Annotated in this window: 56 protein-coding genes and 4 tRNA genes (1 of these 60 running past the window's edge); 17 read left to right on the top strand and 43 right to left on the bottom strand. The window is 54.5% G+C overall.

What is annotated here, in order from left to right; genetic code table 11:
• Nucleotides 1-47: 47 nt before the first annotated feature.
• On the top strand, nt 48-524 hold the full coding sequence (locus tag BT114_RS11690; protein ID WP_072326672.1) for a peroxiredoxin: 477 nt from the start codon (nt 48-50) through the stop codon (nt 522-524).
• An 85-nt stretch (nt 525-609) separates the two neighbouring features.
• Here BT114_RS11690 and BT114_RS11685 read toward each other — a convergent pair whose 3' ends face one another.
• The 7 genes from BT114_RS11685 to BT114_RS11655 form a co-directional block, all read right to left on the bottom strand.
• Nucleotides 610-2,034, bottom strand: a complete 1,425-nt coding sequence (locus tag BT114_RS11685; protein WP_084662206.1) for a DNA recombination protein RmuC — start codon at nt 2,032-2,034, stop codon at nt 610-612.
• A 68-nt stretch (nt 2,035-2,102) separates the two neighbouring features.
• Nucleotides 2,103-2,495, bottom strand: a complete 393-nt coding sequence (locus BT114_RS11680; RefSeq protein ID WP_072326671.1) for a fluoride efflux transporter FluC — start codon at nt 2,493-2,495, stop codon at nt 2,103-2,105.
• A complete protein-coding gene (locus tag BT114_RS11675) occupies nt 2,492-2,890 on the bottom strand; it encodes a fluoride efflux transporter FluC (protein ID WP_281249036.1) in 399 nt (132 codons plus the stop codon). Before BT114_RS11675 ends, BT114_RS11680 begins: the two co-directional genes overlap by 4 nt.
• A gap of 145 nt (nt 2,891-3,035) precedes the next feature.
• Nucleotides 3,036-3,110: transfer RNA gene (locus BT114_RS11670), tRNA-Gly, on the bottom strand.
• 2 nt (nt 3,111-3,112) lie between these two features.
• Nucleotides 3,113-3,188, bottom strand: a tRNA-Glu gene (locus BT114_RS11665).
• 49 nt (nt 3,189-3,237) lie between these two features.
• A tRNA-Gly gene (locus BT114_RS11660) sits at nt 3,238-3,312 on the bottom strand.
• A 2-nt stretch (nt 3,313-3,314) separates the two neighbouring features.
• Nucleotides 3,315-3,390: transfer RNA gene (locus tag BT114_RS11655), tRNA-Glu, on the bottom strand.
• A 236-nt stretch (nt 3,391-3,626) separates the two neighbouring features.
• On the opposite strand from BT114_RS11655, the gene BT114_RS11650 reads away from it, so the two are divergent.
• The 6 genes from BT114_RS11650 to BT114_RS11625 all read left to right on the top strand — a co-directional run bounded on the left by BT114_RS11650 (nt 3,627) and on the right by BT114_RS11625 (nt 10,648).
• Nucleotides 3,627-4,391 (top strand): hypothetical protein, encoded by a 765-nt coding sequence (locus BT114_RS11650; RefSeq protein WP_072326670.1) that lies wholly within the window; start codon nt 3,627-3,629, stop codon nt 4,389-4,391.
• A gap of 20 nt (nt 4,392-4,411) precedes the next feature.
• Nucleotides 4,412-5,299, top strand: coding sequence for a ribosome biogenesis GTPase YlqF (ylqF, locus tag BT114_RS11645; RefSeq protein WP_072326669.1), 888 nt, complete (start codon nt 4,412-4,414; stop codon nt 5,297-5,299).
• 68 nt (nt 5,300-5,367) lie between these two features.
• Nucleotides 5,368-6,546: a GGDEF domain-containing protein gene (locus tag BT114_RS11640; RefSeq protein ID WP_084662204.1), complete on the top strand. Its 1,179-nt coding sequence runs from the start codon at nt 5,368-5,370 to the stop codon at nt 6,544-6,546.
• A gap of 108 nt (nt 6,547-6,654) precedes the next feature.
• Complete coding sequence (locus BT114_RS11635) at nt 6,655-7,869, top strand: pyridoxal phosphate-dependent aminotransferase (protein ID WP_072326668.1); 1,215 nt, start codon at nt 6,655-6,657, stop codon at nt 7,867-7,869.
• Nucleotides 7,870-7,941: 72 nt separating this feature from the next.
• Nucleotides 7,942-8,835, top strand: a complete 894-nt coding sequence (gene htpX / locus BT114_RS11630) for a protease HtpX (protein ID WP_072326667.1) — start codon at nt 7,942-7,944, stop codon at nt 8,833-8,835.
• A 109-nt stretch (nt 8,836-8,944) separates the two neighbouring features.
• On the top strand, nt 8,945-10,648 hold the full coding sequence (locus BT114_RS11625) for a methyl-accepting chemotaxis protein (protein ID WP_072326666.1): 1,704 nt from the start codon (nt 8,945-8,947) through the stop codon (nt 10,646-10,648).
• Between the two features lie 38 nt (nt 10,649-10,686).
• On the opposite strand, the gene BT114_RS11620 is transcribed toward BT114_RS11625, so the two are convergent.
• Nucleotides 10,687-11,835: a 4-phosphoerythronate dehydrogenase gene (locus BT114_RS11620; protein ID WP_072326665.1), complete on the bottom strand. Its 1,149-nt coding sequence runs from the start codon at nt 11,833-11,835 to the stop codon at nt 10,687-10,689.
• Nucleotides 11,836-11,905: 70 nt separating this feature from the next.
• Here BT114_RS11620 and BT114_RS11615 point away from each other — a divergent pair, with 70 nt between their 5' ends.
• The gene (locus BT114_RS11615) at nt 11,906-12,199 is read left to right on the top strand and encodes a hypothetical protein (protein ID WP_245770440.1); all 294 of its coding nucleotides are present in this window, start codon (nt 11,906-11,908) and stop codon (nt 12,197-12,199) included.
• A 24-nt stretch (nt 12,200-12,223) separates the two neighbouring features.
• Here BT114_RS11615 and BT114_RS11610 read toward each other — a convergent pair whose 3' ends face one another.
• From BT114_RS11610 to gyrA, 5 genes are all read right to left on the bottom strand, one after another.
• Nucleotides 12,224-12,478 carry a glutaredoxin family protein gene (locus tag BT114_RS11610; RefSeq protein ID WP_245770439.1) on the bottom strand — a complete coding sequence of 85 codons (255 nt, stop codon included), beginning with the start codon at nt 12,476-12,478 and terminating at the stop codon, nt 12,224-12,226.
• A 45-nt stretch (nt 12,479-12,523) separates the two neighbouring features.
• A complete protein-coding gene (locus tag BT114_RS11605; RefSeq protein ID WP_072326663.1) occupies nt 12,524-13,303 on the bottom strand; it encodes a MetQ/NlpA family ABC transporter substrate-binding protein in 780 nt (259 codons plus the stop codon).
• Nucleotides 13,304-13,371: 68 nt separating this feature from the next.
• Nucleotides 13,372-14,037: a methionine ABC transporter permease gene (locus BT114_RS11600; RefSeq protein ID WP_072326662.1), complete on the bottom strand. Its 666-nt coding sequence runs from the start codon at nt 14,035-14,037 to the stop codon at nt 13,372-13,374.
• On the bottom strand, nt 14,037-15,044 hold the full coding sequence (locus tag BT114_RS11595; protein WP_072326661.1) for a methionine ABC transporter ATP-binding protein: 1,008 nt from the start codon (nt 15,042-15,044) through the stop codon (nt 14,037-14,039). Before BT114_RS11595 ends, BT114_RS11600 begins: the two co-directional genes overlap by 1 nt.
• Before the next feature lie 83 nt (nt 15,045-15,127).
• A complete protein-coding gene (gene gyrA, locus BT114_RS11590; RefSeq protein ID WP_072326659.1) occupies nt 15,128-17,857 on the bottom strand; it encodes a DNA gyrase subunit A in 2,730 nt (909 codons plus the stop codon).
• A gap of 157 nt (nt 17,858-18,014) precedes the next feature.
• On the opposite strand from gyrA, the gene BT114_RS11585 reads away from it, so the two are divergent.
• Nucleotides 18,015-19,211 (top strand): MFS transporter, encoded by a 1,197-nt coding sequence (locus tag BT114_RS11585; RefSeq protein WP_072326658.1) that lies wholly within the window; start codon nt 18,015-18,017, stop codon nt 19,209-19,211.
• Here the strand turns inward: BT114_RS11585 and BT114_RS11580 are convergent.
• The 4 genes from BT114_RS11580 to BT114_RS11565 all read right to left on the bottom strand — a co-directional run bounded on the left by BT114_RS11580 (nt 19,169) and on the right by BT114_RS11565 (nt 23,400).
• Complete coding sequence (locus BT114_RS11580) at nt 19,169-20,383, bottom strand: hypothetical protein (RefSeq protein WP_072326657.1); 1,215 nt, start codon at nt 20,381-20,383, stop codon at nt 19,169-19,171. The two genes, BT114_RS11585 and BT114_RS11580, sit on opposite strands and share 43 nt — an antisense overlap.
• Entirely contained in the window at nt 20,364-21,158 is a 795-nt protein-coding gene (locus tag BT114_RS11575; protein WP_072326656.1) for a hypothetical protein, read from the bottom strand. Before BT114_RS11575 ends, BT114_RS11580 begins: the two co-directional genes overlap by 20 nt.
• Before the next feature lie 13 nt (nt 21,159-21,171).
• Entirely contained in the window at nt 21,172-21,972 is an 801-nt protein-coding gene (gene queF / locus BT114_RS11570) for an NADPH-dependent 7-cyano-7-deazaguanine reductase QueF (protein WP_072326655.1), read from the bottom strand.
• 135 nt (nt 21,973-22,107) lie between these two features.
• Nucleotides 22,108-23,400: an NCS2 family permease gene (locus tag BT114_RS11565; protein WP_072326654.1), complete on the bottom strand. Its 1,293-nt coding sequence runs from the start codon at nt 23,398-23,400 to the stop codon at nt 22,108-22,110.
• Nucleotides 23,401-23,621: 221 nt separating this feature from the next.
• Here BT114_RS11565 and leuS point away from each other — a divergent pair, with 221 nt between their 5' ends.
• From leuS to holA, 3 genes are read left to right on the top strand one after another with little or no spacing between them, the layout of a single operon-like run.
• Entirely contained in the window at nt 23,622-26,219 is a 2,598-nt protein-coding gene (leuS, locus tag BT114_RS11560) for a leucine--tRNA ligase (RefSeq protein WP_072326653.1), read from the top strand.
• Nucleotides 26,220-26,221: 2 nt separating this feature from the next.
• Nucleotides 26,222-26,779 carry an LPS-assembly lipoprotein LptE gene (locus tag BT114_RS11555; protein WP_072326652.1) on the top strand — a complete coding sequence of 186 codons (558 nt, stop codon included), beginning with the start codon at nt 26,222-26,224 and terminating at the stop codon, nt 26,777-26,779.
• Entirely contained in the window at nt 26,754-27,758 is a 1,005-nt protein-coding gene (gene holA / locus BT114_RS11550) for a DNA polymerase III subunit delta (protein WP_072326651.1), read from the top strand. The genes BT114_RS11555 and holA overlap by 26 nt, the downstream gene beginning before the upstream one ends.
• 23 nt (nt 27,759-27,781) lie before the next feature.
• Here holA and BT114_RS11545 read toward each other — a convergent pair whose 3' ends face one another.
• Nucleotides 27,782-28,072: a helix-turn-helix domain-containing protein gene (locus BT114_RS11545; protein ID WP_072326650.1), complete on the bottom strand. Its 291-nt coding sequence runs from the start codon at nt 28,070-28,072 to the stop codon at nt 27,782-27,784.
• Between the two features lie 183 nt (nt 28,073-28,255).
• On the opposite strand from BT114_RS11545, the gene BT114_RS11540 reads away from it, so the two are divergent.
• Nucleotides 28,256-29,563 (top strand): putative bifunctional diguanylate cyclase/phosphodiesterase, encoded by a 1,308-nt coding sequence (locus BT114_RS11540; protein ID WP_072326649.1) that lies wholly within the window; start codon nt 28,256-28,258, stop codon nt 29,561-29,563.
• Nucleotides 29,564-29,566: 3 nt separating this feature from the next.
• On the opposite strand, the gene lipA is transcribed toward BT114_RS11540, so the two are convergent.
• The 12 genes from lipA to BT114_RS11480 form a co-directional block, all read right to left on the bottom strand.
• Nucleotides 29,567-30,532, bottom strand: coding sequence for a lipoyl synthase (gene lipA / locus BT114_RS11535; protein WP_072326648.1), 966 nt, complete (start codon nt 30,530-30,532; stop codon nt 29,567-29,569).
• Nucleotides 30,529-31,218 (bottom strand): lipoyl(octanoyl) transferase LipB, encoded by a 690-nt coding sequence (gene lipB, locus BT114_RS11530; RefSeq protein ID WP_072326647.1) that lies wholly within the window; start codon nt 31,216-31,218, stop codon nt 30,529-30,531. Before lipB ends, lipA begins: the two co-directional genes overlap by 4 nt.
• Complete coding sequence (locus tag BT114_RS15185; RefSeq protein ID WP_245770438.1) at nt 31,218-31,553, bottom strand: HP0495 family protein; 336 nt, start codon at nt 31,551-31,553, stop codon at nt 31,218-31,220. The genes lipB and BT114_RS15185 overlap by 1 nt, the downstream gene beginning before the upstream one ends.
• Before the next feature lie 55 nt (nt 31,554-31,608).
• Nucleotides 31,609-32,745, bottom strand: a complete 1,137-nt coding sequence (locus BT114_RS11520; protein WP_245770441.1) for a D-alanyl-D-alanine carboxypeptidase family protein — start codon at nt 32,743-32,745, stop codon at nt 31,609-31,611.
• Between the two features lie 100 nt (nt 32,746-32,845).
• Nucleotides 32,846-33,763, bottom strand: coding sequence for a septal ring lytic transglycosylase RlpA family protein (locus tag BT114_RS11515; protein ID WP_084662194.1), 918 nt, complete (start codon nt 33,761-33,763; stop codon nt 32,846-32,848).
• Nucleotides 33,764-33,765: 2 nt separating this feature from the next.
• Nucleotides 33,766-34,740: a lytic murein transglycosylase B gene (gene mltB, locus BT114_RS11510; RefSeq protein WP_072326645.1), complete on the bottom strand. Its 975-nt coding sequence runs from the start codon at nt 34,738-34,740 to the stop codon at nt 33,766-33,768.
• A gap of 23 nt (nt 34,741-34,763) precedes the next feature.
• On the bottom strand, nt 34,764-35,903 hold the full coding sequence (rodA, locus tag BT114_RS11505; RefSeq protein ID WP_084662192.1) for a rod shape-determining protein RodA: 1,140 nt from the start codon (nt 35,901-35,903) through the stop codon (nt 34,764-34,766).
• The gene (mrdA, locus tag BT114_RS11500) at nt 35,893-37,767 is read right to left on the bottom strand and encodes a penicillin-binding protein 2 (protein ID WP_072326644.1); all 1,875 of its coding nucleotides are present in this window, start codon (nt 37,765-37,767) and stop codon (nt 35,893-35,895) included. The genes rodA and mrdA overlap by 11 nt, the downstream gene beginning before the upstream one ends.
• Nucleotides 37,768-37,773: 6 nt before the next feature.
• On the bottom strand, nt 37,774-38,241 hold the full coding sequence (rlmH, locus tag BT114_RS11495; protein ID WP_072326642.1) for a 23S rRNA (pseudouridine(1915)-N(3))-methyltransferase RlmH: 468 nt from the start codon (nt 38,239-38,241) through the stop codon (nt 37,774-37,776).
• Between the two features lie 3 nt (nt 38,242-38,244).
• On the bottom strand, nt 38,245-38,592 hold the full coding sequence (gene rsfS, locus BT114_RS11490; RefSeq protein WP_072326641.1) for a ribosome silencing factor: 348 nt from the start codon (nt 38,590-38,592) through the stop codon (nt 38,245-38,247).
• 33 nt (nt 38,593-38,625) lie between these two features.
• A complete protein-coding gene (nadD, locus tag BT114_RS11485) occupies nt 38,626-39,291 on the bottom strand; it encodes a nicotinate-nucleotide adenylyltransferase (RefSeq protein WP_245770437.1) in 666 nt (221 codons plus the stop codon).
• Nucleotides 39,284-40,540 carry a glutamate-5-semialdehyde dehydrogenase gene (locus BT114_RS11480; protein ID WP_072326637.1) on the bottom strand — a complete coding sequence of 419 codons (1,257 nt, stop codon included), beginning with the start codon at nt 40,538-40,540 and terminating at the stop codon, nt 39,284-39,286. The genes nadD and BT114_RS11480 overlap by 8 nt, the downstream gene beginning before the upstream one ends.
• Before the next feature lie 294 nt (nt 40,541-40,834).
• Here BT114_RS11480 and BT114_RS11475 point away from each other — a divergent pair, with 294 nt between their 5' ends.
• Together BT114_RS11475 and BT114_RS11470 are read left to right on the top strand one after the other, a co-directional pair.
• Nucleotides 40,835-41,719, top strand: coding sequence for a nucleotidyl cyclase domain-containing protein (locus BT114_RS11475; protein WP_072326635.1), 885 nt, complete (start codon nt 40,835-40,837; stop codon nt 41,717-41,719).
• Nucleotides 41,716-42,714 (top strand): GGDEF domain-containing protein, encoded by a 999-nt coding sequence (locus BT114_RS11470; protein WP_072326634.1) that lies wholly within the window; start codon nt 41,716-41,718, stop codon nt 42,712-42,714. The genes BT114_RS11475 and BT114_RS11470 overlap by 4 nt, the downstream gene beginning before the upstream one ends.
• A gap of 41 nt (nt 42,715-42,755) precedes the next feature.
• Here BT114_RS11470 and BT114_RS11465 read toward each other — a convergent pair whose 3' ends face one another.
• Both BT114_RS11465 and mpl read right to left on the bottom strand, forming a co-directional pair.
• Nucleotides 42,756-43,379, bottom strand: coding sequence for a flavin prenyltransferase UbiX (locus BT114_RS11465; RefSeq protein WP_072326632.1), 624 nt, complete (start codon nt 43,377-43,379; stop codon nt 42,756-42,758).
• Nucleotides 43,376-44,788, bottom strand: coding sequence for a UDP-N-acetylmuramate:L-alanyl-gamma-D-glutamyl-meso-diaminopimelate ligase (gene mpl / locus BT114_RS11460; protein WP_072326630.1), 1,413 nt, complete (start codon nt 44,786-44,788; stop codon nt 43,376-43,378). Before mpl ends, BT114_RS11465 begins: the two co-directional genes overlap by 4 nt.
• Before the next feature lie 184 nt (nt 44,789-44,972).
• On the opposite strand from mpl, the gene BT114_RS11455 reads away from it, so the two are divergent.
• A complete protein-coding gene (locus tag BT114_RS11455; protein ID WP_072326629.1) occupies nt 44,973-46,232 on the top strand; it encodes a 6-phosphofructokinase in 1,260 nt (419 codons plus the stop codon).
• 83 nt (nt 46,233-46,315) lie between these two features.
• Here the strand turns inward: BT114_RS11455 and acpS are convergent, their stop codons facing one another.
• Together acpS and BT114_RS11445 are read right to left on the bottom strand one after the other, a co-directional pair.
• Nucleotides 46,316-46,693, bottom strand: coding sequence for a holo-ACP synthase (gene acpS / locus BT114_RS11450; protein ID WP_218163505.1), 378 nt, complete (start codon nt 46,691-46,693; stop codon nt 46,316-46,318).
• A complete protein-coding gene (locus BT114_RS11445; RefSeq protein WP_072326627.1) occupies nt 46,693-47,178 on the bottom strand; it encodes a YajQ family cyclic di-GMP-binding protein in 486 nt (161 codons plus the stop codon). The genes acpS and BT114_RS11445 overlap by 1 nt, the downstream gene beginning before the upstream one ends.
• Nucleotides 47,179-47,300: 122 nt before the next feature.
• On the opposite strand from BT114_RS11445, the gene rfaH reads away from it, so the two are divergent.
• A complete protein-coding gene (gene rfaH, locus BT114_RS11440) occupies nt 47,301-47,789 on the top strand; it encodes a transcription/translation regulatory transformer protein RfaH (RefSeq protein ID WP_072326626.1) in 489 nt (162 codons plus the stop codon).
• On the opposite strand, the gene BT114_RS11435 is transcribed toward rfaH, so the two are convergent.
• The 9 genes in view from BT114_RS11435 to lepA are tightly spaced (at most 34 nt apart) and all read right to left on the bottom strand, a layout consistent with a single transcriptional unit that may run on beyond the window.
• Nucleotides 47,767-48,684: a ketopantoate reductase family protein gene (locus tag BT114_RS11435; protein WP_072326625.1), complete on the bottom strand. Its 918-nt coding sequence runs from the start codon at nt 48,682-48,684 to the stop codon at nt 47,767-47,769. The two genes, rfaH and BT114_RS11435, sit on opposite strands and share 23 nt — an antisense overlap.
• 1 nt (nt 48,685) lies before the next feature.
• Nucleotides 48,686-50,593, bottom strand: coding sequence for a coiled-coil domain-containing protein (locus tag BT114_RS11430; protein ID WP_072326624.1), 1,908 nt, complete (start codon nt 50,591-50,593; stop codon nt 48,686-48,688).
• Nucleotides 50,590-52,011: an AmpG family muropeptide MFS transporter gene (locus BT114_RS11425; protein ID WP_245770436.1), complete on the bottom strand. Its 1,422-nt coding sequence runs from the start codon at nt 52,009-52,011 to the stop codon at nt 50,590-50,592. Before BT114_RS11425 ends, BT114_RS11430 begins: the two co-directional genes overlap by 4 nt.
• A gap of 13 nt (nt 52,012-52,024) precedes the next feature.
• Complete coding sequence (gene pdxJ / locus BT114_RS11420; protein ID WP_072326623.1) at nt 52,025-52,768, bottom strand: pyridoxine 5'-phosphate synthase; 744 nt, start codon at nt 52,766-52,768, stop codon at nt 52,025-52,027.
• Nucleotides 52,769-52,802: 34 nt separating this feature from the next.
• Nucleotides 52,803-53,525: a DNA repair protein RecO gene (gene recO, locus BT114_RS11415; RefSeq protein WP_072326621.1), complete on the bottom strand. Its 723-nt coding sequence runs from the start codon at nt 53,523-53,525 to the stop codon at nt 52,803-52,805.
• A 5-nt stretch (nt 53,526-53,530) separates the two neighbouring features.
• Nucleotides 53,531-54,427 carry a GTPase Era gene (gene era / locus BT114_RS11410; RefSeq protein ID WP_072326619.1) on the bottom strand — a complete coding sequence of 299 codons (897 nt, stop codon included), beginning with the start codon at nt 54,425-54,427 and terminating at the stop codon, nt 53,531-53,533.
• Nucleotides 54,424-55,101 (bottom strand): ribonuclease III, encoded by a 678-nt coding sequence (rnc, locus tag BT114_RS11405; protein WP_072326617.1) that lies wholly within the window; start codon nt 55,099-55,101, stop codon nt 54,424-54,426. The genes era and rnc overlap by 4 nt, the downstream gene beginning before the upstream one ends.
• Before the next feature lie 4 nt (nt 55,102-55,105).
• A complete protein-coding gene (gene lepB / locus BT114_RS11400) occupies nt 55,106-55,945 on the bottom strand; it encodes a signal peptidase I (RefSeq protein ID WP_072326695.1) in 840 nt (279 codons plus the stop codon).
• A gap of 21 nt (nt 55,946-55,966) precedes the next feature.
• A protein-coding gene (gene lepA, locus BT114_RS11395; RefSeq protein ID WP_218163504.1) for a translation elongation factor 4 crosses the window boundary here: on the bottom strand, nt 55,967-57,671 show its 3' portion. The gene runs 107 nt beyond the window's last position; the window shows 1,705 of its 1,812 coding nt (coding positions 108-1,812); its start codon lies off the right edge, out of view — the gene reads right to left on this strand; it ends in the stop codon at nt 55,967-55,969.

The following is a 57,671-nucleotide window of genomic DNA, read 5'->3' as shown; positions in this document are numbered from 1 at the left end:
ATACTCGGACTAACAGGGTCAAACCCACACTACCAGGAGATCAAACAATGACCATTCAAGTCGGTGACCAGCTGCCCAACGTTGAACTGCGCATCATGGGCGAAAAAGGCCCGGAGCCCGTGCAGACCGGCGATCTGTTCAAGGGTAAGAAGGTGGTGCTTTTTGCCCTGCCCGGCGCCTTCACACCTGGCTGCACCATGACTCACCTGCCCGGTTATGTGGTGAATGCCGACAAGATCAAAGCTAAAGGCGTGGACAGCATCATCTGCCTGTCCGTCAACGATGCCTTTGTCATGGATGCCTGGGGCAAGTCCCAGAATGCCGAAGCAATCATCATGCTGGCTGACGGAATCGGTGCATTCACCAGTGCCGTTGGCCTGGAGCTGGATCTGACCGACATCCAGTTCGGTAAACGCAGCAAGCGTTACGCCATGATCATCAATGATGGCAAGCTGGAACTGCTGAACATTGATGAGAAAGGTGTCGACCTGAGCAGCGCTGAAACCCTGCTGGCTGCGCTCTGATCCCATCAGCATCAGGTTTTAAAAAAAGCCCCTGCAGTGCCGAAACCCGGCCCTGCAGGGGCTTTTACTTTTAACCGGCAAGCATTTATTCGGAAGGGGTTGGCTGGTCCGGTTTTTCTTCGATGGCTTCCACAATCAATGACAGGCGTTCGGTTTCAAAATCCATCTGAGTCGGCTCCAGGGGTGGCAGGGTTTTGCTGACCTTGACCGACAACTGGTTAAAACGCTCCACCTTGCCATACAACCCCTGTTTACCCACCAGCGCAGTGACCGTGCTGTTGTAGTGATTACTGGCCGTGTTCAGGGTGCCGCCCAGTTTTGCCAAGCGTTCCGCCACGGCACTGACCTGATTGTAGATTTCACCGGCACGCTCGGAGATTTCCCTGGCTTCACTGTTGCTGCGCTCCATCATCCAGAGGTTGGAGACAGTGCGCAGGATCGGGATCAGGGTGGTGTGAGAAACCAGCACCACCCCTTTTTTATAACCGTATTCAAACAGGTCCCGGTTCTGCTTAAGGGCCTCAATGTAAGCCGGTTCCACCGGCATGAACATCAGCACAAAACCGGGACTGCGCATACCAATCAGGTTGGTGTAATCCTTGGAGGCCAGCTCATCAATGTGCCGACGCACTGCCTTGATGTGTTCACTCATGGCCAGATCATAGGCCTCTGGCGTTTCTGCCGACACTGCCCGATCATAAGCATTCAGCGCAACCTTGCTGTCGATGATCAGGTGTTTGCCATCCGGCAGCTTGATCAGGTAGTCGGTCTGCTTCTGGCGGCCTTCCGCATCCTTGAAGGCAGACTGGACTTCATAGTGGGCATCTTCAATCAGGCCGCTCATTTCCAGCGTCCGGCGCAACTGGGCTTCACCCCAGGCACCACGCTGCTGGGAATCACCCTTCAGGGCAGAAGTGAGGTTATTGGCTTCTTTGCTCATTTGCAGACCGATCTCCAGCACCTTGCGAATCTCGGCATTCAGGCTGGTGTTGCCCTGCAAGGAGGCATCATGGACTTCATTGATGCGCTTCTGAAAGCCTTCAATCTGTTCCCGAAAGGGTTTTAACAGCTGGTCCATGCTGGCCTGACTGGTATGGGTGAAGGTTTTGCCCTTTTCTTCAAAAATCCGGTTGGCCAGGTTTTCAAACTCACGGGTCAGGGACTGGCGGGTTTCTGCCAGCTGCTGCATCTGCTCACGAAAATGTTCTTCACGTTTTTCCAGCGTGGTTTTCAGCTCGGCGGCTTCCTGCAAGGCCTGCTGATGTTGCTGTTGCAAGCGCTCATGAACCTGTTGCTGCTGCTCAGACTGGCGACGTTGCTCATCCTGACGTTCCAGCGCAGCATCCAGCCGGGCACGGTTTTCACCCAGTTGCACCGCCAGATCCTGACGCGCTGCTTCCAGCGTCTTCATCTGAGCTGTTGCCCGCTGCTGCGCCACAAAATAACCCACTGCACCCGTGGCAGCCGCCAGCACCAGTCCCAGCAACACCAATCCTGCTTCAAGCCCCATTACCCACCTCACAACAACTGTGTTTTTTTACAGCATACAGGAATTTCATGGTTGGCGTACAACCACCTTCAGGACAAAACCTTCCCGGCCGTTTTATGCCCATGCCAGGCAGCCAGCAACCACAAGGGCAGACTGATCAGCACATAGGCCAGAGCCCACCCGGGACGACCCAGTGAAATCAGATGAAAAGTTTCCAGACTGAACAGTGAAAAGGTGGTGAAACCGCCACAGAAACCAGCCACCAGAAAGGGTTGCCAGCGTGCCACTCGACCATGGGCATAACGCTGGCCAAGTACTGCCAGCCAGGCAATCAACCAGGAACCCAGCACATTGACAAACAACGTGCCCCAAGGAAAAAACGGACCCAATGCCGTTAACGAAGTCACAGACACCAGATAACGCAACAGGCTGCCCAGCGCACTGCCAAGTCCCACCGCGGCATAAGGATACCAGCGCATCATGCACCACCTCCGGCCAGCCACCAGCCCAGCACCACCAGCAGAAAACCGATCAGACAAGTGGCGAGGGTATAAGCTGCCGCGCGGAAACGCTGGCCACTTTGCCAGAGGGTAAGGGTTTGCAGGCTGAAAGAAGAAACCGTGGTGTAACCTCCCAGCAGTCCAACAACCAGCGCCAGCCAGGCAGAAGAAAGATCAAGACTTGAGGGTATTCCCAGGCGAGCTGCCAGCCAGCCAGCCAACAAGGCACCACTGAGATTCACCATCAGTGTGCCCCAGGGAAAACGCGAACCTAACCAGTGACTGCATAAATCAGTGACCGCCAGGCGAGCCATGCCTCCCAGCGCACCACCGGCGGCAACCAGCAGCAGGTTAAACAGCTTCAGGCTTTCCAGCACCGTCACTCCCGGTCTATCTGAGTTCTCAGGATCCCGTCACCGCTACCCCAGCGGCAAACCGATCACTGATGATACACAGATTGACCAGTGCACGCATGGCATGGCAAAACGAAAAAAGCCAGCCCGAAGGCTGGCTTTCTGAATCTGGAGCGGGAAACGAGGCTCGAACTCGCGACCCCAACCTTGGCAAGGTTGTGCTCTACCACTGAGCTATTCCCGCTTTGGCGTCCCATAGGGGGTTCGAACCCCTGTTACCGCCGTGAAAGGGCGGTGTCCTGGACCACTAGACGAATGGGACACATATCACTGAACTCAAGCTGATCAAACAGCAAAATAACTGCTTGAAATGGAGCGGGAAACGAGGCTCGAACTCGCGACCCCAACCTTGGCAAGGTTGTGCTCTACCACTGAGCTATTCCCGCTTTGGCGTCCCATAGGGGGTTCGAACCCCTGTTACCGCCGTGAAAGGGCGGTGTCCTGGACCACTAGACGAATGGGACGTATCAGCTGCTCCGTTCAGGATGGCGCGTATCTTAATGAGCCATTGTTTAGCTGTCAACACCCTTTTTTCAATCACTTAGAAGTGCCCTGATAATAGACTGACCTTGCGGTCAATCACTGATACACATTAGAGGTTAACAGCCACAAAGATTGTCAGTGACACCAGCTTTGGGAGATACTAGCTGCTTAAAGGCTTTTTCTGAATTGGTGCAGGGAATCCCGACGGGAGCAAAAGATGCTGATCGTGTTGATACTGGGTGGCGTTTTTTTCATCGCTTTACTGCTGGTGATAGTGGTATTCAGCCGCCAGCAGAATGAAAAGAAAAAAATCGAACAACAGCGTCGTATTCGACTGCTGGCTGATCGGGGTCGCCAAATGCAGCTGCTGCTGGAAGAAATTCCGCCGCACTATATCTCCCAGGATTTCCGGGTGTTTATTGCCAGCCAATGGCTGGACCTGTTACAAGAACAAGAGCAACTCGGCTGTCGTGATGCCCGCCTTAAATCAGAAACTGAAGCAGCCCAAGGTAAACTTAATAATATTCGCAGCAGTAATCAGCCACGACCAGAACCCATTTCTGATTTACAAACGGCTAATGGCATCCGCCGCAATCTGAAACATCTGAACAAGGTGATTGTCAGTCTGTATCAGGAACGCAAGATTCCGCATCGAGTAGCCCAGTCCTACCTGAATGAAATCAAGCTGGGCTTTACTCAGACTCTGGTGGAAGTGTTTAAAGCCTCAGCCCGTAAAGCGGAGATGGAAAACAATCACCGCATTGCCGTGGTGCATTACAAGCGCATCATGAGTGAGCTGAACCGCAACAACCCCAACGGCATCCACAACCAGACACTGCTGGAATGCCGCCAGACCATTCAGGATCTGGAAGAAAAAATTGCCGTCGAATCCGAATTCCACAACAACGAGTTGGCGGAAGGTTTCTCGGAGATGATGGAAAACGAAGAGAGCTGGAAAAAGAAACAGCTTTATGATGACTGATGCATTAATTGAGTCCTTTCATGACAATTAACTGGTACCCCGGCCACATGCACAAGGCTCGCCGGGAAATCAAAAAAGCCCTTCCTGAAATTGATGTTGTTATTGAAATCCTGGATGCCCGACTCCCCTTCTCCAGTGCCAACCCGGTACTGGGGCAGTTGGCACGCCATAAACCGACACTGAAGCTGCTGTCAAAAAGTGACCTGGCGGATCCAGAGCTGACAGCACGCTGGATCGAATTTCTGGAGCAGCAAGCCAACACCCGTGCACTGCCAATCATCACCACAGACAGCAAAACCCTGCAGCCGATTGCTCGCACCTGCCAACAGCTGGCCAGTCAGGTGCGTGAAAGCCGCTCGGTACGTGCCATGGTGATGGGCATCCCCAATGTCGGCAAATCCACCCTGATCAATTCACTGGCTGGCAAAAAAATCGCCAAAACCGGTAATGAACCTGCGGTCACTCGTGTGCAGCAGAAAATCCAGGTGGGTGACCGCCTGCAGATCATTGATACACCCGGCGTACTCTGGCCCCGCATTGAACATGCAGACAGCGCCTATCGCCTGGCAGCCTCCGGTGCCATCCGCGATACGGCAATGGACTATGAAGAAGTAGGATTCTGGGCCGCAGGCAGCCTGCTGCAGCGCTACCCGGAAGCCTTGATCAGTCGCTACAAGTTAAAAAGCCTGCCGGAAGATGCAGGCAGCCTGCTGAAAGAAATTGCCAGTCGCCGTGGTGGTTTAAAAGCCGGAGGCGTGATTGATTACCACCGGGCCAGTGAAGTGCTACTGCATGACCTGCGCGGCGGCCATCTGGGACGCATCACCCTGGAAACCCCGGAGGATATCCCTGCACCAGGCGAGTTACAGGATGACACAGAAGCTACAGAAAACCCTGGCTTTGAATAAAAAATGCAGCAAAAATAACCCATTCAATTTATGCTTGTATAAAACCAAGTCAGCATGGAGCAAGCAAAGTGCAGAACTCTGAGCGCCGCCGTTTCAATCTCGGCATCAAGTGGGAAAATCCCTGGCACCCTAGCTGGTTACCAGCTTCCCTCAGGGATACGCTCAGTAATCGCTATCACTCACGGGACTTCAATTTTGCCCGCAGTGAATACCTCCGTACCCGCGTCCTGTTTGTAGGCATGGCCTTCACACTGCTGGCTCCCTTATGGATTCTGGTGGATTACCTGCTATTACCTCTTGAGCTGGTAGCTGAAGTGGCGCTGGGACGTTTTGCCCTGATGCTGGTATTGTTTGGCGTGCTTTATTCCGCCTGGAAAAATGAAAACCACCTGAATCGGATGCGCAATACCCTGGCTGCACTGCTTCTGGCACCGGCAGTGTTTTACGCTGCCCTGGTGCTCACCCACGGCGGCCAGATGAGCTCACTGGTGGGATACAGCTTTATTCCGCTGTTGGTTGTTGCCTTCCTGAGTGTTTTCCCGCTGACCATTATTGAAAGCCTGGGCATTGGCCTGTTGGTACTCCTGGTGCAGTTATTGGCCCTCTCTATCACTGGTCAGATGAAAACAGCCTACGGCTGGCAGGACCTTTGGTTATTAGTGACGATACTCGGTATTTCTCTCTGGGCCAATCACTCTCAGGTCAGCACCCTGATGCGCCTTTACCGTCAGGCCAGCATGGATAGCCTGACCGGGCTGTTAAACCGCGGCATCCTGCTGCAGCAACTCAATGAGCTCTGCCGCCAGCGCGATGCACAAATCGAAGAAGGTGAAGAGCCCTCTCCCATCTGCCTGCTGATGTTTGATCTGGATCGCTTTAAAAAAATCAACGACACCTACGGCCACTCGGTTGGCGACCAGGTGTTGCAGGTGTTTGCCCAGATCCTGCGCAGTGAGCTGCGCAAAAATGACCTGATCGCCCGTTATGGTGGTGAAGAATTCATGGCTGCCTTGCCCGGTACCGGCAAGGCTGATGCCCGTAACATCGCTGAACGCATTCGCTTGCAGTGTGAAAAATCAACTGTTATTGCCCATGATGGCGAGCAGGTCACCTTCACCACCAGTATCGGCATTACTCAGGTAAGAGATAACGAATCCCTGGATGCTGCATTATTACGCGTCGACAACCGGCTTTATGCGGCCAAAAATCAAGGCCGCAACCGCTACATCGATGCGGACCTGTCTTAAGCAACGGGAAAACATCAGCACAAATTCTTTCGCTAAAGACAAAATCAGCGCCAGTTGGTAGGCTATGCCATCGCCGACTGGCGCTTTTTCTGTTTCAGGATCCCAGGTATGCAAACCATTCGTAAATCCAACAAGTTACATCACGTCTGTTATGACATTCGCGGGCCGGTGCTGCAGGAAGCCAAGCGAATGGAAGAAGAAGGTCATCGAGTGCTTAAGCTGAACATCGGCAACCCTGCACCCTTTGGCTTTGAAGCCCCGGATGAAATTCTGCAAGACGTGATGCGCAACCTGCATCAGGCCCAGGGTTACAGTGATTCCAAAGGCCTTTATTCCGCTCGCAAGGCAGTGATGCAGGAATGCCAGCGAAAAAAAATTGCCCATGTGGGCATTGAAGACATCTACCTGGGTAATGGTGTCAGTGAACTCATTGTTATGGCCATGCAAGGCCTGCTGAACGATAACGATGAGGTGCTGATTCCAGCACCGGATTACCCGTTATGGACTGCTGCTGCACGCCTGGCTGGTGGCAAAGCTGTGCACTACATCTGTGACGAACAGAGTGACTGGTTCCCTGATATTGATGATATCAAACGCAAAATCACCGACCGCACCCGCGCCCTTGTTGTTATCAACCCCAACAACCCTACTGGTGCTGTGTACTCCGAAGCACTGCTGATGCAGATCATTGAGGTGGCTCGCGAACACCAACTGGTGATTTTTGCCGACGAGATCTACGACAAGATTCTTTATGACGAAGCCCAGCACACGTCCATTGCCAGCCTGGCCGATGACCTGCTGTTCTGTACCTTTAATGGCCTTTCAAAAAGCTACCGTGTGGCCGGTTTCCGCTCTGGCTGGCTGATCCTGTCCGGTGCCAAACACCTGGCGCAGGACTTTAATGAAGGCCTCAACATGCTGGCCTCCATGCGCCTGTGTGCCAACGTACCGGCCCAGTACGCAATTCAGACTGCACTGGGCGGTTATCAGAGCATCAACGACTACATCCTGCCGGGTGGACGTCTGCTGGCTCAGCGTGACAAGGCTTACGAGCTGATTACCCAGATTCCTGGTGTCACCTGCACCAAGCCAAAAGGGGCACTTTATATGTTCCCGCGCCTGGACCCGAAGGTATTTAACATCCAGGATGACGAAAAGTTTGCGCTGGACCTGCTGCAGCAGGAAAAACTGCTGCTGGTACAAGGTACTGCCTTCAACTGGGTACAGCCAGACCACTTCCGCCTGGTCACCTTGCCACGGGTTGACGAACTGGAAGACGCCATCGGCCGCATCGAGCGTTTCCTGTCACGTTATCGCCAGTAAGTGACTTGAAACCTTTGCCCTCAAGACCCATCTAACAACCGGATTTTCAAACTTCCGAGGAGAACTTCGCACATGATGCGTATCGGCTTGTTTCTGCTGACCAACCTGGCCGTGATTCTAGTGGCCAGTATTACTCTTAACCTGTTGGGCGTTGGCCGTTATCTGGATGCCAGCGGCGGTCTGAACCTGACCAACCTGCTGATCTTCTGCTTTGTATTCGGCATGGTCGGTTCGGGTGTATCCCTGCTGATGTCCAAGTGGCTGGCGAAAAAAGGCACACGCACCCAGGTGATCACCCAGCCTCGCAACCAGCAGGAACAGTGGCTGATGCAAACGGTGGCTGAGTTGTCCCAGAAAGCTGGCATCAAAATGCCGGAAGTGGGCATCTTCCCTTCCAACCAGTCCAACGCTTTTGCCACCGGCTGGAATCGCAACGATGCACTGGTTGCAGTATCCACCGGCCTGCTGCAGCGCATGCGTCCGGAAGAAGTGCGCGCAGTACTGGCCCACGAAATCGGTCACGTGGCCAATGGTGATATGATCACTCTGGCGCTGGTGCAGGGTGTGGTGAACACCTTTGTGATGTTCTTCGCGCGCATCATCGGTCACACCGTTGATCGCCTGGTATTCAAGAATGAAAATGGTCATGGCATTGCTTTTTATGTCACCACCATTTTTGCCGAAATTGTGCTGGGCATCCTGGCCTCCGGTATCGTGATGTGGTTCAGCCGCTACCGTGAATACCGTGCTGATGAAGCCGGCGCACGCCTGGCCGGTGCCGGCGCCATGATCAATGCACTGGAGCGTCTGAAGGCCGAACAGAACCTGCCCAATGAAATGCCGGACACCCTGACAGCCTTTGGTATCAACAAGGGCCAGACCCAGGACATGATCCAGAAATTCTTCTCCAGCCACCCGCCGCTGGATGCCCGAATTGCAGCTCTACGCAATAAGGCTTATTCCTGATCATTAAATGATCATGTAGTATTCCTCTAAAGAAACATAAGGAGCCGGTTCACCGGCTCTTTTTTCAATCAAGATGTGACCACTCAGTCACACAGAGGAAATACGCTGCATGATCAAACTGAACACCATCGGCGGTCGTTTATTGACCTTGCCTGCTGCCGCACTGCTTGGCTTCATCTTGCTGGCAGCGGTAGCACTCAATGCGCTCAACACCACTCTGGTGGCAGAAAAGGAAAATCGTGTTGTTGCGGTTATTGATCTCGCCAGCGGCATAGTCAAGCATTATCAGAATCTGGAAAAATCGGGTGCCTTAACCCGTGCCGAAGCTCAGGAACAGGCTAAAAATGCCTTGCGTGGTCTGCGTTATGACACGGTTGAATACGTCTGGGTCAATGACCTGACCAGCCCGATTCCCCGCATGATCATGCACCCCACCGTTCCGGCACTGGACGGACAGATTCTTGATCGCCCGAATTTTCATTACGCCACCCTGTCACGCAACCGTGATGGCAGCCAGGTACAGCGACTGGACAATCAAAACCTGTTTGTTGCCTTTGCTGATACCGTTAAGCGTCATGGCTCAGGTTTTGTTGAATACCAATGGCCAAAACCCCTGGCCGGTGGCGGTGTCACTGAAGAACGCTTCACCAAACTGTCTTACATCACCCGTGATGCTGAGTGGAACTGGGTGCTCGGTTCCGGTATTTATGTGGATGATGTCAGCGCTCAATTCTGGTCACTGGCTCGCCAGATCGGCCTGGTGGTCGGCGTGATGATGCTGGCCACACTGCTGCTGTCCATTTTCATCCGCCGCTGGGTACTGGCCCAGTTGGGTGGTGAAGTGGCAGATACACGTCGTGTGGTACAAAAACTGGCTGAAGGTGATTTCACTGCTGTTGCTCAGGGCCGTAAAGCTGATCCTGACAGTGTGATGGGTGCGGTAAACCGCATGGCAGATCAACTGGGTGAAATGATTCGCTCCGTCAGCCAGATTTCCCAGAGCCTGTCATCGGCATCAACCCAACTGGCCAGTGTAGCAGAAGAAAGTTACAGCACTCAGGACCGTCAGACGCAGGAAACCGATCAGGTCGCCACCGCCATCAATGAAATGAGCCAAACCATTCTGGAAGTGGCCAACAATGCCAATACCGCTTCAACTGCAGCCAATGAAACCGATGATGCGGTGACAACCGGCCGTGAAGCGGTACGCCAAGCCAGCCAGGCCATTGCCCATCTGGCGGAGCAGGTGGCCGAGTCCACTCAGGTCATTCACAAACTGAGTGAAGACTCCACCAACATTGGTGGTGTACTCAAAGTCATTCAGGATGTTGCGGAACAAACCAACCTGTTGGCCTTGAACGCCGCCATTGAAGCCGCACGTGCCGGTGATGCCGGTCGTGGTTTTGCTGTAGTGGCTGATGAGGTGCGCGCCCTCGCCAGTCGTACCCAGCAGAGCACCGAAGAAATCCATCGCATGATCAGCCTGCTGCAAACCGGTGCCGAGCAAGCCGTGAAGGTGATGGATGAAAGTATTCGTGAAACCGAATCGACTGTGGCTGCTGCTGACCAGGCAGAAAAGGCCCTGGATTCGATTGCCACTGCGGCAGAACACATACGCGACATGAACCACCAGATTGCATCCGCCGCTGAACAACAGTCCAGTGTGGCTGCCGAAATCAACGCCAACGTGGTGAATCTGGTGGAACTCTGTGAAAGCAGCTCCGGCTCCACTCAACAAACCCGCGAGGCCAGTAAAGAACTGGCACGACTGGCACGCGAGCTGGACCAGCGTATCCGCCGCTTCCGGGTCTGATCAGCGGTTCTACCCGATGAAATTTCTGGATTAACTCATCACCATTCATTCGTCACAGCAAACCCCAGTGCCCGCAGGGCACTGGCTTGCTGCTCGCTGGCTGCCTTCACCGGCAGTGAAGCAAATTCCCGACGCACTGGATAATCTTTTCTCAGTTGCTGGTAAACAGCAGCACTGTCCTTTGAGTGTTTTAATGCCTGCCTTAAACGCCAGCCATCCATCAGTGGCTGATAACACAGGTGTGCCACACGACGGCAGGCTTCTTCCGGCGAGCAGGCAACATCCAGATGCAACTGGTCAATCGCCACTGCCGGCAACAACTGCGGCAAGGACTGGCAGACCGTCTGCCCGGTGAAAGCACACCAGGCCTGGTACAACATCTCGGTGCCCCGACTTTTGCCTTCCAGGCTGTATCCTGCAATATGGGGGGTTGCCAGCAGGCACTGATCTATCAGTGATGCATCCAGCAGCGGCTCACCTTCAAACACATCCAGCAGCAAGGCTGGTGCCTGCCCCTGCTGCAACAAGCGCAACAATGCCTGTTGATCCACCACGGCACCGCGACCGGCATTCAGCAGAACCTTGCCTGCCAGCCGGGACAACACACCCTCATCAAACAGATGAAAGGTTGGCTGGGATGACTCACCAGCTCGGGTTAAAGGTGTGTGCAGACAAATGATATCAGCGGCTTCCAGCAAGGCATCCAGATCAACCAGCCCTGTATCACCGGCAACGGCTCTGGGTGGGTCATTCAACAGCAACTGACAACCATAAGCCTGCAAGCGCCTGGCCAGGCGACCCCCCACCTGTCCCACACCCACAATACCGATGCATTGGTCCCGCAGCTGCAACCCTTGCTCAGCAACCAGCCACAACAGGCTGCTGATCACATAATCAACCACCGAATCAGCATTACAGCCGGGTGCACTGGCAAAGTGGATGCCCCGTTCTGCCAGGCAGCTTTGATCCACATGGTCGGTGCCAATGGTGGCTGTACCCACAAAACGCAGCGAAGTATTGTTTTGCAATAAAGCGGCATCCACACGGGTGACTGAGCGCACCAGCAAGCCATCAGCACCTTCCAGATCACGGGCCGTGATGGCAGTACCCGGCATTAATTGCAACTCGGCATGTCTGCCAAAAAACTCGCGCACGTAAGGCAGGTTTTCATCAACCACAAGACGCATGGGATTTTTTCTCTTCAGGGTTTACAATCAACCACTTCCAAACCACGCTGTAGGCATGCAGGGGCTGGCATTGATCATTCGCTGGGAAAAAGATCAGGACTATTATCTGGTATACGTACACCAGGACATGTTTGGTGACTGGCTGGTGACCCGCGCCTGGGGCCTGACCGGAACCCAGTATGGCGGTCTAAAGCATACACTGGTCGGCTCACCGGAAGAAGCTGCCGTACTGGTGGATGATGTCCGCCATATTCAGGAAAGCCGAGGGTTTCGTAAAGTGCTGGAAGCTCGCCAGGCCAATGAAATACCCACTGACCTGCGCGATACCATGCAGGGCGAAATTCCTTTTCAACCCAAAAGCTGAGCAAACCCGAATCAATAACCCGGCTTAAACCGGCAAGGATTTCAGCCAATCCTGTAATTCAGCAGCAGTGAACGGCCAGCCAAGTTCCTGCCCTTCCGGTGCCGCCAGCACCGGAATCCGCACACCATAACGAGCCATCAGCAGCTCATCCTCAGCAATATCCACCAGCGCCAGACTCACACCCTGCTGCAACCAGGGATTCAACAAGGCCAGAGCCTTGTCACACAAATGGCAACCGGCGGTGGTGTAAAGCGTTAAATGCAAGGATGAAGTGTTCAAGGATTACTCCTGCCGACAGCCAATAAAACCTGAATTATAGGGGGATCAGAAAGCCGGAACCACTGCACCCTGGTAGCGTTCAGCAATGAATTGGCGCACCGCTTCTGTCTTGAGAGCAACAACCAGCTTCTGAATGCCTTCATCCTGCTCTTTGCCTTCACGTACCACCAGGATGTTCACATAGGGTGATTCAGCCCCTTCAATGACCAGCGCATCAGCAGACGGATTCAATCCTGCTTCCAGGGCATAGTTGGTATTGATCAGTGCCAGATCCACCTGGTTGAGGATACGCGGCAGGGTGGCTGCTTCCAGCTCACGGAAACGCAGGCGTTTGGGATTATCCTGAATATCCCGCACGGTGGCGGTGATGCCTGCTTCAGGCTTCAGGGTGATCACACCGGCCTGTTGCAGCAGCAACAACGCACGCCCACCATTGGTGGCATCATTGGGAATGGCAATCTGTGCACGTTGTGGCAGCGCATCCAGACGGGTGTGTTTACTGGAATAGGCACCAAAAGGCTCCACATGCACCCCGGCAACACTGACCAGCTGCGTGCCACGACTGGCATTGAAGTTGGTCAGATAAGGCTGGTGCTGAAAAAAGTTGGCATCCAGGCGCCCTTCATTCACCTGCACGTTTGGCTGCACATAGTCAGTGAATACCCGCACCTGCAGATTGACACCCTGCTCAGCCAGCGCCGGTTTCAGAAACTCCAGAATTTCGGCATGGGGTACAGCCGTGGCAGCCACCTGCAGGGTTTGCTGGGCCTGAACCTGAAAGGAAACAGCGACCAGCAACAGCAGACCAGTGAGGATTTTTTTCATGCAAGATCTCCTTGTGAGAGCAAGGCAGCAGGCCGGGTGGGTCAGGGCTGCCTGTGTGTTGTTAAAATCTATTTGCGGGAATAATGTACCACCAGCCGATCACCCACCGACTGCAGCAACTGCACCAACACCAGCAACAGCACCACGGTCACCACCATCACATCGGTCTGGAAGCGCTGATAACCATAACGTATGGCCAGATCACCCAGACCACCGGCACCCACCACACCTGCCATGGCGGTATAAGACACCAGCGTGATGGCCGTGACCGTAACGGCAGCAAGAATACCCGGTCGAGCTTCGGGCAACAAAGCATTAAAAATTATTTGCTTAGTTGTTGCGCCCATGGCCTGGGTCGCTTCGATGATGCCTCGATCCACTTCCCTCAGGGCGGTTTCCACCAACCGGGCAAAGAAGGGTGTGGCACCCACCACCAGGGGTGGAATGGCACCGGCCACACCCAGTGAAGTTCCGGTGATCATCACCGTGACCGGGATCATCACGATCAGCAGGATGATGAAGGGCAAGGAACGCAGCACGTTGGTGACCAGTGACAGCACGGCATAAAAACCCTTCTGGGCAAACAATTGACGCGGCCCGGTCAGAAACAGCAACACTCCCAGCGGCAGCCCCAGCAACACCGTGAAAATCAGTGAACCACCCAGCATCAGCAGGGTTTCCAGACTGGCAACAGCAATGTCATACCAATCCACATTGCTCAGTAGTGTATCCATCAGCGCAGCACCTCCACATGCACATCTGCTGCTTGCAGTCGCTGCAAGGCCAGATCCAGTTCCGCACCATCAAAAGCCACGGTCAGCTGGCCATAGGGCAGATCACGAATGCGGTCGATACGACCCGCCAACAGGGTGAAATCAACACCGGTTTCACGCACCACCCGCCCCAGCAGTGGCTGATAGGTGGTTTCGCCCTGAAAAGTGAGACGAAGGATTCGCCCCTGCACCTGAGCAAAATCCTGATGCAGCTGGTTTTCATCCAACTGCTCGGCTTCCTGCACAAAACGCCTTGTGGTGGCATGCTGGGGATGCAGAAACACCTGCGGCACTGGCCCCTGTTCAACAATCACACCGGCATCCATCACTGCCACCTGATCACAGATGCGACGGATCACATCCATTTCGTGAGTGATCAGCACCAGCGTCAGACCCAGCTCACGATTGATTTCTGACAACAGCTGCAACACCTGCCCGGTGGTTTGCGGGTCCAGTGCACTGGTGGCTTCATCACACAAAAGGATTCTGGGATCCGTGGAGAGTGCACGAGCAATGCCCACCCGCTGCTTCTGACCGCCCGATAACTGTGCCGGGTATTTATCGGCATGGTCCTGCAGACCAACACGCAACAGCAGTTGTTGCACCTTGTCCTTGATCGCTGCTCGTGACAATTCACCGGCCAGTTGCAGTGGCATGGCCACATTCTGTGCCACCGTGCGTGAAGACAGCAGATTAAAATGCTGGAAAATCATGCCTACCTGACGCCGGAAGGCGCGTAATCCAGCCGCATCCAGTGCGGTGATATCCTGCCCGGCCACTTCAATGCGGCCGCTGCTGGGCTCTTCCAGTCGATTAATCAAGCGCAACAGGGTCGACTTGCCTGCGCCGGAATGGCCAATCAGACCAAAGATCTGACCTGATGGAATCTGCAGATTACACGGCTGCAGTGCCGTGATTTGTTCAGTGCCGACCGGATAGGCCTTGTGCACTTCAAAAAATTCAATCACCGGTTGTCACCTTTTGGGTTCACCAGAAAAAAAGAATCCCGGTCAATGCCGGGATTCCTGTCTGCCACACTGTTTCAGAATAATCAGTCGTTGGCAGACTCGTCGTCTTGCTGCATCACATCGGTGCTCTTGTCTTCAGACCCGATCACATCCTGGTCTTCAACTTCAGCATCCGGGTCTTCACCCACATCCTGCACACGCACAGTGCCGCAGAGTTTTTCCTCTTCAGACAGACTGATGAGTTTAACCCCCTGGGTGTTCCGTGAAGTGGTCGAAACCTCATCAACGCGAGTGCGCACCAGTGTGCCCCGGTCAGTGATCAGCATCATTTCTTCACCGTCTTCCACCTGGATGGCAGATACCAGCCCACCGTTACGGGCACTGCACTGCATCGCAATCACACCCTGACCACCACGACCCCGCAGCGGGAAAGCTTCCAGACGAGTGCGTTTGCCGTAACCGTTTTCAGAAGCAGTCAGAATGTAAATCGGGCGATCAGACTCCACCGCCGGTGCGCTGACACCCGCACTGGATACCGCTTCCTCGGCATCATCCACACCATCTTCCGGATCATTTTCAGCATCAATCACAGTGGAGCGTGGAATGATCAGACTGATCACCTCAGCACCTTCCGGCAGACGCACACCGCGTACACCACGGGCAGTACGGCCCATGCCCCGCACCTGATCCTCTTCAAAACGGATCGCCTTGCCGGCACTGGTGAATAGCATCACATGGTCAGTGCCATGGGTGATGGCAGCGCCCACCAGACGGTCGCCTTCATCCAGATCCAATGCAATCAGACCATTGCTGCGGATGTTGGAGAACTTGTCCAGACTGGTTTTCTTGACGGTGCCCTGAGCCGTGGCCATGAAAATGTAGTGGTCTTCACGGTACTCATCCACCGGCAGGATGGTGGTGATGCTTTCGCCTTCTTCCAGCGGCAGCAGGTTGACCAGCGGACGACCCCGCGAACCGCGACTGCCGGTTGGAATGTCATACACCTTGAGCCAGTAAACCTTGCCACGCGTGGAGAACAGCATGATGGTGGCATGAGTGGACGCCACCAGCAGGTGTTCAATCACATCTTCATCTTTCATTGCCGTGGCGGACTTGCCACGACCACCCCGACGCTGGGCACGGTAGTCACTCAGCGGCTGGGATTTGGCATAACCGGTACGGGAAATGGTGACCACCATGTCCTCTTCGGCAATCAGGTCTTCCATCGAGAAGTCCTGACGGCTGGCAATGATTTCGCTGCGACGGGCATCGGCATATTCAGCGCGAATGGCCGTCAGTTCTTCACGAATCACCTGCATCAGCAAGGCCGGATCAGCCAGAATGGCCAGATACTCGGCAATTTTCACCAGCAGTTCACGGTATTCACTCAGCAGCTTTTCATGCTCCATACCGGTCAAGCGGTGCAGGCGCAGCTCCAGAATGGCCTGAGCCTGGGCCGGTGAAAGGCGATAGATATCCTGTTTGTCCGACAGGCCGAAATGCTCATCCAGATCATCCGGTTTACAGGCAGTTGCACCGGCACGCTCCAACATCTCCACCACATTGCCCGGCGCCCAGTCACGTGCCAGCAGCGCTTCTTTGGCTTCTGCCGCAGAAGGTGATGCCTTGATCAGCTCAATCACCGGGTCAATGTTGGCCAGGGCAATTGCCAGACCTTCCAGGATATGGCCCCGCTCACGTGCCTTGCGCAGTTCATAAACCGTGCGGCGAGTGACCACTTCCTGACGGTGACGGATGAAGGCTTCCAGGATCTGCTTGAGGTTCAGCAGCATCGGCTGGCCATCTTTCAAGGCCACCATGTTGATGCCGAATACATTCTGCAGCGAGGTCTGGGTGAACAGGTTGTTCACCAGCACTTCCGGCGACTCACCCTTCTTCACTTCGATCACAATGCGCATGCCGTCCTTGTCGGACTCATCACGCAATTCGGCAATGCCTTCGATCTTTTTCTCTTTCACCAGCTCGGCAATCTTCTCGATCTGGCGAGCCTTGTTGAGCTGGTAGGGAATCTCGGTGAAAACAATGGCTTCACGACTGCCAATGGTTTCAAAATGGTGTTTGGCGCGCATGTAAATGCGGCCTCGACCGGTACGGTAGGCTTCGACAATACCGGCCTTGCCGTTGATGATGGCACCGGTTGGGAAATCCGGACCGGGGATGTATTCCATCAGCTCATCAATGGTGAGCTCCGGATTGTCGATCAGCGCCAGACAACCATCCACCACCTCACCCAGGTTATGCGGTGGAATGTTGGTGGCCATGCCCACCGCAATACCGGCGGAACCGTTGACCAGCAGATTGGGCACCCGGGTTGGCAGCACCGCAGGAATCTGCTCCGTGCCATCGTAGTTGTCGACGTAATCAACGGTATCCTTGTCCAGATCCGCCAACAGCGAGTGGCTCATCTTGGTCATGCGGATTTCGGTGTAACGCATGGCAGCTGCTGAGTCACCATCCACCGAACCGAAGTTACCCTGACCATCCACCAGCATGTAACGCAGTGAGAAGGGCTGTGCCATACGCACGATGGTGTCATACACCGCCGAGTCACCGTGTGGGTGGTATTTACCGATCACGTCACCGACCACACGGGCCGACTTCTTATAGGGTTTGTTCCAGTCGTTGCTCAGTTCATGCATGGCAAAGAGCACGCGCCGGTGCACCGGCTTCAGACCGTCACGAACATCAGGCAGGGCGCGTCCGATAATGACGCTCATCGCGTAGTCAAGGTAGGACTGCTTCAGCTCGTCCTCAATATTGACCGGATGAATCTCTTTGGCGATTTCAGCCATGCATCTACGTCCTTCTGCGATTGGTGTTATCCGGACGATTATACCCTTTTTACAGGCATCAAGTCACAGCAAGATGCATTCATTTAACAGCCGGAAAACAACTGCAGCACCTGACTCATGATAAAGTCACAACTTTCCGTAGAATCAGGATTTTTTCATGCTTCCGCTCACTGTATGGGGTCTGGCTCTGGGTCAGGCACTGTTGATCACCGGCAACATTCTGCTGGTTTCCGTCACGGCCCTGATCGGCCAGCAGATTGCTCCATCACCGGCGCTGGTGACACTGCCGGTGGCGCTGCAATTTCTGGGTCTGATGGGGGTCACTTTGCCGGCAGCACTGTTGATGCGCTGGCTGGGCCGAAAAACCGGGTTTTTTCTTGGTAATCTGATTGGTGTCGGTGGCGCACTGCTGGCATTCACCGCCCTGTCGGCCGGAAACTTTGCCCTGTTCTGCCTCAGCACCCTGTTGCTGGGCATGGCCATCGGGGTGGGACAGCAATACCGTTTTGCCGCAGTGGAAGCCTGCAAACCCGAGCAGAATGCTCGTGCCATTGGTCTGGTGATGGGCGGCGGGGTGCTGGCAGCCATTCTAGGTCCGAATCTGGCGGTCTGGTCACAGGGTTTTTTCCCGCATCATCCTTTTCTTGGTGCCTTTCTGGTACTGCTGGGGCTGTATGCATTCACCCTGTTGCTGATCCTCAGTCTGCCACTGCCCAAACCCACTCAGGCTGAACAGCAGCACGGCGGGCGAGGTTATCTGGCACTCTTGCGCCAGCCACTACTGATTGCAGCCATCACTTCCGGCAGCATCGGTTATGGTGTGATGGTGTTGGTCATGACCGCCACACCCCTAGCCATGCACAGTCATCATTATGATTTCAGCAGCACTGCCAGCATCATTCAGTGGCACGTGCTGGGCATGTTTCTGCCATCTTTTTTCACCGGCCGGCTGATCACCCGTTTTGGTGTCACCCCCATCATTCAACTGGGCTGTGTGCTGTTGCTGTTTTGTGTGGCAGTCACTCAACTGGGCCAGGGCTACTGGCATTTCTGGGTGGCACTGGTGGCACTGGGTGTGGGCTGGAACTTCACCTTCATCGGTGCAACCTCACTGCTGACCCGCACCTACCAGCCCAATGAAAAAGCCAGGGTGCAGGGCATGAATGATTTTCTGGTGTTTGGTTTTTCCGCACTGGGCAGCCTGCTGGCCGGGCACCTGCAGTTATGGCTGGGCTGGGAGTTACTGAATCTGTTGATGCTGCCACCGATTGCTCTGGCCATGACGCTGGTCTGGCTCAGCAACCGCAGTCATCAGCGGGGTTCAGCGACGGCTTCTTCAAGCCCATCCGCCTGAACAGGTTCATTCCACTCAGGAAACAGGTAAAAACGCCGCTCCACACCGGCCTCTTGATAGGGCCGGTTTAACCTGCTTTTCAGAAAGTCCTGGCGGGCAGCAAACAACGGAGCAGCGGCCTGATTCAGTTCCTCGGCCAGGGTTTCACGCCAGAGCGCCAGACCGGCATGAAGCTCGGCAGCCTTATCAGGACGGTAAATAGCTTCTTCGGCTTTCAACAACGCCCAATCCGATACCACAAACAAGGTCAGGGTTGTGGCACCCGCCACCAGTGCTCCCGGCCCGCTGGGAGCAGCGGCTGCGGTGGCCGCACCACTGGCGGTCATGGCGGCGGCCACACGCGGTGTCAGACGCGCCAGATAACGCAGGGTGACATTCACGGCACTGCGCACACCCGTGCGCTGCATCAGGCGGCCTGCCATGACGCGGGCAGCAGGCAGTGCCAGCACGGAAGCACCGGCAGCCACTGACAAGCTGCCACTTTGTTGCCAGCGCCGGAAGTCTGCTTCCGTGGCAGCCAGATCCAGTTGCAATGCCTGGTCCAGATGAATGGTGAAAGCTGGTTCCAGTGCGCTTGCTGTTGTGTTTTCTGCTGAACCCCCGGTCACCTGTCTGGCAGCATACTGCTGATGCAGTTGTTGCTGCCAACTGGCCAGTTGCTGTTGCTGCAGGATCAGCAGTTGCTGCTGAAAAGCCTCGGTATAAGCCACAGACAGTTGATCCAGTGCCTCAACAAAACCTGACTGCTCAAAAGCCCGCTGCTGCAACTGATTTTCCAGTTGTTCCGACAAGTCACCCTTCATGGCATGGTAAAGACGCAGGTAAGAACCCGGCATCGAGTAATACCAGTCCAGGTAAGCGTCCACACCGGCATGTGACAAGGCAAACAACTGATCCAGTTGCTGCTCACTCCAGCTATCCATCCAAGTAGCCAACTGCTGTTGCTCCTGCTGGGAAAAACGCCGCAGATCACGATTTAATGCATCCAGAACTGAGGCATCCAGCAACAGCGCTTCACCCTTGATGATCAGCGCAAAAACACCGTCATCATCCGTTGTTTCGGCCAGATGGCGCAGTGCCTGACCCAGCACAGCAAACACCACTGCCGCCAGCAGGAAAGCCAGCAACAGCGAAGTCACACCCGTTTTGTGTTCAGTTGTCCTGCTGCGCATGATCAAGACTCCGTCCGATTTTTTTTGGCGTGGCCATCAGGAGCTGTAAGCCCGTCAATAATTGCACCCAGGCCAGGCATAATGCAGCCTGAAGACCAAACAGCGTACTCCAGGCCAGGACTGCCAGCCAGCCGGAATCAGCTCGACTGCCCAGCGCATTCTGCAGCAACCATTGCCAGGTGATATCCAGTGACTGGCTCAGCCGGATCAGCAGTGCCAGCACACCCGGCTCGCCCTGCATCCGCAGTTGCAACAGCAAGGCTTCACGCCATGACAGATCAATCAGCCAGGGCTGAGCCATCTGCAGGCGCACCAGTAACATCACCAGCATCAGCAACCCGGCAACCAGCCAGCCACTGCAGCGCCTTGTCAGCACCGGCAGGTATTCCCTTCTGACCTGACCGGCAAGCAACCTTGTAATCAGCGGCTCAACCCACACCAGCAGAAGCAGGCTCAGGACCAGCAACCACCAGAACCAGCCATCACTGACCAGCAGTTGCACAATGAACAACAGCCCCAGCAACAGTGCCAGCAAAAGCTGACCCAGTGCGGCAATCCAGCCAGTCTGCAGTCGTTGCTGCAGCAGCGAGCCTGGCGCCAGATACTGGTTCAGCCACACACAACGCCGAGTCCGCACCACCTCCAGACGAGTGATGAAAATCAGCCAGCTCACCAGCACCCAGACCGGCAATACCAGCCAGCCCTGCACGGTTACAGGCAGCAGCACCCAAGCCAGCAGCAAGGCAAATATTGCCAGCCTGATCAGCAGCAACAAGCCGATCACTCCATCACTGGCGCAGCAACCGGCAGTTATTCACCTCAACCGGCTCACTGCAACGAAAGGGGTTGATGTCCAGCCCGCCACGACGCACATAACGGGCATAAACACTCAGGTAATCCGGGTGACACCTTTGCATCAGATCTCGGTGGATCTGCTCAACACAGGCCTCATGAAAATCACCCTTTTCCCGGTAAGACACCAGATAGGCCAGCAGCCCTGCACGATCCATCTGCGGACCACGGTAACTGATCTGAATACTGGCCCAGTCCGGCTGACCGGTGACCGGGCAGTTGGATTTCAGCAGATGGCTGACCAAGGTCTCTGATACCAGCTGCTTTGGATCAGCACTCAGCAAAGCCGGTTCCGGCAGGTAGTGCTGGATATCAATATCCAGCTCATCCAGACACTCACCGTTTAACGGCTGTGGCTGTAGTCCGACATCCACTGCATGAAGTTTCACGGCCACCGAAGCACCAGCGGCCGCTGAAAGATCCTGCTCCAGTTGCTGAACCACTGTTTGTTGGTCATCAAAGCGGGTGAGGTTAAAAGAGTTGAGATACAGCTTGAAGGATTTGGATTCAATGATATTGGCCGAATCAGCCGGTACACGAAACTCAGCCAGGCGCACCTGAGGTTTGCCACGGGCATTCAGCCAGGACACCTCATAGGCATTCCAGATATCCACACCATAAAAATCCTGCCGCGAACCACTGCGCGGGATCGGATACAACAGCCCCGGATCATAACGGTTGGTATAAGGAGTGGATTGCCCCAACGGGGAATTTTCAACAGCAGCAGAAACAGACATACAAAAAAACCGGCAACTGAACAGGAAGGTTCAGTATAACAGCAGCCGGGGCAGAGGGGGCCGGTGAGCGATGAGCCTGAGGAGAGAGCAGCCTGGACACAGAGAGGCCGGGGAGAGAATCCCCGGCCAGGCGCATCAGGAGAAGAACACAAACTTGATGATAAACAGCGCCGCCAGCACATATACACTGATGCTGACCTGTTTACCCTGACCGGAAAAGAGCTTAATGGCCGCATAACTGACAAAGGCCAGCGCAATACCGTGAGCAATCGAGAAGGTCAGCGGCATGGTTAATGCTGCAATCATTACCGGCGCAGCCTCGGTCACATCATCCCAGTTCACACGGGACAAACTACCGGTCATCAACACCGCCACATATAGCAGTGCGCCTGCTGTAGCAAAGGCTGGAATGGAACCCGCCAGCGGTGCAAAAAACAGACTGATCAGGAACAGGCCAGCCACCACCACCGCGGTCAGACCGGTACGACCACCAGCCGCTACACCGGAAGCACTTTCGATGTAACTGGTGGTGGAGGAAGTACCCAGCGCCGCACCCACCACAGTGGCAGAAGAATCCGCCAGCAGGGCTTTTTCAATGCGCGGCAGCTTGCCATCCTTGTCCAGCATCTTGCCGCGCTCAGCAACACCAATCAGGGTGCCGGAGGTATCAAACAGATCCACAAACAGGAAAGCAAAAATCACGCTGATCATTGCCACCTCAAAAGCACCGGCAATGTCCATCGCCATGAAGGTTGGTGCAATCGAAGGCGGCATCGACACCAGACCACCAAATTCATTGTGACCCAGCAGCATCGCCAGCACCGTCACACCCAGAATGCCCAGCATCACGGCACCGGTGACTTTCAGGTAAGCCAGCGCAGCAATCACAAAAAAGCCCAGAAAACCGTAAATCGCTGCCGGATTGGAAAGGTCACCCAGGGTTACCAGCGTGGCCGGATGCTCCACCACAATACCGGCATTTTTCAGGGCAATGATTGCCAGAAACAGGCCGATACCCGCCGCAATACCCAGTTTCAGGGAAGAAGGAATGGAGTTGATCACCCACTCACGGATCTTGAAGATACTGATCAGGATAAACAGGATACCGGACAGGAAAATGGCACCCAACGCCACCTCCCAGGAGTAGCCCATGCCCAGCACCACGCCGTAGGTGAAAAAGGCATTCAGGCCCATTCCTGGTGCAAGGGCAATCGGATAATTGGCCCACAGCCCCATAATCAGGCAACCGATTGCCGCTGCCAGACAAGTTGCCACAAATACAGCACCCTGATCCATGCCGGCCTGTGCCAGCATCGCAGGGTTCACAAAAATGATATACGCCATGGTCAGGAAGGTGGTGACCCCGGCAATCACCTCGGTTTTTACCGAAGAGTTCTGTGCCTTAATCTGAAAAAGACGCTCCAGCATATTCAATACCTTTAGTGGTTTCAGCCGGGCATTCTAACCCCGGACGCATCAATTCAGCAAAGCCCATGCCAAGACTGCCCAAACGATCAAAACAAACAGTTGTATCACTCAAAATACCATGAAGTGATCCTGACCGATCTCCGGCCTACATCTTGTGCCCCAGCTGATGTATCATTAGCGGCTGTTTTTTCCACTGATTCACCTTGACCCGCAGAGACAAAATGGACGCTCAGATCCCCGACTACCAGCCCAGCGTGCTGGAGCAACAGGCCCAGGACTTCTGGGACAAAAACCAGTGCTTCAAAGCGGTGGAAGATGCCACCCGTGAAAAATTCTACTGCCTGTCCATGTTCCCCTACCCCAGCGGCAAGCTGCACATGGGGCATGTGCGCAACTACACCATTGGTGATGTGATCAGCCGTCACCAGCGCCTGCTGGGCAAGAACGTGATGCAACCCATGGGTTGGGATGCCTTTGGCCTGCCGGCAGAAAATGCCGCCATCAAAAACAAGGTGGCCCCGGGCAAGTGGACCAAGGAAAACATCGCTTACATGCGCGGCCAGTTAAAAGCCCTGGGGTTTGCCTATGATTGGAGCCGCGAACTGGCCACCTGTGATGCCTCCTACTACAAGTGGGAACAATGGTTTTTTGGCAAGCTGGTCGAGAAAGGCCTGGTTTACAAAAAAAATGCCATGGTCAACTGGGACCCGGTGGACCAGACCGTGCTGGCCAACGAACAGGTCATTGATGGACGTGGCTGGCGTTCCGGCGCACTGGTTGAGCGCAAGGAAATTCCCCAGTGGTTCCTGAAAATCACCGATTACGCTGAAGAACTCTTGTCTGATCTGGATCACGTGGAGTGGCCGGAGCAGGTCAAGACCATGCAGCGCAACTGGATTGGCAAATCCCGCGGCGTGGAAATGACCTTTGGTCTCAGAGGTCAGGCGGCTGAGTTACTGCCGGAAGGTCTGGAAATCTACACCACCCGCCCGGACACCCTGTTTGGTGTCACCTATGTGGCGGTGGCTGCCGGCCATCCGCTGGCCAGGGCTGCTGCAGAAAACAACCCGGCACTGGCCGAGTTTCTGGTGGAATGCAGCAAAGGCGGCACCTCCGAAGCGGAACTGGCCGTGATGGAAAAGAAAGGCATGGCCACCGGCTTCAAGGCAGTGCACCCCTTGTCTGGCCGTGAAGTGCCCATCTGGGTGGCCAACTTTGTGCTGATGGAATATGGCACCGGTGCCGTGATGGCAGTTCCCGGACATGACCAGCGCGACTGGGAATTTGCCGGCAAATACGGCATTGCCATTGAACAGGTCATTGAGCCAGTCAACGGTGAAAACTGTGACCTCAGCCAGGCCGCTTTTGTGGACAAGGGCCGCCTGATCAACTCTGCGCAATACGATGGACTGGAGTTTGAAGCAGCATTCAACGCCATTGCCGGTGAGCTGGAAAAACAAGGCAAGGGCCGAGTGAAGATCAACTTCCGCCTGCGTGACTGGGGTGTATCCCGTCAGCGTTACTGGGGTGCTCCGATTCCGGTGGAAAATGGTCCCAACGGTGAAACCCGTCCGGTGCGCGACGAAGACCTGCCGGTAGCACTGCCTCTGGATGTTGAGTTTGATGCCACCGGTGGTTCCCCAATCAAAAAAATGCCGGCATTTTATGAGCTGGAAAATGGCTGGCAGCGGGAAACCGACACCTTTGACACCTTCATGGAATCCAGCTGGTACTACGCTCGCTTCTGTTGTGCCGACAACAACGAAGCCATGCTGGACGAGCGAGCCAACTACTGGCTGCCGGTGGACTATTACATCGGTGGCATAGAACACGCCATCCTGCACCTGCTGTACGCCCGCTTCTTCCACAAGCTGATGCGGGACTTTGGCCTGGTACAGACGGATGAACCTTTCAAGCGCCTGCTGACGCAGGGCATGGTGGTGGCTGAAACCTTCTACCGTGACACCCCCAACGGCGGCAAGGACTGGTTCAACCCGGCGGATGTTGAAGTCGAAAAAGACAGCAAGGGACGCCCGGTCAGCGCCCGCCTGATCAGTGATGGTCAGCCGGTGCAGATCGGTGGCATGGAAAAAATGGCCAAGTCCAAGAACAACGGTGTGGATCCCCAGTCGATGATCGACCTCTACGGAGCCGACACCGTGCGCCTGTTCATGATGTTTGCTTCCCCACCGGATCAGTCACTGGAGTGGTCCGACTCAGGTGTGGAAGGTGCCAACCGCTACCTCAAACGCCTATGGCGCCTGGTGCATCAGCATCTGGCTGCCGGACAACCCGGCCAGCTGGATCGCAGTGCACTGAATGACGAACAGAAAGAACTGCGCCGCAAAACCCATGAAACCATCAGCAAGGTGGGTGATGATCTCAGCCGTCGCCTGACCTTTAACACCGCCATTGCGGCCATGATGGAACTGACCAACCAGCTGTCACGCTTTGATGCCACCGACCCGCTGAGCCTGGCCGTGGCCCGCGAAGCCTATCAGGCACTGGTGGTGATGCTGTCCCCCATCACGCCGCACATCAGCCACCAGCTGTGGCAGGATCTGGGCCATGCCGGTGCCGTCATTGATGCCAGCTGGCCCGTCGTGGATGACAGCGCGTTGACCCGAGACACCATCGAAATGGGTGTTTCCATCAACGGCAAGCCCCGTGCTCAGCTGCAATTGCCGGCAGATGCAGATCAGGCCAGTATTGAAAAACTGGCGCTGGCAGACGAAAAGGTACAAAAACACCTGGAAGGCAAAACCCTGCGCAAGGTGATCATTGTGCCCGGCAAGCTCATCAACCTGGTGGTTGGCTAAGCATGTCAGGCTGGCAGTATCGCAACAACACAGCAGAGCGCAGCTCAGGCTATTCGCTGCGCTTTGGCCTGACCCTGGCGCTACTGCTGGCCAGTCTGTTGTTGAGTGCCTGTGGTTTTCGACTCAGAGGCTACATCGAACTGCCAGCCGACCTTCAGCCCCTGTATATCAGCAGTGAATCAGGGGCCAACTCACTGAGTCGTACCCTGAGTCGCCAGTTGCAACAATCCGGCGTAGAGGTAGCAGAACAACGCAGTGATGCCAGGCTCTACCTCCACCTCAGCAACTTTGGTTCCTCTGAACGCCAGGTGGTCTTTGGTGCAGTGGAAGAGCACGAAATCACCCTCAAGGTGAATGCCCGTGCCGAAACGGCCACCGGTGAAACCCTGTTCAGCAATGACACGTTTGAAACCCGACGCCAATACACCAGGGATAACAACCTGCTGGCCCGTGACAACCTGCGTCGCGACCTGCTCAATAGTATGGAAAGTGATCTGATTCGCCAGCTGACGCTGCGGATACAGGCAGTCGCCAATGAAAATCCAGCCATCACGCCTTGAAGAAAGCCTCAAAAAACCTCACCCACGGCTGATCTGGCTGAGTGGTGATGAACCCCTGCAACTGCAGGAAGCAGCCGATCTGGTTCGTCGCCATGCCCGACAACAGGGTATCGAAGAAAGAGAAGTGCACGATGTCAGCGCACAGTTCCAGTGGAAAAAGCTACTGGAATCCACCGCCAGCCTGTCGCTTTTTGGTGGCAACAAGCTGCTGGAAATACGACTGGGCAGCAGCAAGCCCGGCAAGGAAGGGGGTGAAGTCATCCAGCAGCTGTGCCGCCAGTCTGCACAATCCGGTGATCTGCTGCTCTTTACCAGCGACAAACTGGATGCCAGCCAAAGCCGCAGCGCCTGGTATAAAACTGTGGAAGACCAGGGAATGGTGGTGCAGATCTGGCCAGTGGAAACCTCTCGACTGCCTGGCTGGATCACCGAACGCAGCCGCGCCATGGGACTGACGCTGGACCCCGAAGCCACCAGCCTGCTGGCTGAAAAGGTTGAAGGCAACCTACTGGCTGCATCCCAGGAAATCGAAAAGCTGAAACTCTTTGTGCAACCGGGTGAAGTACTGGATGCCCAGCGTCTGTTGAGCCTGATCGAAGATGCCAGCCGCTTCAGCCTGTTTGACCTGGCCGATGCCTGCCTTGCCGGACAGGCCGACCGCGCCCTGCGCATTCTTCGTGGCTTGCAGGCTGAAGGCACTGAAGCACCGCTGCTGTTATGGGCTGTTACCCGGGAAATTCGCCAGACCGCCACCCTACTGCATCGGCTTAATGAAGGCCTGCCCTTCGACAGCCTGTGCCAGCAGCTGCGCATCTGGGACAAACGCCGCCCCCTCTACCGCCAGGCCAGCCAGCGCATCAGCCTGCAACAGGTGCATCAACTGCTGCAACTGGCCCAACGCTGTGATCAGGCCATCAAAGGTTCAGGTGAACCAGCTGCGGAACTGCTGCTGGATCTGGTTTACCGTTTCTCCACCTGAACAGCCTTGAACACTGCAACCCTCTAGCCGTCACTACCCAGCAAGTCAGCCAGCTCAGCAAGACTCAGCTCAAACAATGAACGGGCTGAATCCCGCTGCTCCAACTCCACGTAAGCCAGCAAAATCAATGTCAGCGGATGAACATTCATGTGCTGCCCCAGTTCATCAATTTTTTTCAATGTGGGTGATTTCAAACCTCTTTCCAGGCTGCTGATGTAGGTTCGACTACTGACCTCACTGAAATCCTCCTGGGTCAACAAGCGAGCCTCCCTTACCCGGCGAATGGCCTTACCCATTGCTTTATTCAGTTCCATATCGAGCCTCCTTGGAAGTAAGACTCGATCTAGCCAGCTTGAACATTATAGAGCTACAGCCTATAGTGTTCATTGCTATTGATGCGATTCATTTACATTTAAACAATTTATTCTTGCTCCACATAACAAGCAGGAAACATTAATACACACAACCATCCATTAAACCAGTATAAAGAATCTATCATGATGATCAGCAAACGGACGCTACATCAGTTACTGCAGGATCAGTCTGCAGGTTGCCAACTGCAAACCCGCATAGATCAGTTACTTAAACAGACACAAGCATCCCTTACGCCTTTTGCGCTGGTGTTCATTGATCTGGGATACTTCGGTGACATCAATGGCAGCCTCGGACCAGATGCCGGCGACTGGCTGCTGGTGCAGGTTGCAAAACGCCTGAAAGATTTGCTTAAACAGCCGGCCACCCTCTGCCACTACAGCGGCGATCGCTTTATGCTGCTGGTCAATGGCAAAAACCGGCAGCAACTCGAAGCCTTCTCCCAGCAACTGATTCAATCGCTGACCCACCCCTATCGTGTTGCAACCTCGGAAGTGGTGATCACTGCCAATATTGGCATCACGTTTAGCAACAACATCAATACGGCACCGCAAGATCTGATTCACCAGGCGGAAATTGCCCTTCAGGGCTCACGCCGCATCGGCCGGAACACTTGCCATTTCTACAGCACAGACCTGCAGGCCTTGCTGCTTGAACGCCACCACCTGCGTAACCAGTTGCATCAGGCCATGGATCGCCGGGAATTCTGGCTGGCCTATCAACCAATCATTCAACTGAATAGTCTGCAAGCCGCAGGGATGGAATGCCTGCTTCGGTGGCGAAAACCACAGCTTGGTAATCCGGGACCGGATCAGTTCATTCCGCTGGCGGAGGAATCCGGTCTCATTCATCCGCTGGGTAACTGGGTGCTGCAGCAAGCCATGGATGAAATGCATGAACTACTGCAACAACAAACCGGTTTGCGGCTGGCGATCAACCTGTCCCCCAGGCAGTTCTGGGATCAACAACTGGGAAACAGACTCCTTCAACAACTCGAGACACTGCAGTTACTTCCCACACAATTGGAACTGGAAATCACTGAAGGAACTGCACTGCAAGACCCCGATACAGCCATCAGATTGCTGAATGAACTGAAACGGGCTGGCATCAGTCTGGCCATGGATGATTTTGGTACCGGTTATTCTTCACTGGCTTATCTACAGGATCTGCCCGTCAACCGCGTGAAACTGGATCGTCACTTTGTACAGGGTATCGGACAGGATCAGCGTCAGGAACTGATCATCACCAGCCTGGTCAGGCTGGCGAAGGATCTGGGTAAGGAAGTGGTTGCCGAGGGCGTTGAAACCGACGAACAACTGGCATTTCTGCAGGCAATCGGCTGCCCGTTGGCTCAGGGATATTTCTTTGCACGCCCCATGCCGGGAACAGCCTTGCAAGAGTGGTATCAGGACAAAAACAAACGCAGGGACTGAGGTTTAACCCACCTGCTCACCATGCGCCTGGCGGTCTGCATGATAGGAAGAGCGCACCAGCGGGCCGGATGCCACATGTTTGAAACCCATCTTGTAACCTTCATCAGCCAGCCAGGCAAAATCTTCCGGGGTCACCCAACGATCGATGGCCAGGTGGTTTTTTGAAGGCTGCATGTACTGGCCCAGAGTCAGCATGTCAACATCGTGAGCGCGCAGATCACGCATCACTTCCAGCACCTGCTCGTTGGTTTCGCCCACGCCCAGCATCAGGCCGGACTTGGTTTTAACCTCGGGACAGAGCGCCTTGTAACGCTTCAGCAACTCCAGCGACCACTGATAATCCGCTCCAGGACGCACCTTTTTGTACAGGCTGGGTACGGTTTCCAGGTTGTGGTTAAAGACATCCGGTGGTGTTTGTTGCAACAGTTCCAGAGCAATCTCCATGCGGCCCCGGAAGTCCGGCACCAGCACTTCAATTTCCAGCTTTGGCATGCGCTGACGCAATTCACTGATGCACTGGGCAAAGTGGCCAGCACCGCCGTCACGCAGATCATCACGATCCACTGAGGTGATCACCACATATTTCAGTCGCATTTCAGCGATGGCTTCAGCCATTTCACGAGGCTCATCAGGATTGAGCGGATTGGGACGACCATGCGCCACATCACAGAAGGGGCAACGACGGGTACAGATGTCACCCATGATCATGAAAGTAGCAGTACCGCCATGAAAACACTCACCCAGGTTGGGGCAAGAGGCTTCTTCACAGACAGTGTGGAGTTTGTGGCGGCGCAGGGTTTCCTTGATCCGGTTCACCTCCGGTGAAATCGGCATGCGCACACGCAACCAGTCAGGCTTTTTGGGCAGGGTTTCAGTGGGGATGATTTTGACAGGAATACGTGCGGTTTTATCAGCACCGCGCAGTTTTTCACCCTGCACCACTTTTTTTACCTGTGTATCAGCACTCATGCCTTCTCCTGCCCAGCGGGCAACGCTATGACCTGCGGATGACCCAGACGGCGGATCAGTATCCGCAGCAGGTCATCACGGGTTGATTCAAATTTGATGTCCGGTACCAGATCGAGCAGTCTTGCCACGGCCATACCGGCATAACCACAAGGATTGATGCGCTGAAAAGCTTCCAGGCTGCAATTCACATTAAAACTGAGGCCATGAAAACTGCAGCCCTTGCGAATGCGCAAACCCAAAGCGGCAATTTTGGCACCAGCCTGTGGGCCTTCTTGCAGATACACACCCGGCGCATCAGGTCGGGCACAAGCGGCAATGCCCAGGCCAGCAAGATACTCAACCAGGCTTTGCTCAATCAGGTTAACCAGATCACGCACACCATAACTGAGTCGCTTGACGTCCAGCAGCAGGTAAACCACCAGCTGCCCCGGACCATGCCAGGTAACCTGCCCCCCGCGATCCACCTTGATCACGGGAATATCACCGGGGTTCAGCAGATGCTCAGCCTTGCCCGCCTGCCCTTGAGTAAACACTGAATCATGCTCAACAACCCAGAGTTCATCCGGTGTATCAGCAGTGCGTTGCTCGGTAAAAGCCCGCATTTGCTGCCAAACCGGCTCATAGGCCTGGCGACCCAGTTGCCGGATAACCAGGGCAGATGGGGAGGCAGATCGCTCAGGGGGCATCAAAGCACCATCTGCACGCGACCCGTGGCACGCAAGGCCTCATGCAGTTGACTGAGATGATCAGCACTTTGGGCCTGGATGGTGATTCTTACTGACTGAAAACGGCCATTTTTACTGTCGACCACCGTCACGGTTTCGTGCAGGTATTCCGTTTCGGCCTGTACCAGCACATCCAGAATGCAGGCTTTAAAATCAGGCGCTGCTGCACCCATCACCTTGATCGGGTATTCACAAGGAAACTCAATCCGTGGCGGGTTTTCAGCAGCACAGCTTGTTGCTGTTGCTGCACTCTGATTTTGTTGATCAGCCTGTTTGTTTGCTTCTGGCTTTTGCACGCATCACTCCAAAAATCAAACCAATAACCAAGTAATTATGTCAATTATATCCGATTCAGCGGAACAGACCAGTCACAAACAACATCAAACCATGCCAGAGGCGCTTGAAAAAGCCCGCCTCAGCCAGGTTTTCCAAAGCTACCAACGGCTGACTGGCTACCGTCTCATCACCCAGGCGGATTTTAAGCTCACCCAGTTGTTCACCTGCACGCAGTGGCGCCTTGATGACCGGATTCAACTGGATTTCAGCACGCAGGTTCTGCTGCTGGCCACGCGGAATGGTGGCATACAGATCTTCGGTGAGACCCACCTGCACAGTATCGCGCACCCCCTTCCATACCCGTGGCGTATTCAGCACCTGGAACTGCTCGTACAGACGAGGTGTTTCAAAATAACGGAAACCATAGGTCAAAAGCTTCTGGCTTTCCTGTGCCCGACCTTCTTCACTGCGGGCTCCCATCACCACGGAAATCAGGCGCATGTCGTTGCGTACTGCTGATGCTGCCAGGCAGTAGCCTGCCTCAGTGGTGTGACCGGTTTTTAAACCATCCACTGAAGAGTCACGCCACAACAGGCGGTTGCGGTTGGATTGGGTAATGTTGTTAAAGGTGAATTCACGCTGTGAATAAAGGGCGTAGTGTTCTGGATAATCCATGATCTTTACCCGTGACAGAATGGCCATGTCACGCGCAGAAGTGTAATGACCATCATCCGGCAAGCCAGTGGAGTTGCGGAACTGGGTATTACGCAACCCCATGGCCCTTGCATGCTGATTCATCAGATCAGCAAAAGCAGCTTCACTGCCTGCAAGGTGTTCTGCTACTGCTACCGATGCATCATTGCCCGACTGAATCACGACACCCTTGAGCAGATCTTCAATGGAAACAAAGGTACCTTCCTGGATAAACATGCGTGAGCCCGGCATACGCCAGGCCCTTTCACTGACCCGGACCATGTCATCCAGTTGCACATTGCCACGCTTGATTTCATATTCCAGCAGATAACTGGTCATCATTTTGGTCAGGCTGGCCGGTGGCAAGCGCTGATCGGCATTGTGTTCAACAATCACCTTGCCGCTATGCGCATCAATCAGAATCCAGGCAGTGGCGGCTAATTGTGGTGGTGCCGGGATCATGACCTGGGCTTGCAATGGCATGAGCGGTAGCAGCACCAACAACAGCAAGGAAAACATCCTGCAACCGAAACGTGGAGTAACAACAGAGAAAAACATCAGTGGGTTAAACCTCTTATCCTTGGACACTGCTTTTAAAACCATGGAGAAAGCAAAAAGTTCACTGGCGCACCAACATTGGACGCCCCAGTTCACTGGCTTCGAGTTGCTGGATAGCGGTCTGTACCGATGCACCTTCCAGCGGGCCTACCTGAACCCGGTAAAGCGTTCTGACGCCATGTTCAGGCAATACCCTAACCGGTGCCTGAGTCAGATCACGTACCCTTTGCTGCAAACGCTGGGCTGCTTGGGCATCTCCCAGTGCTGCCACCTGCAAAAAGACTGGCTGGTTGCCATTGTTGTTGGCAACGGGTGCTGCGGAGACCGGTGTACTATTGTTACCGCCATGACGCGCTTGCCACTGCACCGGATCAATGGCTTCAATTCTGACCCGGGCGGTACCTGTTTGCAGCATGTCCAGCCGGTATGCAGCAGCGTAGGACAGATCAATGATGCGGTTGCCAACAAATGGACCACGATCATTAACCCGCACAATCACCTGACGATTATTCTCCAGATTGGTGACTCGCACATAAGTCGGCAAAGGCAGACTGGTATGAGCGGCCGTCATGGCGTACATGTCGTAGATTTCACCATTGGAGGTTTCATGGCCATGAAACTTGCTGCCATACCAGGAGGCAACACCTGTCTGAGTGAACCCGCGACTGGATTCCATGACTCGGTAGGTTTGACCAAAAACCACATAACTGGAAGCATTTCCCCGTCGACTACGGGGCTCGGGAATAGGTACAGCGTCAGGCACCCTTGAGACATCCGGTGGATTCACTGGCTTGCTATCAATGCGCTGGCTGTAACGCCCACCACCGGAACTGGTGATCTTGTCCTGCAGGGTATAACCACCACCGCCACCGGGACCATGGGCACCAAACACACCACCGCCACCGCCAACGGAGCAACCCGTCAGCAGCGGCAGTAGCAACAACAAACCAACAGGCCATAAAGAGCGCAAGACGTTCATGTTCAATTTCGCAAGGCTTCCGCCAGTTCGGTCACAGCCAGGGCATACATGCGGCTGTGATTGTAACGGGTAATCACATAAAAGTTCTGCAGACCCAGCAGGTGCAGCTCACCCTCCTGCAAGGCAAACGCCATCGGCAAGGCGCGAACATCATCTGCCAGAGGACGGTTGGGCTGGACTCCAGCCTTGCGCAATTCAGCCATCGGCTGCAGATTGAATCGGTTTATTCGCAACTCAGGCAGCTCAGCATTGGCAGCCAGCCGGAAAGGCATCACCACTGGTTCACCTGCTCGCCAGCCATGTGCTTTGAAATAACTGCCCACTGAACCTATGGCATCCACCGGGTTGGTCCAGATATCAGCAAAACCATCACCATCAAAGTCGACCGCAAAATCCCGGTAACTGGTCGGGATGAACTGGGGGTAACCCATGGCTCCCGCATAAGACCCCATGGGTAAACGCGGGTTCAGCTCATGGCGCTGTGTCAGGTGTAAAAACTCAACCAACTGCCCACGAAAAAAAGGTGCCCGAGGTGGATAATCAAAGGTCAGGGTTGCCAAAGCATCAATTACCCGATGACGCCCTTTATTACGACCATAAAAGGTTTCAACACCGATGATTGACGTAATGATTTCCGGCGGCACACCATATTCCCGCTCTGCTCGTTGCAGAGCTTCAGCGTACTGCTCCATAAAGCGGCGACCGGCTTCAATGCGTTGGCGAGTGACAAAAATTTCACGGTACTCATGCCACTGCAATACCCGCTCAGCCGGGCGTGCTATCAGATCAAGGATATCCTGTCGCTTGCGAGCTTCACTGAACAAGGATTCCAGGTGCTGACGATCCATCCCCTGATCACGCACCATTTCATTGATAAATTCGGCCACGTCTTTACGCTGGGCTGGATCATAAACACTGGCATGAACACCAAAAGCCAGCAACAGCAGAAGCAGAAGCGAAAAACGCAGCACCAACATGATTCCGTAACTCCTCAAGCCAACTATTTGTTCAGCAGGCTCTTGTGTGTATGAATGGACATAAGGATACCAAAACCGGCCATCAACGTCAGACTGGATGTACCACCGAAGCTCACCAGGGGCAAAGGAACACCAACCACAGGCAATAAACCACTGACCATGCCTATGTTAACAAAAACATACACAAAAAATGTAAGAATTATCGAAGAAGCCAGCAAACGACTGAATGTACCCTCCACCGACGTAGCAATTAACATGCCCCGCCAAATGATGAACAGGTACAGGGCAAGCAACAGCGAAACACCGATCAAACCCGTTTCTTCTGCCAGCACTGCAATAATGAAGTCGGTGTGACGCTCAGGCAGGAACTCCAGCCTTGATTGAGTACCCTGCAACCAGCCCTTTCCCTCCAGGCCGCCAGAGCCGATGGCGGTCTTGGATTGAATGATGTTCCAGCCTGTACCCAGAGGGTCGCGCTCAGGGTTTAAAAAAGTGAGCACCCGATTTTTCTGATAATCGTGTAGCAGCATCCAGAGTGCCGGTAACGCTGCCATGCCCAGTCCAATAAAGAAAAAAATCAGTTTCCAGCTAAGGCCAGCCAGAAACAGGACCACCAGTCCGGAAGCAGCCACCAGGACTGAAGTGCCAAGATCGGGTTGTCGCGCAATCAGTAATACCGGCACCACCAGAATCACCGTTGCAATGAACAGATGTTTCCAGCCTGGTGGCAAGTGGCGTTGAGACAGGTAAGAAGCCAGCATCAAAGGCAACGCCAGCTTCATCAGCTCCGAAGGCTGGAAGCGTACCGGGCCCAATACCAGCCAGCGCTGCGCCCCTTTGGCGTCCGTTCCCATGAACAACACTGCCACCAGCATCAGTAGCGCAATGGCAAAAACTGCCGGGGCCCACCGTTTCATATAACGGGGCGGCACCTGTGCCACCACCAGCATCACCACCAGGGCCAGCGCAAAGCGATAACCCTGTGCCAAGGTGGCGTTCAGGTTGCCACCGGTTGCACTGTAAAGCACCAGCAACCCCACACCCATCAACAACAGCAGCGCCAGCAATAACCAGCCGTCCAGATGGATGCGTGTGAACAGATTTTCCTTGCGCTTCAGGTGGTGGTGCGCACCGGGAAGATTCCACTGAAAGTCACGGGGCACGGGCAGTCTCCTTGCTGACCAGACGTTCCGGCGTCAGGTAGATGTCAAAAATTTTACGTGCCAGTGGTGCGGCAACCTGACTACCACCACCGGCATTTTCCACCACCACTGCCAAAGCGATCCTTGGGTTATTGGCTGGTGCAAATCCCATATACACCGCATGATCACGCAGATGTTCAGGAAGTTCATCAGCAGTGGCATCTTCTTCCTGACTTAGACTGAAGACCTGTGCCGTGCCGGTTTTACCCGCCATCCGATAACCAGCCCCCTGGCCTGCTGCACGGGCCGTACCTTCACGCCCATGCATCACATCTTCCATACTGCGGAAAATGTAGCTCCAGTTTTCTGCATCCTTCAACTCCACCGGGTCACGCTGAACGTCTTGCAGCACATGCCCCTCTGGAGGATCTGCATGGAGAAACAGACGTGGTGCTACCCATTCACCACGGTTGGCCAGTACCGCGGTGGCCGTTGCCAGCTGCAGTGGTGTTACCAGCCAATAACCCTGACCGATACCGGTGCTGAGGGTTTCCCCGGGAAACCAGGGCTGACGCTGGGTAGCACGCTTCCATTCACGGCTGGGCATTAAACCACTACGCGCACCATGTACGTCGAGCGCGGTGCTTTCTCCAAAACCAAAACGGCGCATGTAAGCAGAAATTTCATCGATACCCAGATTAAAAGCCAGACTGTAGAAAAAGGTGTTATTGGAAACCGCAATCGAACGGCGCAGATCAACTACACCATGTCCTTGACGGCGCCAGTTACGATACAGCCGCTCATCATTGGGCAATTGAAAGAAACCTGGGTCAAACATTTCGGTTTCACGGGTGATGCTGCCGTGTTCCAGTGCGGCCAACCCAAGGAAAGGTTTAACCGTGGAGCCTGGCGCATACTGACCTCGACTGGCACGATCAAACAATGGCTGGCGAGGATCGCGGCGCAAACTTTCAAAAGCACTGGCTTCCAGCATGCCAACAAATACATTCGGGTCATAACCTGGCGAGCTGACCAGCGCCAGAATACCGCCAGTTGATGGTTCTATTGCCACCACGGCAGCTCGCCGCCCATCCAGCAGCTTGTAAACCTGCTGCTGCAAATAAGCATCCAGATGCAACGTCAGATCAACCCCGGGTACCGGTGGCTGAGACTCAATCACACGTATGACCCGGCCTCTGGCATTGGTTTCAACCCGACGGTAACCCACTTCACCATGCAGGCGTGATTCATAAAAGCGTTCTACACCGGTTTTACCGATGTAGTGGGTGCCGCTATAAGCACGGCGATCCAGGGTGACCAGGTCTTCTTCACTGATCCGTCCGACATAACCCAGCACATGTGACAAAGCCTGTCCTGCAGGATAATGGCGTAACAACTGCGCTGATATTTCAACACCCGGCAACAAATGACGATTAACTGCAATACTCGCCATCTGATCCTCATCCAGTTGATCCACCAACAGGGCAGGCTCAAAAGGGCGCCGACGCTGACGACTGCGTTGTATCAGTGCTTCTTCACAGCCGTCTTCCAGCTCCAGAATGGCACAAATTCGCTGCACCACCAGCACCACATCGCCCGCCAGCTCTCGTGTTAGTGTCAGGCTATGACTGGGCAGGTTTTCTGCCAGCAGGCGTCCTTCACGATCGTAAATAAGACCACGTGTAGGCGGGATGGCCTCAACACTGGTGCGATTGCGCTCTGAGCGACTGACATGCTGGTCGTACTGGAATACTTGCAGGTAGGCCATGCGGCCTAACAAAACGCCCATCAATAACAACACCAGCAAAAACAGCAGGCGGATACGGAACTGGAAAATACGCATTTCCTTTTCCGGATCTTTAATCTGACGGCGAAATTCAGTCATGGCAACTCAGCGGTGGTAAGGATGGCCAGACAGGAGTGTCCAGGCACGATAGAGTTGCTCTGCCAGCAACACACGAACCAGTGGATGTGGCAGCGTTAAAGCTGACAAGGACCAACGCTGCTCCGCTTTTTGCAGGCAAGCCTCAGAAAGGCCATCCGGGCCACCAATCAGCAGGGCTATATCTCGCCCATCCATGCGCCAGGCTGAGGCTTCCTCAGCCAGCTTTTCGCTGCTCCAGGACTTACCCAGAACGTCCAGTGCAATGACCTTTTCCTTGCCCTTTAAACGAGCCAACAGCGCATCCGACTCTTGCGTCAGGGCTTTTTTCAGATCACTGCCGGGACGTCGCGCACCCAGCGGAATCTCTTCAAATTCAACACGGAAATCTGCTGGCAGGCGCCGCAGGTATTCAGCCACCCCTTGCTCTACCCAGGCTGGCATTTTCTGGCCAACAGCAAGTATACGAATTTTCAAAACTCAGGCCTGATGACTCATGGGGCTGGCAAATTCACCCCAGAGTTTTTCCAGATCATAAAACTCACGGGTCTGGGGCTGCATGATATGCACCACCAGATCACCAAGATCCACCAGCACCCACTCACCGGCATCAACCCCTTCAACACCCAGTACAGCAACATCCTGTTGCTTCATTTCATCCATCAGGTGGCGAGCCAGGGCCACGACCTGACGCGAAGAAGTACCACTGGCAATAACCATATAGTCAGTCACGCTGCTGGATGCACGAACATCCAGAACAACAACATCACGCCCCTTGAGATCATCAAGGGCGGCAAGTACCCTTTGTTTTAATTCATCAACCTGCATTATTTCTCCACTTGTCATCATTTCGTGCCGACTTTATTGGTAGAGCCTGTGGCTACGAATAAATTCAATCACCGCATCCGGCAGCAGATAACGTGCCGATGCCTGTTGCCCCAGCAGTCGACGAATATAAGTTGCTGATACCTGCATGGCACTCGGCAAACTTAAACGTAAAATCCGACCAAAAGGAACAGCATTTAACTGCTCACCCGGCTTTAATTCATGGTTTTCCAGCAAACCACACAAAGCCTCACTGGCGTCACTCATCTGACCCGGGCGTGTCAGTACAATCAAATGGGCCAGATCCAGCAACTCTTCATTACGGGACCAGTCCGGCAACCCCATAAAAGCATCCCAACCCAGCACCATTGCCAAGGGCTGCTCAGCACCATACTGCTGTCTTAGGCTGGAGAGCGTATCCACTGACCAGGATGGACCCGGGCGCTTTAACTCCCGATCATCTGCCTGCAGCAATGGCTCATTCTTCACTGCCAACTGCAGCATGGCCAGACGCTGCTCGGCACTGGCTCCTGGTTGATCACGATGCGGTGGTATCTGGCACGGGATCAGATGCACCGCACGCACTGGCAATACCTGAGTCAACTCCAGGGCACTGCGCAGGTGGCCGTTATGCACCGGATCAAATGTACCACCAAACATCAATACCAGTGGCTGATTGGTGCCCGGATCAGGCTCACTCACGGATATGGCCATCACCCAATACAACGTACTTCTGAGAGGTCAACCCTTCCAGGCCAACCGGACCTCGTGCATGAATCTTGTCGGTGGAAATGCCAATCTCGGCACCCAGGCCATATTCAAAACCATCAGCAAAACGTGTCGAAGCATTCACCATCACTGAACTGGAGTCCACCTCGGTCAGAAAGCGTCTGGCTCGTGTGTAGTTTTCAGTCACTATGGCATCCGTATGATGTGAACCATACTGATTGATGTGATTGATTGCATCATCCAGTGAGTCCACCACTTTAACAGCCAGAATCGGGGCCAGATACTCAGTGCTCCAGTCAGATTCAATCGCAGCCAACATGCTGGGCACCAACAAACGAGCTCGTGCACAACCGCGCAACTCCACACCCTTGTCCTGATAAGCCTGCGCCAGCGGTGGTAAAAGGCTGGCAGCCTGGCTTTCATGCACCAATAGCGTTTCCATGGTGTTGCAAGTGCCATAACGATGTGTTTTGGCGTTGATGGCAATGGCCATCGACTTGTCATGAGCAGCGTCCTGATCCACATACACATGGCAAACGCCATCCAGATGCTTGATCACTGGAATACGAGCATCATTGGCAATACGCTCAATCAATCCCTTGCCACCACGAGGTACCAACACATCCACGTATTCACTGAGGGTAATCAGGTGTCCTACCGCTTCACGATCAGTGGTTTCTACAACCTGCACAGCCGCCTGCGGCAAACCGGCAGCGCGCAGCCCCTGCATCAGACAGGCAGCAATGGCTTGATTGGAGTGAATCGCTTCGGAGCCGCCACGCAAAATGGCAGCATTGCCAGACTTCAGGCACAGACTTGCCGCCTCAACTGTCACATTGGGACGCGACTCATAAATGATGCCGATCACACCCAGCGGCACACGCATACGACCAATCTGAATGCCGCTGGGGCGATATTTCATGTCGGTGATTTCACCCACAGGATCAGGCAAGGCCGCCACCTGCCGCAAACCTTCAATCATGGCATCAATGCGAGCAGGGGTCAGTTCGAGGCGATCCAGTAAGGCTGCATCCAGTTGACGGGCCGCACCGGCCTTCATATCCTCGGCATTGGCAGCCAGCAACCGCTCACGCGCAGCATCCAGAGCCTCTGCAGTGGCCAGCAATGCAGCATTTTTGACCTGACTGGAAGCCCGGGCCATCAAGCGTGAGGCATCACGGGCTTGCTGCCCCAGTGATTGCATGTAGTCTGCGATATTCATTGTTCAGCTCTTCATCTGGCTTGAATAAAACATGGAGTGATCGATGACGGCATTATACGCAAGGCCCAGTCGTTACCCTAGCCCTTATAACAAATCAATCCAGACTGGTTCCCATTTACCTTAACATTGAGTTACAATGCACCAACCAAGGGATGGTCAGGTCAGCCGGAGTGGCAGAGGAGTTTATTACCAAGACCGGGCACACCGCTTTTCGGTGTATGAAATTCATCATCAGGGTTTTACCAGCCTATGGGACCACTTGAGTCCATACGCATGCTCACCTGGTGCCAGTCAATGGCATGCAGCCTTTTTGTGCTGCTCGCAGGCTGGCATTTCCATATCGGGTGGTATCTGGCCGCCTGCCTATACCTGGCAGGCGCACTATCCCTTGCGAATCTTTTACTTCCACGCACATTATTCACCGGCAAATCATTCAGCAGTAAATCAATCAACAACAACCATCAACAAGCTTTTGCTTCCGGGGCTCTTGCCCTGTACACCCTGCTGGCGCTGCTGTTATTGGTGCAAGATCTGCACCTGGACTCATTAACCCATCTCAGTATCCATCTGGTATTCCCTTTTCTGGCTTTTGCCCTGCTACCTTTTCGCGCGGCGCTTTTTTACATCCTGATTTTTGCTGTCACCGCCAACCTGCTGCTGATGCTGCAACTGGAAGGCACCCTGCGCGCAGCCTACCTGATCGGCTTCTGGATCACTGTGCTACTGAGCAGTTTATACAGTTTCACTCACCAGTTGCGGCAACAACGACTGCAAGAACAGCTCAACCGCGACCCGGATACACGGCTGTACAATCCCGAACAATTACTGAAAGACCTGCACAAGGAACTGGAGCGTGCGCAGCGAGAAGCCACTGGATTAGGTTTAATCCTGCTGCAGCAACAGAATGACAAGCAGTTTGATCTGCCAACCGCACAAACTGTATCCCGCTGCCTGTCCAGCTATGAAGGCCTTTACAGCATCAGTGAAAACCGTCTTTGCGCCCTGATCCCACTGGGTAGCGCTGAGCAACTGCAAGACCGTACTGAAACGCTGCGCCAGAACCTCCCTGATCTGCTGATTGATCAACACCTGTGCAGCGCCTCAGATAACCCGGAAACCTTGTTTGAACTCAGTCGCAGACCAGGCCTGACAAACGCCATGAGTGAGGCCAGCGCATGAGATCAGAGTTCAACCAGTCACTGAGACGCGTTGCCGCCAACCTCTACCTGGTTCTTGGTTGTGGTCTGGCCTTGCTGGCCACCCAGGTTTATCTGTCCGGTTATTACGAAGCCATACTCTTGCCCGCTCTGTTAACACCGGTCTTTTTTGGTCTGGGCATCCTACGCTGGCAATCCGGCACTCATTTCAGATACGACCCTGCAGCCATCACTGCGCTGGTTTGTTTGGGTGGCTTCCTGTTACTGCAACCAGAAAGCCTGACAGATTTCACACAATGGCATTTTGTGGGCCTGTTTTATCCATTACTGGCTTTTTATTTATTACCTAACACTGCCGCACTGGCCTTTAGTCTTTTATTACTAGCAGGTTTGCTGCTGCTGCGACTGGAGCAACATCCAACCGATGAAGTAATGCTGTTTATTGCACACTACCTGCTATTAATGCTGATGGCTTGGGTTTATGGCATCAGAACCAGAAACCGTACTTATTATCTGGAACAACTGGTTGGTCAGGACAGTGTCACGGGCTTTTTTAATGCTCGTCAGTTACGCACCAGCATCCAGGCTGAAGTCAGCCGTGCGCGCACCACTCAAAAGCCACTGGCCCTGTTACTGGTAGAACTGCATCAATACCCGGAAATTCGCCATGAACTGGGACAGACAGCAGCCCATCACTTCATCAGGGAGGCAGCCCACATCTGCAGGCTGAACTGCCGCGCGGGTGATGAAGCCTATCGTTATGACCGCCAGACACTGCTGATCTTAATGCCCAACACCACCATCAATGGTGCACTGGTGCTGCGCGCCCGGCTTTACCAGCATCTGTTGCGAGAACTGATTTGTGACGCCGGCCCACTGGACAGCACCATCACCCCACTGGTGTTGCAACCGGGTGAAAATGCCGAAGCCTTCTGGCAAAGAATTGGTGACAGCTGTTATCACTCGCTCAGTGACCGGGTAGAAGACAATCTGCAAGCGAAAAGCACAGACTCCTGACTCAGAAGTCCAGAGTTAAAGCCCAGAATCAAGAACTCAGATCAAGGCTCACCCCAGCGGGGCATCAGCTGCTGCTCCAGACCCAATTGATCCAGTATCCGCGCCACCACAAAATCCACCATGGCTTCCACACTTTCCGGACGATGATAAAATCCGGGGCTGGCCGGCATCACCACTGCACCCATCTGGGTGAGTTTCAGCATCTGCTCCAGATGCACCTGGTGCAAGGGCATTTCCCGCATCACCAGCAACAACTGACGCCTTTCCTTCAATGCCACATCCCCGGCACGCTCAATCAGATTATTGCTGGCACCGGTGGCCAGTGCTGATAAGGTGCCACCGGAACAAGGACAGATCACCATGCTGGATGCTGCCCCGGAGCCCGATGCTGCTGGTGCAAACCAGTCCTCACGACCATAGGCCTGAACCTTGCCGGGTAAAGCGGCATAACGCTGATTCAATACCTCAGTCAGACGCGCTGCATTGGCAGGTAGCTGTTCATCGGTTTCAGTTTCAATCACCAGATGGGCAGCCTTTGAAATCATCAGATCCACCTGGCAACCCTGAGCCAACAGGCACTCCAACAGCCGTAAGCCATACTGCACACCGGAAGCCCCGGTCAATGCCAGAGTAATACGACGCACACCCGTCACTGCAGGGCTCATGCACCCACCTCCTGCCCATTAACCCGATTCGCTTGCTGCAAGGCAGCCAACACCTGCTGATGCAGGCCACCAAAACTGCCATTACTCATCAACAACAGGTGGTCGCCTGGCTGCACCTGATCTACCAACCAGCGGCACAGCTGCTGCAGATCGGTGAAGTTTTCTCCGACACCCAACTCTGCCGGAGACCAGCTCATCTGTGGTGATTGATACCAACAGACCTGATCAGCTACCTTCACGCTATCCGGCAAAGCCTGACGCAGGGTACCCAGCCTCATGGTATTGGAGCGCGGCTCAATCACTGCAAACAACCGGCCACTGCAACCAGGGCGCGCCCCGGCAAGGGTGGTGGCAATGGCGGTGGGATGGTGAGCAAAATCGTCATACACCCTGACACCGACCACTTCTCCCACCAGCTCCATACGCCGTTTCACACTGCGAAATTCACTTAAAGTCGGCAGCACAGCCTTAACATCCACGCCCACATGGCGAGCAGCCGCCAGTGCTGCCAGAGCATTACTGATGTTGTGATCACCCGTCAGCTCCCAGTGCACCTCACCAAGAACCCGTCCCCGATGCAACACAACAAAACTTGATCCGGCCTGATCCAGCTTCCGTGCTTGCCATTCAGCCGCCTGAACCGCTGGTTGATCCTGCGTGTTCAGTAATCCAAAATCTTCCCGCTCACTCCAGCAGCCTTGTTCCAGCACTGTTTGCAGGGCGGTATCCTGCTGTGGATAAATCACACGTCCACTGCCCGGCACCAACCGCATCAGATGGTGAAACTGCCGCTGGATAGCTACCAGATCCGGAAAGATATCCGCATGATCATATTCCAGGTTATTCATAATCAGTGTGCGGGGGGTGTAATGAACAAACTTGGAGCGCTTGTCAAAAAAGGCCGTGTCATATTCATCGGCTTCAATCACAAAAAAAGGCGTCTGTCCCAGACGGGCCGATACACCAAAGTTACCCGGCACCCCCCCGATCAGAAAACCCGGTGACATCCCGGCCGCTTCCAAAATCCAAGCCAGCAAACTTGCCGTGGTGGTTTTGCCGTGCGTACCCGCCACAGCCAGCACCCAACGCGGCTCCTGCTCACTGCCACGCAGCAGATGATCATGCAGCCATTGTGGACCAGAGGTGTAAGGCAGGCCGGACTCCAGCAAGGCTTCAACACAGGGCAGCCCTCGTCGCATCACATTACCGACCACCACCAGATCCGGCGCAAAATCCACTGGCGAGTAATCAAACCCTTCATGCAGGGTGATACCAGCAGCCTGTAACTGGTCACTCATCGGCGGATACACCTGCTGGTCAGAACCCGTCACCTGATGCCCCAGTTCACGCGCCAGAATGGCCAGTGACCCCATAAAAGTACCGCAGATACCCAGAAAATGAAGATGCATGACTTGCTGTTCCTGATCAAAGATGCCTCTGCCCGGCAGTCTAGCATGCCGGAATCAAAATCGGTGGGCGAGTCACAAACAGCCCATGCACTGCCTGAAGGAATCCGGTAAAATGCGCGGTATTTTTGAGCCATGTTGCACAGCAACAAGCCACCACCAACCCAAAGCAGGAGCTTTTCTTCTTATGGCGAAGCAAAACGCCTTTTATGCCCAGTCCGGCGGCGTAACCGCAGTCATCAATGCCAGTGCCTGTGGCGTGATTGAAACCGCCCGCCAGCATAGCGATCAAATCGGTACTGTTTATGCTGGTCGCAACGGCATCATTGGTGCACTAACCGAAGAACTGATTGATACTTCCGTACTCTCAGATGCTGAAGTTGCAGCCCTGCGCCATACTCCTGGCGGCGCTTTTGGCTCCTGTCGTTACAAACTCAAGGACATTGAAACCCACCGCAGCCAGTACGAGCGGCTGATTGAAGTGTTCAAGGCCCATGACATCGGTTATTTCTTCTACAATGGTGGCAATGACTCTGCAGACACCTGTCTGAAGGTCTCTCAACTGGCTGAGTCCATGGGTTATCCGCTGAAAGCCGTACACATCCCCAAAACCGTCGACAACGACCTGCCAGTGACTGACAACTGCCCCGGTTTTGGCTCAGTGGCAAAATACATTGCTGTTTCCACCAAAGAAGCTGCACTGGACATTGAGTCCATGTGTGCCACTTCCACCAAGGTGTTTATCCTGGAAGTGATGGGTCGCCATGCCGGTTGGATTGCCGCTGCCGGCGGCCTGGCAGGTCGGGGCGAAGGTGAACCCCCGCATCTGATCATCTTCCCGGAAATCCCCTTTGACCGCGGCACCGTGATGGCTCGCGTGGATGACTGTGTGAAGAAGTATGGTTACTGCGTGATCGTCATTTCCGAGGGTGCACGCTACGCGGATGGCACCTTCCTGGCTGATGCCGGTACCACCGATGCCTTTGGCCATAAACAACTGGGCGGTGTAGCGCCAACCCTGGCAGGCATGGTCAAACAGGATCTGGGATACAAATACCACTGGGCCGTGGCAGACTATTTGCAGCGCTCTGCACGCCACCTGTCCTCGGCCACGGACGTTGCCCAGGCTTACGCCGTAGGCAAGGCCGCCGTAAAACTGGCGCTGGAAGGCAAGAACTCGGTAATGCCTACCATCCTGCGTACCAATGATGCGCCCTACCAGTGGGAGATCGGTGAGGCCTGCCTGTCTGATATCGCCAATGTTGAAAAATTCATGCCGCGTGATTACATCACTCCGGATGGTTTTGGCATTAGCGCCCTGGGCCGCCAGTACCTGGCTCCGCTGATTCAGGGTGAGGACTTCCCACCCTACAAGGATGGCATGCCGCAATACATTCGCCTGCAGCATAAACTGGTCAGCCGGAAGTTACCGGATTTCCAGCCCTGATTGATGGGTGTACAAAAAAGGCCGCCTGCAGCAGGTGGCCTTTTTTTATACTGAAGAGTCCCACGTAACCAGCAACGCCCCCATCACCCTTCCAGCACCACAAAAGCCAGTGCCATGTCCCTTTCATCAGAAATCGACAGATGAATCTGCTGCACACCCATGGCTGCAGCCAGCTCAGCGGCTTTTCCAGACAGCTGCAGCAAGGGTTTACCAAGGGCATCATTACTGACTTCCAGCTGCTGCCAGCTCAAGCCATCCCGCAGACCGGTACCCAGCGCCTTGAGCAAGGCTTCTTTGGCAGCAAAGCGTTTTGCCAGATAAGCAGCCGGACTGGCCGCCTGCTGCATGGCTTGCTGTTCTGTCGGAGTCAGCAAGCGCCGGGCAATGGCATCACCACGACGCTGTAGCAATGCCTCAAAGCGTTCTATCCTGGCCAGGTCCGTTCCGATTCCCAGCAGCATCAGTCGCGGAAATTGATGAACTGCAGTGGCATTTCCAATCCGGCACCTTTCAGCAGCGCAATCACTTCCTGCAGATCATCCCGCTTCTTGCCGGTCACCCGCACCTGATCACCCTGAATCTGCGCCTGCACCTTTAACTTGGCATCCTTGATCATTTTAACGATCTTTTTAGCCAGTTCAGTTTCGATGCCCTCGCGCAGTTTCACTGGCATACGCGCAGTCTTGTTGGCTTCTTCCACCTTGCCTTCTTCCAGGCAGGCAATGTCAATGCCCTTGCGAATCAGCTCGGCCTGCAGAATTTCCAGCATTTGTTTGACCTGAAACTCGGCTTCGGCATGCAGCACAACATCGTTTGCGCCGGACTGCTCAAAACGGGCATTCACACCCTTGAAGTCAAAACGGTTACCCACCAGACGATTGGATTGATCAATGGCGTTGGTGACCTGATGTTTATCGAGCTCTGAAACCACGTCAAAAGACGGCATAACCACTCCAGCAAAAAATGAAAAGGTTGGTCATTATAACGCCAGTGATCCAGGATCGGATAAAATCTTGCATCCAGGCAGCCATGGCGTTAAGGTGCGCGGCTTGATGTTGAGGAGCAACCATGTCAGAACGCAGCTGGTATGTGATTCAGTGCAAGGCCAGAGAGTCTTTCCGAGCCACTGAACACCTTCAGAATCAGGGATTTGAAGTGTTCCATCCCTTTATTCAGGTGGAAAAAATTCGTCAGGGTAAATTAACCCTGATGGACGAACCCCTGTTTCCCTATTACCTGTTCATCCATCTGAGTGACGTGACCGACAACTGGCGTCCCATCCGCTCCACCCGGGGTGTGCTGAAACTCCTCACCTTTGGCAATCAACCCTTGCAGGTGGATGAACAACTGATCGATCAACTGCGTCAGCGGGTACAGCCAGAACCGGAACACCTGCTTAAAGCCGGTGACCCACTGTTGATTGAGGAAGGGCCTTTCAAGGGCTTAAAAGCCATTTTTGAATGCCACAAGGGTGAAGAAAGGGTCATTCTGCTGCTGGATCTGTTGCAGAAACAGCAGCGTGTTGAGCTGCCACTCAGCGTGGTTCGGCCTGCCTGACCTGTTGATACAGGGCTTCATGCGTCGGCAAGCGTAATTGCAGCGGCCGCGCCACCTTTAACAGCGTACCGGTGATGTAATCAATTTCGGTACTGCGCCCCGCTTCAATATCCTGCAGCATGGATGAACGGTTGGCCGCTGTGGACAGGATCACCTGTTCAATGCGGGCAGCCAGACCGCCCTCCGGCTCGGCAATGCCAAGACGTCGAAACACCTGCAGCAGCTCCTCACACAAGGCCTGCACCTGAGGACGAAAATCCCGACCGGCCAGGGCACCATTTTCAACCCGGTGTACGGCAGTCAGTGGGTTGATCACCGCATTAACGGCCAGTTTATGCCATAACACCGGACGAATCGGCTCGACTACCTCGGCATCCAGCCCGGCGGTGGTCAAACGGCTCACCCAGCCGGATGATGCCTGGTGTGATGGACCACTCCAACGACCCAGCAAGGTTTTGCCCTTGCCAGCATGCACCACCGCACCCGGCTGTTTTAAATAGGCTCCTTCTGTAACACTGGCCGCCAGCAAGGTCTGCCCGGGTTGCAGCAAGTCTGCCACCTCGGCCTGACTGCCCAGGCCATTTTGCAGCATCAGTATTTCAGCATCTGCGGTCAGGTGAGGTAACCAGCGCTGCAGCGCTGCAGCAGCCTGAGTGGCCTTGGTGGCCAGCAGCAGCCTGCTGATCTGCAACTCCGGTGTCGGCTGACTGATCACCCGCATGAACAAGCGTCGCGGCAAAGCGGCCTCACCTTCCTGCAAGGTCACACCCAGGCCTAAAAAACCCGCCTGCTCAGGTTTGACCAGCAGGGTTACCGGGCGACCCGTGCGTGCCACCCGAGCAGCATAAAGCAAACCCAGTGAACCGGCTCCGAGTACACAAAGGGTATTTTCCATTTTATCCCAGCTCCTGACGGGCTTTAATCAAGGCTTTGTACCATTCCCGGCGTGGTGCTGCCACTATCGGGGGGCGCAAACTCAGAAAGCTCACCGGTGTATTGGCTGACGTTGCCTCATAGTTGGACAAGAGATCCAGCATCTGTGGACGGGCACCATAGGCATCGATCAAAAAGTTTCGTGCTTCTTCGGTCAGATCCACCCGGTAATGGCGCACCAGTGCCACCGCCAGCCTTTCTGCTGCATGACGCATGTCCTGTTGCACTTCACGGGCCATGGCAGAACCCAGCGCAGCCTTTTCAGCCGCACTCATGTCCGGTTCCAGCCCACCCAGATAGGTGGCATTGGTGGCATTCAGACCCCGTTGAATCGCCGGGCGTGACAACTGAATATGAGGCTCCAGCGCCAGCGCCACTTCAACTGCCAGCTCTCGTGCACCTTCCAGGGTTAACGGGCGGGAGCGCCCATCCCGACGCGTGAAAAAACGCCGACCGCGTTTTTCCAGCTGTGCACCCTGCAGGTAGTTGACCAGGTGCTGGCAGACTTCCACCTTCTGCTCATCACTGAGGGACACCACCTTTTCCAGTATCCGCAGACCACGACGCCCTGGCCCCAGTTGCAACTGGCTGGCTGCATCACCAAAACGCTCAGCCAGATGGTTCCAGTCATCGGAGGCTTCCAGCAAGGTGGCATGTGCCTTGCCCAACTGCTGATAACCCTGCCTTGCTGCTTTATAAAGATTCAGTGACTTGGCCAGTACATCAGCCTTGGTGCGTAACACCGAAAGACTATCCAACTGGCGATGACGCGCTTGCCGGGCCAACTGCTGCACTTCACCAGCCAGGCGATCCAGCAACTCTTCAATCCGGCTGATCAGTTCCTGTGCTGAAAGACCATTGGGCAACTGCTCATGGGTAGCTTCATCGGTTTCCACCAGAAAACCGGCCAATGCCCGCATGCGGTTACTGCCACTGGCCTGAGCAATACGGTACTGGCTGCGACTGTTTTCCAGTTCATCCAGCGCCTTGGCCAGTTTCCACTGCCCGGAATAACTGAAGATCAGCATCGGGATTTCGCGACCATTGATCAGCTCAAAAGCCAGAATCAGCATTTCCTCAACATCCTGCAGGGTCATCAGCAGCAGGTTGTCTTCTTCAATGGCAGCCAGCACCCGCTCAATGAAAAACTCATCTCTGGGAACCCCCTTTTCCAGTTGGGGGGCTTCACCACTAAAACGCTCACGTAACACACTGGCAGCCTCTGGAGAAACCTCCTGCAATTCGGTCAGTGCATTTTCAATGCGCTCCCGGTACTGGCGGTTAAAGTCACGCACGCGTGAATAAAGCCCGGCCCGGCGATAGGTTTCAATACGGCCAAGAATACGTGCCAGCTCACTGTCACCGGTCAGTTCCTGAGCAGCAAAAGCCACACCGTCGGGAGTCAATTCGATACGGCGTAGCAACTGCAACGCGGCTTCACGCTGACGGGCTTCTTCTTCAAAACTTTCTACTATCAGATCACGCACCGCCAGAATCAGGTCTGCCAACTTGTCGATGGCCTCACTGACATCCTGCTGGGCCTGTTCTTTCACATGCCCACGGGTCATGTCATAAACCACCTTGGCCAGAAAGGCGATCAGACCGGACAGCACCGTAAAGAAGAAGAAATAAACCAGGGTCTGGGTGGGTGGCGGTTTACCATAAGCAAGGAAAAAACCACCGTAGAGCCCCAGCAGCGTGACTGGACCGGCTGTCCAGATGATGCTGAGCAGGTTACGCATCCAGTGCACACGATGCACCACACGGCTGATGCGTTCAATCTGCTCATTACCCTCACGATCCAGCGATACCCGTGCGCGCAACTCTTCCCGCTCACGCCTGGCTCGATCAGAAAAAGGCCACCAGTTCACCGGCCACCTCCAGGCGTATTCGACTCCAGCTCATTCACCGGCATTGGCTCACTCATCGGACTAGTTGCTGCTTTTGCATCGGGTGACGGGAAATAGCACATCAACAGCCACAACAGCGGCAACCCCAGCAAGGCAATCACTGCCGTCAGCATAAAAAACACCGCCCAATCACCATCCAGGCTATCCACCATCCAGCCACTGGAAGCGGATAACCAGATGCGTGCCAGATTCCCCAATGAAGCCAGCAGTGCATACTGGGTAGCGGTATAAGCTGAATTGCACAGGCTGGATAAATACGCCACGAAGGCCACGGTCACCAGTCCGGTGGTGAAATTGTCTGAAGCCAGCGCCACAATGAACACCAGCGTGGACTGGCCGGACACTGCCAGCCAGGAGTAGGTCAAATTGGTCGCAGCAGTGGCCAATCCGGACAGAAACAGTGCCTTCAGCAGACCAATACGCGCCACCAGAATGCCGCCCAGCAGTACCCCAAAGATATTGGCGGCCAGCCCGTATACCTTGGCCACTTCGGCAATTTCAGTCAGTGAAAAACCCAGCTCCCGGTAAAACACACCGGACATGCGCCCCAGCAGGGCATCACCCAGCTTAAAGATAAAAATAAAAGCCAGTATCAGTATCCAGCCACGGCGACGGGTAAACTCAGCAAAAGGTGCCAACAGGCTGACATAAATCCAACCCAGCACCTGACGTAGTTGCTGGGGCAGATGACGCCAGCGATCCAGATGCGCCAATGCACGGGACTCTTCAGCCAGGGTTTCAGCCGAAGGTGGACGATGGGGCTCCGGGCTCATCAACACCGCCGCCATACCAATCAACAGGCCAGCCGCCAGCACCATATAGGCCACATTCCAGCCAAAATACTGCGCCAGATACAGGCCCCCGGCTGCACCAACCAGTGTGCCGCCAAGATGCCAGCCCCAGATGGCGGCAGCCGAACCGGCGCCATACTGATGGGGTTCCAGTACTTCGATGCGGTAGGCATCAATCACGATGTCCTGGGTGGCCGACAGAAAGGTCACAAACAACACCGCCAGGGCCACCAGCAGCAGGTTTTCTTCCGGACGGGTCAAGGACAGCAACAGGATGGCACCGATCAACAGGGTCTGGGTGAAGAGTGCCCAGCCACGTCGACGCCCGAAACGGGCCGTGAACCATGGCAGGCGCAAACGATCCACCAAGGGTGCCCACAGAAAGTTGATGGCATAAGGCGTGGCAGCCAAGGCAAATAAACCGATTTCAGTGCGACTGACACCAACATCGCGTAACCAGATCGACAGGTTGGAAAACACCAAGGGTGCCGGCAGGCCACTGGAAAAACCCAGCACCAGCAGCGTCAGCATGCGCCGGTCCCGGTAGGTGGCAGTCCAACTGTTGATCCTTGCCCTTAATGAGGTCACCAATGACTCCTGTTCAGCGGGCGCGGGTAGCGGCTTCCAGCATGATGGCTTTCATTTCCCTGACGGCTTCAGACAAACCGGTGAAAAGGGCACGGGCAATAATGGCATGGCCAATGTTCAGCTCATTCAACCCGGCAATTTCAGCAATCGCCTGCACATTGTGGTAGTGCAGACCATGACCGGCATTCACCACCAACCCCTTGCTCAGCGCATAAGCGGTGGCTTCACGGATGCGCTGTAATTCAATTGCCTGCTGCTGCGGGTCTTCAGCATCCGCATATGCGCCGGTGTGTAATTCGATGGTGGGGGCACCGGCGGCAACCGTGGCATCGATCTGGCGCGGATCGGCATCAATGAACAGCGACACATCACAGCCCACGGCGGCCAGGCGCTGGCAAGCTGCAGTGATACGCTCCTGTTGGCCCGCCACATCCAGTCCCCCCTCGGTGGTCAGCTCTTCACGTCGCTCCGGCACCAGACAGACATGGGCAGGGCGCAGGCGTTCGGCGTAATCCAGCATGAAGTCGGTAACTGCCATTTCAAAGTTCATGCGGGTCTGCAGTACCTGCTGAATCAGCTCAACATCCCGCTCCTGAATATGGCGGCGATCCTCCCGCAGGTGCAGGGTGATGCCATCCGCACCCGCCTGTTCTGCCAGCTGTGCAGCCAGCACCGGATCGGGATAACGGGTGCCGCGAGCCTGACGCAGGGTGGCAATGTGATCAATGTTGACTCCAAGCAATAAGCGCTGGCTCATGCAAAACTCCGTGGCACAGGGAAAAATTGGGGGGTTATTCGCTGGTCGATTTTTTCATCTGACGAAAGAGTTGTCGACTCTGCAGCGGCTTGTTGCCCAGTAAAGGGGCCAACAACTGGCGCGTCAAGGTTTTTGCAGCCTGACGCGTGCGCTTGTCACGCCAGTCATCTGTGGCAATGGCTTGCAGGCAATCACCCGGCAGCAGGGCGGCAGATGTTTCCTGAGTGGCTGGCACAGCCAGAAAACCCTGCTCCGGCACCCAGCGATACCAGGCATCAGCTTGCAATACATGACCTTGTGTGCAACTGAACACCGGGGCCTGCCCCAGCTGTTCCAGCAGACTGAGCTCCAACCGTCGCAAGGCGGGTTCACGCTGCTGATCATCCTTTAACAGCTCCAACAACAGGGAGTAGTCACGAAACACCTGAGAACAGGGCAAACCAGGTAACAGCAGACGCCCCAGCAGCTCATTGGCATAAAGTGCACAGATCAACGCTTCACCCTGCAACCAATGCGGTGCAGCAGTAGCCTCCAGGCCAATCAGGGTTTTTAATTCATGCTGGCCGGAAAGGCGCACCAACAAAGGGGTATGAGGTTGCAGCAAGGCACGGTAACGGCTTTTGCGGGTACGGACACCCCGCACCAGGGCGTCCACTCGTCCGTCTTCCAGAGTCAGCAGCCAGGCCAGCGCACTGGTTTCGCGATAAGGCCGGGCATGCAGCAGCCAGGCCGGCTGGAAGTCACTGGCCTGTAGCATGAGTGTTAATCCAGTCCGGTGTAACCCAGGCTTTTAAGGGCACGGTCATCATCTGACCAATTGCTTTTGACCTTGACCCAGAGATTTAACATCACTTTGGTTTCAAAGGCTTTTTCCATATCCAGGCGCGCATCACGGCCAATCTGTTTGATCTGCTCGCCCTTATCACCAATGATGATTTTTTTCTGGCCTTCACGCTCCACCAGAATCAGTGCATGGATATGCAACACATGACCCTGCTGACCGAACTTTTCAATTTCCACCGTGGTGGAATAAGGCAGCTCTTCGCCCAGTTGGCGCATGATTTTTTCCCGCACCAGCTCTGCAGCCAGAAAACGGGAGCTGCGATCCGTCACCTGATCTTCCGGATAAAAGTGCTCCCCTTCCGGCAGACGCTGTTCTGCCTCCTGCATCAGGGCTTCCACCTGATCACCCTGCTTGGCAGAAATTGGAATGATCTGATCAAAGTTGCGCTTTTGGCTGACTGCTTCAATAAAAGGCAGCAGACTTTTTTTGTCTTCCAGCCAATCAACCTTGTTGATGGCCAGAATCACCGGGCACTTCACAAACTCCAGGCGCTTTAATACCAGATCGTCCTCTTCCGTCCACTTGGTACGGTCGATCAGGAAAATCACCACATCCACATCGCGTAATGCCTGACTGGCTGCATCATTCATATAACGATTGATGGCCTTGTCGCGGGTCCCTTGTGCCAGATGCATACCGGGTGTATCCACCCAGATGGACTGCACTTCACCTTCGGTGCGAATACCAAGAATCTGGTGACGCGTGGTTTGCGGTTTTTTACAGGTAATACTGATTTTCTGACCAAGAATGCGGTTCAGCAGGGTGGATTTGCCAACATTGGGCCGCCCCACCAGAGCGATGTATCCACTTTTCATTTGACCTCCAGGGCCTGCAGGGCTTTTTCAGCGGCTTCCTGTTCGGCAAAACGACGACTGGCACCAATGCCCAGCGGGCGGTAATCCAGTTGATCAATCATGCATTCCACGGTGAATACCTGGGCATGGGCTTCACCTTCCACACTGATCACTTCGTAACGCGGCAAGGGTTGCTGACGGGATTGCAGGTATTCCTGCAAACGTGTCTTGGGATCTTTCTGGGTATCACTCAGTGTCATGCCTTCCAGGCGAGGTGCAAACCAGGCCAGTACCCGCTCACGCGCAGCGTCCATACCGGCATCCAGATAAATGGCACCAATCACGGCTTCCAGTGCATCGGCCAGAATGGATTCCCGGCGGTAACCACCGCTTTTCAGCTCACCGGAACCCAGTCGCAGGTAATCACCCAGTGCAAACTCACGGGCCACTTCAGCCAGGGTTGCCCCCTTTACCTGCCGTGCGCGCAGCCGGGACAATTGCCCTTCCCGTGCTTGCGGAAACCGATGATATAGGTCTTCGGCAATCACAAAGTTAACAATCGAGTCACCCAGAAACTCCAGGCGCTCATTATTGTTGTTGCCATGACTGCGATGGGTCAGCGCCAGCTCCAGTAGACGGGTGTCACTGAAAGGATGCCCCAGGGCGCGGATCAAAGGCACAAGATTTGGTTTCACTCAATCACTCTATTCTGCGAACGTCGCTAAAGCGCGGCAGGCTCAAGAAATTCGGCCAGTGCATCCACACGGCTACCGCCTTGCCCACCAGTGTCTGTTCAGGCACAAAACCCATCACCAGGGGTGCTCCACGCTGATTTTCATAACCCGGAACAATCAGGCAGCCGGTTTCGGCATGGGGTTGACCCTGACACCAGAAGCGGCTGTCATTGCTGTGATCACGGTTGTCACCCATCACAAAATAATGACCTTCTGGTACCAGGATTTCCGGAAAATCAAAACTGCGTGCAGGGTAATTGTAGACCTTATAATCCACACCACTAAAACTTTCCTGCAGCAGCCATTCACTGGGGGCATCCACCGGGTAACGCTCCAGCAGCTCACGCGCTACAGGTTCACCGTTAATGTATAACTGTTTGTCGACATAACTGATGCGATCACCGGGCACACCAATCACGCGCTTGATGTAGTTCAGGCGCTCATCCAGCGGATAACGGAATACCGCCACATCACCAGGCTGCGGGTCACCCACTTCCAGTACACGGGTATGTACCACCGGTAAACGTACGCCGTAACTGTACTTGTTGACCAGGATGAAATCACCGATCTTCAAGGTTGGCAGCATCGAGCCTGAAGGAATCTGAAAAGGCTCAAACAGGAACGAACGCAGCACCAATACCAGCGCCAGCACCGGGAAAAAGGAGTTGGAATATTCCACCACCAGACCGGGTTTGCCATCACCAAAGGTATCTTTTTTACGTTTTTTTCTGAAAACCAGCAGATCCAGCAACCACACCACACCAGTAAACAGGGTGCCCAGTACCAGTAACAAGGAAAAATCCAGATGCATTGGTTTGTCCGTTTATCAGTTATCAACCTGCAACACAGCCAGGAAGGCATCCTGAGGGATTTCTACCTTACCAACCTGCTTCATGCGTTTTTTACCTGCCTTCTGTTTTTCCAGCAGCTTTTTCTTACGGGTGGCATCACCACCATAACACTTGGCTAAGACGTTTTTGCGCAGTGCTTTAACCGTAGAACGCGCAATAATCTGACCACCCAGAGCAGCCTGAATGGCCACATCAAACATCTGGCGTGGAATCAGTTCCTTCATCTTCTCAACCAGCGCCCGGCCCTTGTTGGGAGCCAGATCCCGGTGCACAATCAAGGCCAGAGCATCCACCTTCTCACCGTTGATCAGGATATCCAGGCGCGCAAGGCTGGCCGTTTCAAACCGATCAAAACTGTATTCCAGCGATGCAAAACCCCGTGAAGCCGACTTCAGGCGATCAAAGAAGTCCAGCACCACTTCTGCCATCGGAATGTCATACACCAGCTGTACCTGGCTACCCAGATACAGCATGTCCTTTTGTACACCACGTTTTTCGGTACAGAGCGTAATAACTGAACCAACCATTTCCTGTGGCGTCAGGATGGTACAGCGGGCAATGGGCTCACGCATCTCGGCAATACCTGCCGGGTCTGGCATGCGAGTCGGGTTATCCACCTGCACCACATCACCATTTTTCATCACCACCTGATAACTCACCGTTGGCGCAGTGGTCAGCAGATCCAGGTCGTATTCACGCTCCAGTCGCTCCTGAATGATTTCCATGTGCAACATGCCCAGGAAACCACAACGGAAACCAAAACCCAATGCTTCCGAGGAGTCCGGCTCATAAAACAAAGAAGCATCATTCAGTGACAGTTTTTCCAGAGCTTCACGGAAATCTTCAAAATCATCGGAAGACACCGGGAACAGCCCGGCATAAACCTGGGGTTTAACCTTTTTAAAACCTGGCAGGCGCTCCACATCCGGCGTTTTGGCATGGGTGACTGTATCACCCACCGGAGCGCCATGAATTTCCTTGATACCCGCCACCAGAAAGCCTACTTCTCCGGCACGCAGAATATTGGTTTCCACCCGCTTGGGCGTAAAAATACCCACACCATTGGCATCCCACTGTTTGCCGGTGGATTTGATCAGGATTTTATCGCCTTTTTTCAGGGTACCGTTTTTGATGCGAACCAGTGACACCACACCCAGATAGTTATCAAACCAGGAGTCGACTATCAGTGCCTGCAAAGGTGCATCCGGATCCCCTTCCGGTGGTGGAATCTGAGTCACCAGGCGTTCCAGCACTTCCTGAATACCCAGACCACTCTTGGCAGAACAACGCACAGCGTCGGTGGCATCAATACCAATGATTTCTTCAATCTCTTTGGTCACTTTTTCCGGATCAGCCTGTGGCAAGTCCATCTTGTTGAGGACCGGCACAACTTCCAGTCCTTGTTCGATGGCGGTGTAACAGTTGGCCACCGACTGGGCTTCCACCCCCTGACCGGCATCCACCACCAGCAGCGCACCTTCACAGGCAGCCAGCGAACGGGATACCTCATAAGAAAAGTCAACGTGGCCGGGTGTATCAATAAAGTTCAACTGATACACCTGACCCGACTGGGCGGTGTAATTGAGTGTGACACTCTGGGCTTTGATGGTGATACCGCGCTCACGCTCCAGATCCATGGAGTCCAGCACCTGTTCTTTCATCTCCCGATCACTCAGTCCT

It is taken from the genome of Marinospirillum alkaliphilum DSM 21637 (assembly GCF_900119735.1).
GTDB lineage: Bacteria > Pseudomonadota > Gammaproteobacteria > Pseudomonadales > Halomonadaceae > Marinospirillum > Marinospirillum alkaliphilum.
Note: the sequence above shows the minus strand (reverse complement) of the source record. Positions and strands in the feature narration are given on the sequence as shown.

What these genes read in the sequence shown, in the direction of transcription:
- BT114_RS11445 (WP_072326627.1), bottom strand. Translation starts at nt 47,178, where the DNA reads ATGCCGTCTTTTGACGTGGTTTCAGAGCTCGATAAACATCAGGTCACC.
- BT114_RS11545 (WP_072326650.1), bottom strand. Translation starts at nt 28,072, where the DNA reads ATGGAACTGAATAAAGCAATGGGTAAGGCCATTCGCCGGGTAAGGGAG.
- BT114_RS11540 (WP_072326649.1), top strand. Translation starts at nt 28,256, where the DNA reads ATGATGATCAGCAAACGGACGCTACATCAGTTACTGCAGGATCAGTCT.
- htpX (WP_072326667.1), top strand. Translation starts at nt 7,942, where the DNA reads ATGATGCGTATCGGCTTGTTTCTGCTGACCAACCTGGCCGTGATTCTA.
- leuS (WP_072326653.1), top strand. Translation starts at nt 23,622, where the DNA reads ATGGACGCTCAGATCCCCGACTACCAGCCCAGCGTGCTGGAGCAACAG.
- BT114_RS11580 (WP_072326657.1), bottom strand. Translation starts at nt 20,383, where the DNA reads ATGCGCAGCAGGACAACTGAACACAAAACGGGTGTGACTTCGCTGTTG.
- BT114_RS11470 (WP_072326634.1), top strand. Translation starts at nt 41,716, where the DNA reads ATGAGATCAGAGTTCAACCAGTCACTGAGACGCGTTGCCGCCAACCTC.
- lipA (WP_072326648.1), bottom strand. Translation starts at nt 30,532, where the DNA reads ATGAGTGCTGATACACAGGTAAAAAAAGTGGTGCAGGGTGAAAAACTG.
- rfaH (WP_072326626.1), top strand. Translation starts at nt 47,301, where the DNA reads ATGTCAGAACGCAGCTGGTATGTGATTCAGTGCAAGGCCAGAGAGTCT.
- pdxJ (WP_072326623.1), bottom strand. Translation starts at nt 52,768, where the DNA reads ATGAGCCAGCGCTTATTGCTTGGAGTCAACATTGATCACATTGCCACC.
- BT114_RS11475 (WP_072326635.1), top strand. Translation starts at nt 40,835, where the DNA reads ATGGCATGCAGCCTTTTTGTGCTGCTCGCAGGCTGGCATTTCCATATC.
- BT114_RS11435 (WP_072326625.1), bottom strand. Translation starts at nt 48,684, where the DNA reads ATGGAAAATACCCTTTGTGTACTCGGAGCCGGTTCACTGGGTTTGCTT.
- mltB (WP_072326645.1), bottom strand. Translation starts at nt 34,740, where the DNA reads ATGTTGGTGCTGCGTTTTTCGCTTCTGCTTCTGCTGTTGCTGGCTTTT.
- mpl (WP_072326630.1), bottom strand. Translation starts at nt 44,788, where the DNA reads ATGCATCTTCATTTTCTGGGTATCTGCGGTACTTTTATGGGGTCACTG.
- queF (WP_072326655.1), bottom strand. Translation starts at nt 21,972, where the DNA reads ATGTCTGTTTCTGCTGCTGTTGAAAATTCCCCGTTGGGGCAATCCACT.
- acpS (WP_218163505.1), bottom strand. Translation starts at nt 46,693, where the DNA reads ATGCTGCTGGGAATCGGAACGGACCTGGCCAGGATAGAACGCTTTGAG.
- holA (WP_072326651.1), top strand. Translation starts at nt 26,754, where the DNA reads ATGAAAATCCAGCCATCACGCCTTGAAGAAAGCCTCAAAAAACCTCAC.
- BT114_RS11465 (WP_072326632.1), bottom strand. Translation starts at nt 43,379, where the DNA reads ATGAGCCCTGCAGTGACGGGTGTGCGTCGTATTACTCTGGCATTGACC.
- BT114_RS11520 (WP_245770441.1), bottom strand. Translation starts at nt 32,745, where the DNA reads ATGTTTTCCTTGCTGTTGTTGGTGCTGCTACCGCTCATGCCATTGCAA.
- BT114_RS11690 (WP_072326672.1), top strand. Translation starts at nt 48, where the DNA reads ATGACCATTCAAGTCGGTGACCAGCTGCCCAACGTTGAACTGCGCATC.
- BT114_RS11565 (WP_072326654.1), bottom strand. Translation starts at nt 23,400, where the DNA reads ATGCTGGAGCGTCTTTTTCAGATTAAGGCACAGAACTCTTCGGTAAAA.
- BT114_RS11680 (WP_072326671.1), bottom strand. Translation starts at nt 2,495, where the DNA reads ATGATGCGCTGGTATCCTTATGCCGCGGTGGGACTTGGCAGTGCGCTG.
- recO (WP_072326621.1), bottom strand. Translation starts at nt 53,525, where the DNA reads ATGCTACAGGCCAGTGACTTCCAGCCGGCCTGGCTGCTGCATGCCCGG.
- BT114_RS11620 (WP_072326665.1), bottom strand. Translation starts at nt 11,835, where the DNA reads ATGCGTCTTGTGGTTGATGAAAACCTGCCTTACGTGCGCGAGTTTTTT.
- era (WP_072326619.1), bottom strand. Translation starts at nt 54,427, where the DNA reads ATGAAAAGTGGATACATCGCTCTGGTGGGGCGGCCCAATGTTGGCAAA.
- rsfS (WP_072326641.1), bottom strand. Translation starts at nt 38,592, where the DNA reads ATGCAGGTTGATGAATTAAAACAAAGGGTACTTGCCGCCCTTGATGAT.
- BT114_RS11585 (WP_072326658.1), top strand. Translation starts at nt 18,015, where the DNA reads ATGCTTCCGCTCACTGTATGGGGTCTGGCTCTGGGTCAGGCACTGTTG.
- BT114_RS11555 (WP_072326652.1), top strand. Translation starts at nt 26,222, where the DNA reads ATGTCAGGCTGGCAGTATCGCAACAACACAGCAGAGCGCAGCTCAGGC.
- BT114_RS11480 (WP_072326637.1), bottom strand. Translation starts at nt 40,540, where the DNA reads ATGAATATCGCAGACTACATGCAATCACTGGGGCAGCAAGCCCGTGAT.
- BT114_RS11605 (WP_072326663.1), bottom strand. Translation starts at nt 13,303, where the DNA reads ATGAAAAAAATCCTCACTGGTCTGCTGTTGCTGGTCGCTGTTTCCTTT.
- BT114_RS11455 (WP_072326629.1), top strand. Translation starts at nt 44,973, where the DNA reads ATGGCGAAGCAAAACGCCTTTTATGCCCAGTCCGGCGGCGTAACCGCA.
- BT114_RS11515 (WP_084662194.1), bottom strand. Translation starts at nt 33,763, where the DNA reads ATGAACGTCTTGCGCTCTTTATGGCCTGTTGGTTTGTTGTTGCTACTG.
- mrdA (WP_072326644.1), bottom strand. Translation starts at nt 37,767, where the DNA reads ATGACTGAATTTCGCCGTCAGATTAAAGATCCGGAAAAGGAAATGCGT.
- BT114_RS11600 (WP_072326662.1), bottom strand. Translation starts at nt 14,037, where the DNA reads ATGGATACACTACTGAGCAATGTGGATTGGTATGACATTGCTGTTGCC.
- BT114_RS11635 (WP_072326668.1), top strand. Translation starts at nt 6,655, where the DNA reads ATGCAAACCATTCGTAAATCCAACAAGTTACATCACGTCTGTTATGAC.
- BT114_RS11650 (WP_072326670.1), top strand. Translation starts at nt 3,627, where the DNA reads ATGCTGATCGTGTTGATACTGGGTGGCGTTTTTTTCATCGCTTTACTG.
- gyrA (WP_072326659.1), bottom strand. Translation starts at nt 17,857, where the DNA reads ATGGCTGAAATCGCCAAAGAGATTCATCCGGTCAATATTGAGGACGAG.
- lipB (WP_072326647.1), bottom strand. Translation starts at nt 31,218, where the DNA reads ATGCCCCCTGAGCGATCTGCCTCCCCATCTGCCCTGGTTATCCGGCAA.
- ylqF (WP_072326669.1), top strand. Translation starts at nt 4,412, where the DNA reads ATGACAATTAACTGGTACCCCGGCCACATGCACAAGGCTCGCCGGGAA.
- BT114_RS11625 (WP_072326666.1), top strand. Translation starts at nt 8,945, where the DNA reads ATGATCAAACTGAACACCATCGGCGGTCGTTTATTGACCTTGCCTGCT.
- BT114_RS11685 (WP_084662206.1), bottom strand. Translation starts at nt 2,034, where the DNA reads ATGGGGCTTGAAGCAGGATTGGTGTTGCTGGGACTGGTGCTGGCGGCT.